Source organism: Streptococcus ovuberis (genome assembly GCF_012396585.1).
Lineage (GTDB): Bacteria > Bacillota > Bacilli > Lactobacillales > Streptococcaceae > Streptococcus > Streptococcus ovuberis.
On record NZ_JAAXPR010000012.1, the window covers coordinates 1 to 57,671 of the forward strand.

54 protein-coding genes and 2 pseudogenes (1 of these 56 running past the window's edge) are annotated in these 57,671 nt (G+C 38.2%); 43 read left to right on the forward strand and 13 right to left on the reverse strand.

Features of this window, described 5'->3' with window-relative positions; all coding sequences use genetic code 11:
* Positions 1-20: 20 nt before the first annotated feature.
* The 13 genes from HF992_RS07180 to HF992_RS07235 all read left to right on the forward strand — a co-directional run bounded on the left by HF992_RS07180 (position 21) and on the right by HF992_RS07235 (position 10,655).
* Positions 21-1,109: a toprim domain-containing protein gene (locus HF992_RS07180; protein ID WP_168549375.1), complete on the forward strand. Its 1,089-nt coding sequence runs from the start codon at positions 21-23 to the stop codon at positions 1,107-1,109.
* 53 nt (positions 1,110-1,162) lie between these two features.
* The gene (locus HF992_RS07185) at positions 1,163-1,387 is read left to right on the forward strand and encodes a DUF5965 family protein (protein WP_148876600.1); all 225 of its coding nucleotides are present in this window, start codon (positions 1,163-1,165) and stop codon (positions 1,385-1,387) included.
* 3 nt (positions 1,388-1,390) lie between these two features.
* Positions 1,391-1,786: a DUF5945 family protein gene (locus HF992_RS07190; protein WP_168549376.1), complete on the forward strand. Its 396-nt coding sequence runs from the start codon at positions 1,391-1,393 to the stop codon at positions 1,784-1,786.
* Positions 1,787-1,830: 44 nt separating this feature from the next.
* Positions 1,831-2,118, forward strand: coding sequence for a hypothetical protein (locus HF992_RS07195; RefSeq protein WP_168549377.1), 288 nt, complete (start codon positions 1,831-1,833; stop codon positions 2,116-2,118).
* Positions 2,119-2,188: 70 nt separating this feature from the next.
* Positions 2,189-2,665 (forward strand): type II toxin-antitoxin system antitoxin PezA, encoded by a 477-nt coding sequence (gene pezA / locus HF992_RS07200; RefSeq protein WP_024388725.1) that lies wholly within the window; start codon positions 2,189-2,191, stop codon positions 2,663-2,665.
* The gene (gene pezT / locus HF992_RS07205) at positions 2,665-3,453 is read left to right on the forward strand and encodes a type II toxin-antitoxin system toxin PezT (protein ID WP_024388724.1); all 789 of its coding nucleotides are present in this window, start codon (positions 2,665-2,667) and stop codon (positions 3,451-3,453) included. The genes pezA and pezT overlap by 1 nt, the downstream gene beginning before the upstream one ends.
* Complete coding sequence (locus HF992_RS07210) at positions 3,440-5,473, forward strand: ATP-dependent nuclease (protein WP_168549378.1); 2,034 nt, start codon at positions 3,440-3,442, stop codon at positions 5,471-5,473. The genes pezT and HF992_RS07210 overlap by 14 nt, the downstream gene beginning before the upstream one ends.
* On the forward strand, positions 5,455-6,600 hold the full coding sequence (locus HF992_RS07215) for a UvrD-helicase domain-containing protein (protein WP_246201266.1): 1,146 nt from the start codon (positions 5,455-5,457) through the stop codon (positions 6,598-6,600). Before HF992_RS07210 ends, HF992_RS07215 begins: the two co-directional genes overlap by 19 nt.
* A gap of 35 nt (positions 6,601-6,635) precedes the next feature.
* The gene (locus HF992_RS12385) at positions 6,636-7,115 is read left to right on the forward strand and encodes a C-terminal helicase domain-containing protein (protein ID WP_246201267.1); all 480 of its coding nucleotides are present in this window, start codon (positions 6,636-6,638) and stop codon (positions 7,113-7,115) included.
* Between the two features lie 46 nt (positions 7,116-7,161).
* The gene (locus HF992_RS07220; protein WP_228380406.1) at positions 7,162-7,746 is read left to right on the forward strand and encodes a hypothetical protein; all 585 of its coding nucleotides are present in this window, start codon (positions 7,162-7,164) and stop codon (positions 7,744-7,746) included.
* A gap of 322 nt (positions 7,747-8,068) precedes the next feature.
* Positions 8,069-8,428: an SAG1252 family conjugative relaxosome accessory protein gene (locus tag HF992_RS07225; protein WP_168549379.1), complete on the forward strand. Its 360-nt coding sequence runs from the start codon at positions 8,069-8,071 to the stop codon at positions 8,426-8,428.
* Between the two features lie 9 nt (positions 8,429-8,437).
* Positions 8,438-8,803 (forward strand): plasmid mobilization relaxosome protein MobC, encoded by a 366-nt coding sequence (gene mobC / locus HF992_RS07230; RefSeq protein WP_168549380.1) that lies wholly within the window; start codon positions 8,438-8,440, stop codon positions 8,801-8,803.
* Entirely contained in the window at positions 8,790-10,655 is a 1,866-nt protein-coding gene (locus HF992_RS07235) for an SAG1250 family conjugative relaxase (protein ID WP_168549381.1), read from the forward strand. The genes mobC and HF992_RS07235 overlap by 14 nt, the downstream gene beginning before the upstream one ends.
* 156 nt (positions 10,656-10,811) lie before the next feature.
* Here the strand turns inward: HF992_RS07235 and HF992_RS07240 are convergent, their stop codons facing one another.
* Together HF992_RS07240 and HF992_RS07245 are read right to left on the reverse strand one after the other, a co-directional pair.
* On the reverse strand, positions 10,812-12,176 hold the full coding sequence (locus tag HF992_RS07240) for a sensor histidine kinase (protein WP_168549382.1): 1,365 nt from the start codon (positions 12,174-12,176) through the stop codon (positions 10,812-10,814).
* An 11-nt stretch (positions 12,177-12,187) separates the two neighbouring features.
* Positions 12,188-12,889: a response regulator transcription factor gene (locus HF992_RS07245; RefSeq protein ID WP_001008292.1), complete on the reverse strand. Its 702-nt coding sequence runs from the start codon at positions 12,887-12,889 to the stop codon at positions 12,188-12,190.
* 193 nt (positions 12,890-13,082) lie between these two features.
* Between HF992_RS07245 and HF992_RS07250 the strand changes: the two genes are divergently transcribed.
* The 17 genes from HF992_RS07250 (at position 13,083) to proC (ending at position 30,780) form a co-directional block, all read left to right on the forward strand.
* Positions 13,083-13,259 (forward strand): lacticin 481 family lantibiotic, encoded by a 177-nt coding sequence (locus HF992_RS07250; protein ID WP_079260956.1) that lies wholly within the window; start codon positions 13,083-13,085, stop codon positions 13,257-13,259.
* A 162-nt stretch (positions 13,260-13,421) separates the two neighbouring features.
* Positions 13,422-16,223: a type 2 lanthipeptide synthetase LanM family protein gene (locus HF992_RS07255; protein WP_168549383.1), complete on the forward strand. Its 2,802-nt coding sequence runs from the start codon at positions 13,422-13,424 to the stop codon at positions 16,221-16,223.
* A gap of 23 nt (positions 16,224-16,246) precedes the next feature.
* A complete protein-coding gene (locus tag HF992_RS07260) occupies positions 16,247-18,319 on the forward strand; it encodes a cysteine peptidase family C39 domain-containing protein (RefSeq protein WP_168549384.1) in 2,073 nt (690 codons plus the stop codon).
* A gap of 64 nt (positions 18,320-18,383) precedes the next feature.
* A complete protein-coding gene (locus HF992_RS07265; RefSeq protein ID WP_168549385.1) occupies positions 18,384-19,292 on the forward strand; it encodes an ABC transporter ATP-binding protein in 909 nt (302 codons plus the stop codon).
* A 1-nt stretch (position 19,293) separates the two neighbouring features.
* Positions 19,294-20,040, forward strand: a complete 747-nt coding sequence (locus HF992_RS07270) for an ABC transporter permease (RefSeq protein ID WP_168549386.1) — start codon at positions 19,294-19,296, stop codon at positions 20,038-20,040.
* 1 nt (position 20,041) lies between these two features.
* Positions 20,042-20,776, forward strand: a complete 735-nt coding sequence (locus tag HF992_RS07275) for an ABC transporter permease (protein ID WP_168549387.1) — start codon at positions 20,042-20,044, stop codon at positions 20,774-20,776.
* Between the two features lie 122 nt (positions 20,777-20,898).
* The gene (locus HF992_RS07280) at positions 20,899-21,120 is read left to right on the forward strand and encodes a helix-turn-helix domain-containing protein (RefSeq protein ID WP_168549388.1); all 222 of its coding nucleotides are present in this window, start codon (positions 20,899-20,901) and stop codon (positions 21,118-21,120) included.
* 270 nt (positions 21,121-21,390) lie between these two features.
* Positions 21,391-21,624 carry a hypothetical protein gene (locus HF992_RS07285; protein ID WP_043043681.1) on the forward strand — a complete coding sequence of 78 codons (234 nt, stop codon included), beginning with the start codon at positions 21,391-21,393 and terminating at the stop codon, positions 21,622-21,624.
* 74 nt (positions 21,625-21,698) lie between these two features.
* A complete protein-coding gene (locus HF992_RS07290; protein WP_168549389.1) occupies positions 21,699-23,207 on the forward strand; it encodes a tyrosine-type recombinase/integrase in 1,509 nt (502 codons plus the stop codon).
* 90 nt (positions 23,208-23,297) lie between these two features.
* Positions 23,298-24,149, forward strand: coding sequence for a ribosome biogenesis GTPase YlqF (ylqF, locus tag HF992_RS07295; protein WP_168549390.1), 852 nt, complete (start codon positions 23,298-23,300; stop codon positions 24,147-24,149).
* Positions 24,136-24,909: a ribonuclease HII gene (locus HF992_RS07300; RefSeq protein ID WP_168549391.1), complete on the forward strand. Its 774-nt coding sequence runs from the start codon at positions 24,136-24,138 to the stop codon at positions 24,907-24,909. Before ylqF ends, HF992_RS07300 begins: the two co-directional genes overlap by 14 nt.
* Positions 24,903-25,916, forward strand: a complete 1,014-nt coding sequence (locus tag HF992_RS07305; protein ID WP_425505598.1) for a YdcF family protein — start codon at positions 24,903-24,905, stop codon at positions 25,914-25,916. The genes HF992_RS07300 and HF992_RS07305 overlap by 7 nt, the downstream gene beginning before the upstream one ends.
* A 2-nt stretch (positions 25,917-25,918) precedes the next feature.
* Positions 25,919-26,365 carry a sugar O-acetyltransferase gene (locus HF992_RS07310; RefSeq protein WP_168549393.1) on the forward strand — a complete coding sequence of 149 codons (447 nt, stop codon included), beginning with the start codon at positions 25,919-25,921 and terminating at the stop codon, positions 26,363-26,365.
* A gap of 108 nt (positions 26,366-26,473) precedes the next feature.
* Positions 26,474-27,316: a DNA-processing protein DprA gene (gene dprA, locus HF992_RS07315; protein ID WP_168549394.1), complete on the forward strand. Its 843-nt coding sequence runs from the start codon at positions 26,474-26,476 to the stop codon at positions 27,314-27,316.
* 307 nt (positions 27,317-27,623) lie between these two features.
* Positions 27,624-28,700, forward strand: coding sequence for a glutamate 5-kinase (gene proB, locus HF992_RS07320; protein ID WP_168549395.1), 1,077 nt, complete (start codon positions 27,624-27,626; stop codon positions 28,698-28,700).
* A gap of 15 nt (positions 28,701-28,715) precedes the next feature.
* Positions 28,716-29,957, forward strand: coding sequence for a glutamate-5-semialdehyde dehydrogenase (locus HF992_RS07325; protein WP_168549396.1), 1,242 nt, complete (start codon positions 28,716-28,718; stop codon positions 29,955-29,957).
* A 25-nt stretch (positions 29,958-29,982) separates the two neighbouring features.
* Positions 29,983-30,780, forward strand: coding sequence for a pyrroline-5-carboxylate reductase (gene proC / locus HF992_RS07330; RefSeq protein ID WP_168549397.1), 798 nt, complete (start codon positions 29,983-29,985; stop codon positions 30,778-30,780).
* Between the two features lie 170 nt (positions 30,781-30,950).
* Here proC and HF992_RS07335 read toward each other — a convergent pair whose 3' ends face one another.
* Positions 30,951-32,354, reverse strand: coding sequence for a CitMHS family transporter (locus tag HF992_RS07335; protein ID WP_168549398.1), 1,404 nt, complete (start codon positions 32,352-32,354; stop codon positions 30,951-30,953).
* 422 nt (positions 32,355-32,776) lie between these two features.
* Here HF992_RS07335 and HF992_RS07340 point away from each other — a divergent pair, with 422 nt between their 5' ends.
* The 9 genes from HF992_RS07340 to HF992_RS07375 all read left to right on the forward strand — a co-directional run bounded on the left by HF992_RS07340 (position 32,777) and on the right by HF992_RS07375 (position 39,650).
* The gene (locus HF992_RS07340) at positions 32,777-33,094 is read left to right on the forward strand and encodes a hypothetical protein (protein ID WP_168549399.1); all 318 of its coding nucleotides are present in this window, start codon (positions 32,777-32,779) and stop codon (positions 33,092-33,094) included.
* 27 nt (positions 33,095-33,121) lie between these two features.
* The gene (locus tag HF992_RS07345; RefSeq protein WP_168549400.1) at positions 33,122-33,508 is read left to right on the forward strand and encodes an acetyl-CoA carboxylase biotin carboxyl carrier protein subunit; all 387 of its coding nucleotides are present in this window, start codon (positions 33,122-33,124) and stop codon (positions 33,506-33,508) included.
* A 79-nt stretch (positions 33,509-33,587) separates the two neighbouring features.
* Positions 33,588-34,715 (forward strand): sodium ion-translocating decarboxylase subunit beta, encoded by a 1,128-nt coding sequence (locus HF992_RS07350; RefSeq protein WP_168549401.1) that lies wholly within the window; start codon positions 33,588-33,590, stop codon positions 34,713-34,715.
* 16 nt (positions 34,716-34,731) lie between these two features.
* Positions 34,732-34,866, forward strand: coding sequence for an OadG-related small transporter subunit (locus tag HF992_RS12215; RefSeq protein ID WP_281346972.1), 135 nt, complete (start codon positions 34,732-34,734; stop codon positions 34,864-34,866).
* Between the two features lie 74 nt (positions 34,867-34,940).
* Positions 34,941-35,246 (forward strand): citrate lyase acyl carrier protein, encoded by a 306-nt coding sequence (citD, locus tag HF992_RS07355; RefSeq protein WP_168549402.1) that lies wholly within the window; start codon positions 34,941-34,943, stop codon positions 35,244-35,246.
* Positions 35,234-36,121: a citrate (pro-3S)-lyase subunit beta gene (citE, locus tag HF992_RS07360; RefSeq protein ID WP_168549403.1), complete on the forward strand. Its 888-nt coding sequence runs from the start codon at positions 35,234-35,236 to the stop codon at positions 36,119-36,121. The genes citD and citE overlap by 13 nt, the downstream gene beginning before the upstream one ends.
* A 1-nt stretch (position 36,122) precedes the next feature.
* Positions 36,123-37,658, forward strand: coding sequence for a citrate lyase subunit alpha (gene citF, locus HF992_RS07365; RefSeq protein WP_168549404.1), 1,536 nt, complete (start codon positions 36,123-36,125; stop codon positions 37,656-37,658).
* Complete coding sequence (gene citX, locus HF992_RS07370) at positions 37,651-38,199, forward strand: citrate lyase holo-[acyl-carrier protein] synthase (RefSeq protein ID WP_168549405.1); 549 nt, start codon at positions 37,651-37,653, stop codon at positions 38,197-38,199. The genes citF and citX overlap by 8 nt, the downstream gene beginning before the upstream one ends.
* Before the next feature lie 59 nt (positions 38,200-38,258).
* Positions 38,259-39,650, forward strand: a complete 1,392-nt coding sequence (locus tag HF992_RS07375; RefSeq protein ID WP_168549406.1) for an oxaloacetate decarboxylase subunit alpha — start codon at positions 38,259-38,261, stop codon at positions 39,648-39,650.
* A gap of 45 nt (positions 39,651-39,695) precedes the next feature.
* Here the strand turns inward: HF992_RS07375 and citC are convergent, their stop codons facing one another.
* Positions 39,696-40,742 (reverse strand): [citrate (pro-3S)-lyase] ligase, encoded by a 1,047-nt coding sequence (gene citC, locus HF992_RS07380; RefSeq protein WP_168549407.1) that lies wholly within the window; start codon positions 40,740-40,742, stop codon positions 39,696-39,698.
* 142 nt (positions 40,743-40,884) lie between these two features.
* Here citC and HF992_RS07385 point away from each other — a divergent pair, with 142 nt between their 5' ends.
* Positions 40,885-41,937, forward strand: a complete 1,053-nt coding sequence (locus HF992_RS07385) for an AbrB family transcriptional regulator (RefSeq protein WP_168549408.1) — start codon at positions 40,885-40,887, stop codon at positions 41,935-41,937.
* Between the two features lie 72 nt (positions 41,938-42,009).
* Here HF992_RS07385 and citG read toward each other — a convergent pair whose 3' ends face one another.
* Both citG and HF992_RS07395 read right to left on the reverse strand, forming a co-directional pair.
* A complete protein-coding gene (citG, locus tag HF992_RS07390; RefSeq protein WP_168549409.1) occupies positions 42,010-42,894 on the reverse strand; it encodes a triphosphoribosyl-dephospho-CoA synthase CitG in 885 nt (294 codons plus the stop codon).
* Positions 42,887-43,585, reverse strand: coding sequence for a GntR family transcriptional regulator (locus HF992_RS07395; RefSeq protein WP_168549410.1), 699 nt, complete (start codon positions 43,583-43,585; stop codon positions 42,887-42,889). Before HF992_RS07395 ends, citG begins: the two co-directional genes overlap by 8 nt.
* Positions 43,586-43,830: 245 nt before the next feature.
* On the opposite strand from HF992_RS07395, the gene HF992_RS07400 reads away from it, so the two are divergent.
* Both HF992_RS07400 and ptsP read left to right on the forward strand, forming a co-directional pair.
* Entirely contained in the window at positions 43,831-44,094 is a 264-nt protein-coding gene (locus tag HF992_RS07400) for a phosphocarrier protein HPr (protein ID WP_168549411.1), read from the forward strand.
* Positions 44,095-44,096: 2 nt separating this feature from the next.
* Complete coding sequence (gene ptsP / locus HF992_RS07405; RefSeq protein WP_168549412.1) at positions 44,097-45,830, forward strand: phosphoenolpyruvate--protein phosphotransferase; 1,734 nt, start codon at positions 44,097-44,099, stop codon at positions 45,828-45,830.
* A gap of 74 nt (positions 45,831-45,904) precedes the next feature.
* Here ptsP and HF992_RS12390 read toward each other — a convergent pair.
* The 3 genes and pseudogenes from HF992_RS12390 to HF992_RS07415 all read right to left on the reverse strand — a co-directional run.
* Positions 45,905-46,825: pseudogene (locus HF992_RS12390) on the reverse strand (IS3 family transposase); the annotation flags it as partial.
* A 102-nt stretch (positions 46,826-46,927) separates the two neighbouring features.
* Positions 46,928-47,575: pseudogene (locus HF992_RS12395) on the reverse strand (helix-turn-helix domain-containing protein); the annotation flags it as partial.
* A gap of 963 nt (positions 47,576-48,538) precedes the next feature.
* Positions 48,539-49,567: a helix-turn-helix domain-containing protein gene (locus HF992_RS07415; RefSeq protein ID WP_168549413.1), complete on the reverse strand. Its 1,029-nt coding sequence runs from the start codon at positions 49,565-49,567 to the stop codon at positions 48,539-48,541.
* Between the two features lie 552 nt (positions 49,568-50,119).
* Between HF992_RS07415 and HF992_RS07420 the strand changes: the two genes are divergently transcribed.
* Positions 50,120-54,028, forward strand: a complete 3,909-nt coding sequence (locus HF992_RS07420; RefSeq protein ID WP_168549414.1) for a polysaccharide lyase family 8 super-sandwich domain-containing protein — start codon at positions 50,120-50,122, stop codon at positions 54,026-54,028.
* A 242-nt stretch (positions 54,029-54,270) separates the two neighbouring features.
* Here the strand turns inward: HF992_RS07420 and HF992_RS07425 are convergent, their stop codons facing one another.
* From HF992_RS07425 to HF992_RS07440, 4 genes are all read right to left on the reverse strand, one after another.
* Positions 54,271-55,188, reverse strand: a complete 918-nt coding sequence (locus tag HF992_RS07425) for a helix-turn-helix domain-containing protein (protein WP_168549415.1) — start codon at positions 55,186-55,188, stop codon at positions 54,271-54,273.
* Between the two features lie 272 nt (positions 55,189-55,460).
* Positions 55,461-56,096, reverse strand: coding sequence for a bifunctional 4-hydroxy-2-oxoglutarate aldolase/2-dehydro-3-deoxy-phosphogluconate aldolase (locus HF992_RS07430; protein WP_168549416.1), 636 nt, complete (start codon positions 56,094-56,096; stop codon positions 55,461-55,463).
* A gap of 9 nt (positions 56,097-56,105) precedes the next feature.
* Positions 56,106-57,107 (reverse strand): sugar kinase, encoded by a 1,002-nt coding sequence (locus tag HF992_RS07435; RefSeq protein WP_168549417.1) that lies wholly within the window; start codon positions 57,105-57,107, stop codon positions 56,106-56,108.
* A gap of 21 nt (positions 57,108-57,128) precedes the next feature.
* A protein-coding gene (locus tag HF992_RS07440) for an RpiB/LacA/LacB family sugar-phosphate isomerase (protein WP_168549418.1) crosses the window boundary here: on the reverse strand, positions 57,129-57,671 show its 3' portion. 96 nt of this gene lie beyond the right edge of the window; only the last 543 of its 639 coding nucleotides appear in the window; its start codon lies off the right edge, out of view; it ends in the stop codon at positions 57,129-57,131.

Below are 57,671 nucleotides of genomic sequence, written 5' to 3' on the forward strand. Positions count from 1 at the left end.
TTTTTTGATAAGGAGATGAGATGACAAGAATTGAAAAAGTGAAACAAAAGGCGATTTTAGAGGTGGCAGAAAGTCTAGGTTATTCTTTTAAACGACTATCAGGGCAAGTCTATGAACATCCAGAACATGATTCCTTTCGGATTTTTTCGGATACCAATACTTTTAAATGGTTTTCTCGTGACATACAAGGAGACGTGATTGATTTCGTTCAGTTAATGGCAGGAGTGTCTTTCAAAGAAGCCTTGTCCTACCTTGAAACTGGAGACTTTGAACAGGCTAAGGTGGTCGAAGAGGCTTACCAACCTTTTCGTTATTATCTAAGAGAAGAACCATTTGACCAAGCACGGATATACCTTAATGACATTCGTGGTTTAAGTGACGATACTATCAATGCTTTTGGCGGACAAGGCTTATTAGCACAGGCTTATTATCAGACAAAGGCCTTTCAAGAATCCGTCCTTGTCTTTAAGAGTTACAATCATCATGGCCAACTAGAGGGGGCAAGTCTTCAAGGGCTTGTCAAAGATAATCAGAGACATGATCGAGGTTACCTAAAGAAAATCATGAAAGACTCTCATGGATATGTGGGAATGAGTTTTGACATAGGAAAACCGAAACGCCTTATCTTTTGTGAATCGGTGATTGATATGATGAGCTATTATCAACTCCATCAGAAGCAGTTATCAGATGTTCGTTTAGTTTCTATGGAAGGTCTAAAACTCTCTGTGATTGCGTATCAGTCCTTACGATTAGCAGCTGAGGAACAAGGCAAACCTGAGTTTTTAGATACTGTCAAACCAAGTCGATTAACGCATTACCTTCATGCAATACAAGAGACGACTACTTTCTTTCAGACGCACCTAGGCTTATTAACCTTGGCTGTTGACAATGATGAAGCAGGGAGAGACTTTTGTCAGAAGTTATCTGAGAAAGGACTTCCCATTGAAACAGACTTACCACCATTACAGGAACTGGAAACTAAAGCAGATTGGAATGATGTCGTGACATATCAGAGAGACCTTTCTCTAAAGGACGTAATCCAATCGGCTAAGTTACAGGTTATCAGAAGTAATCCTCCACCTAAGCGAAATATGGTTTTAGACTTGTGATAACAAAATCAAGTTTCTTATCATAAGCTAGAAAGAAATAAGGAGGATACCCTATGAGTGTGATTGAACGCTTAGCTGAAAGAGTAGCTAGGCAAGAGGACAAAGTTGCGAAGGAGACGGAAAAACTAGAGACCTATCGCAATCAATTACAAACAGCGATGTATCAAGCCTTTATCAAACGCCAACAAAATAGTCCCTGGACTTTTGATGAAGCATTGACGCAGGCTTTTGGCCAAGAAGAACAACCAACACTATCCGATAATAGAAACGAGGAATAACAGATGACAAAAGATTGGACCTTTGACCAACCCCTAGATGATAAAATACCAACGTCTTCATCAGAAGAACGTGCGAAGATTGCGGCACTATTCCATCAGGAAAAACAACAAGAACCTGGAGAGGTTGATTATGTGGCAGCCTTTGAGATGGAACAACAAAAGGCTAAAGAGCAGGCCGTTTCACAACCAAAACCACAAGAGAAAGTAGAGCCAAGACAAGTTCCATCACCTACCATTACAAGCGACTACAAACAACATCTAGCCAATGTGATGGCTCAAAACAATGAGGATATTGCACAAAGTCAGAAGAAAATCGAAGAGTTGCACAAGTTGATTGATGACAAGAATAAGCACAATAAAAAATTACAAGCCATTTCAGAAGCTATTGATGACTTGTAAGTACGAGCAGTCCTTACAAGGGCTGCTTTTTATGAGGAGAGAAGATGAGATTATTCAAAAAGCAAAGACACCATCAAGATAGTTTTAAACGACTCATTCATCGCTTATCAGGAATGTCTGAAGCTGACTTACATAAGGTTAACCAATTACTAGATGTCGTGTTTGATTCAACCAGCCAAACAACCAGTGACGTAAAAAAAGTTCTTAAATATTTACAAAAGGAGCCTAGCCTAGATGAGACCATTACTGAAGCTAAGGATAAACTGAGGACTGAACAACTTGAAAAACGGATAGAGCAGTTTAGGCAGGCGAAGAAACCAAAAAACGGATAACGCACCATTTTTGGTGCGTTATCCGTTTTTTGTGTTATAATGAAAGTAACTTAATAGGGGGGCATTAACTATGATTGGTGACAATATTAAATCGTTACGAAGAACTCATGATTTGACACAACCAGAATTCGCAAAAATTATTGGTATTTCAAGGAATAGCCTTAGTCGTTATGAAAATGGGACAAGCTCTGTTTCGACAGAGCTAATAGATCGTATTTGTCAGAAATTTAACGTTTCTTATGTCGATATTGTAGGAGAAGAAAAGATGCTAACACCAGTAGAAGATTATCAATTGACTCTAAAAATAGAAATCATCAAAGAGCGTGGTGCAGCGATTTTATCCGAACTGTATCGCTATCAAGATAGTCAAGGGATAGCTTTTGATAATGAGACTAGCCCTTGGATTTTGATGAGTGATGATTTGTCAGACCTTATCAATACTAAGATTTATCTTGTTGATACCTTTGATGAGGTAGAGCGTTACAATGGTTATTTGGATGGTATTGAACGGATGTTGGAGCTTGCTCGTCATCAGGTGGTGGCTTAATGAGGTTGGAAGCATTTAGTCAAGCAGACTTTGACCTAGCCTTAAAACGGACCATTCGTTCCTTAACTCGAGGTAAAACGACATCAGATAATCCAAAGGCTATTTTACTTGGTAGACAAAGCGGAGCAGGTAAAACAACGATACACCGTATCAAGCAGAAAGAGTTTCAAGGGAATATCATTATTATTGATGGCGATAGCTATCGTTCTCAGCATCCCAATTACTTAGCCTTGCAAGAAAAGTATGGTAAAGACAGCGTGGACTATACCAAGGGATTTGCAGGAAAAATGGTAGAGTATCTTGTTGACGAACTTAGCACGCAAGGCTACCATTTGTTAATTGAAGGAACTTTGCGTACCACTCAAGTTCCAAGAAAAACTGCTCAATTATTAGCATCAAAAGGCTACCAAGTTTCCTTAGCTATTATTGGTACCAAACCAGAACTGTCCTATCTCAGTACCTTGATTCGTTACGAAGAGCTTTATGCCATAGATCCGACTCAGGCCAGAGCAACTCCAAAAGAACACCATGATGGAATTGTAGAGAACTTGATTGATAACCTAAAGGAGCTTGAAAGCGATAAACTCTTTGACCAGATTCAGATTTATCAAAGAGATAGAACTTGTATCTACGATTCTGAAACTGATGAAGGCTCCGCGGCAGAAGTGCTACAAGAATGCCTATTTGGAAAATGGAGCAAGATAGAGGAGGAGATGTTGAAGGTGGAGCAGGAACGATTGAGAGAGTTTTTGGAAATGAAAAAAGGTAGAATTTATGAAAATAAATAAAATTAATGTTAAAAATTATCGTCTACTGAAAGATTTTTCCTTAGAATTAAAAGGAGATTTATCCTTAATTGTTGGTAAAAATAATTGTGGTAAAACTTCAATTTTATCTATTTTAGAAAAGATAATAAATAAAAGTTCTAGTTTAACCTGGGAAGATATAAATTTGTATCATAGAAAAGTAATTTTTGAAAATATAAAAAAGGTGTCGGAGACTTCTGACTCGGAATTAGAACCTATTCTAGGAATAAATCTTCAAATATGGATTCAGTACTCAGATTCGGATTCGTACCAAAACATTCAGGTGTTTATGATGGATTTAAATCCTGATAATAATTTTATTATTCTTGATTTTTCGTATATAGTCCCTATTCCGAAGCTTCATGACTTAAATACCGAAATAAGCGATTTTTCAGATGATTTTTCAAAATTTGAGTCATTTATGAAGAAGAATATGAGTAAATTTTTTGAGATGCAGATTAACTCACGGGGATATAATCCTGATACACAGAAATTGACAGAAGAAAAGTCTGATTTACTTGAAATGAAAGACATTCATAAACTTATTAAAATAAGAGGGATTAGGGCTAATCGAGAAGTATCAAATAAAGAAAATAATCATTCACTATCTAAAACATCAAATCTATTTTATAAATCAAATAATGGTGATGATATTGACAATGCTGCAAAAAATTTACTTCAATCTGCAATTATAGAGGCAGATGAAGCTTTAACCAAGGCATATAATGGTGATGGTGAAGATGAAGGAGTTTTCACTTCGATCTTTGAAAGAGTAAAAAAATTTGGTGGAAATGATAGTGAATCAGAGTTGGAAATTCATTCATCTCTTTCTGAGAAAGACATTTTGAGTAATAATACAATACTATACTATAAACATGACGATAGTTTATTACCAGAAACATACAATGGTTTGGGATATTTAAATCTATATGAGATGATTTTTGAAATAGAGAGGTTGATGGCAGATATCAAAAATAATCCTGCCGATATTAATCTAGTTTATATTGAGGAGCCAGAGTCGCATACACATCCACAATTGCAATATGTTTTTATCAAGAATATTAAAGGTTTGCTGAAGGAACATGATGGTGAACTAAAAGCAAGTGGATATATTAGTGGTATTCAAGCTTTAATTACAACTCATTCATCACACATAGTGTCTGATTGTAACTTTGATGATTTAATTTATTTTAAGCGTGATAATGGCGTAGTAACATCAAGAGCTTTTAACTCATTAAAAGAAGAGTATGAGGATGATCAATTAGGATATAGATTTGTAAAGCAATATCTCACTCTCAACAGTAGTGAATTATTTTTCGCTGATAAAGTCATTTGTATTGAGGGGGATACGGAAAGAATTTTACTACCAACGATGATGCAAAAAGTGGATATAGCAACTCCAATAGAACAAGGTTCAAATATAATGCCATTACTTTCTCAAAACATTTCAATCATTGAAACAGGTGCTCATTCACAAGTGTTTAGGAAATTTTTTGACTTTTTAGGGATAAAAGTATTGATAATTACTGATATTGATCCTGTAAATAAAAATGAAAAGAATCGTTTTATCGCTTGTTCAGCAGTAAATGCTACATCTACGTCAAATACTTCTCTTAAAAGCTTCTTCAATATTTCAGGAGATGAAATTTTTTCAACAGTAACTCAAAAAAGTTTTGCTGAAAAAATAACACCAGATAATAGAATCCGTATTGCATATCAAATTCCCGAAGATAACAATGGTTATCAGCCTGCTAGTTTTGAAGATTCCTTTATCGGTTTAAATAAAGAATTCATTATTAAACAAAAAGATGGTCTTATTGAATATGAAGCTTTAAAAAACTTTGATGATGATGAAATAGAAGATTTCTATACATTTGCTAGGAATAAAGTGAACAAAAAGTCTGCCTTTGCATCAAGTTTATTATACTTTGAAGATGAAGAAAATACTTGGAAAGTACCTAAATATATTTCGGAGGGATTATTATGGTTACGAAAACAGTAGAGCCAGAAGTAGAAAAAGTATTTGAAGCAATAAAACAAGGTCAAAATTTTATTCTTGAAGGCGGTGCTGGAAGTGGTAAAACTTATTCGCTAATTTCAATTATTGAAAAAATATCGATTGAAGAACCTAAAAAATCAATTGTATGTATTACCTATACTAATAATGCTGTTGCAGAAATTAAATCACGAATAATTAATGATAATTTATGGGTATCAACAATTCATGAGTTTATCTGGCATATCATTGGAAATTTCCAAAAAGAGATTAAAGAATGTCTTGTTGAGTTAATAAATGATGATTCACAAAAGTTATTTGTTTCACCAAAGGATGTAATTGAAGAAGAAAGTATTTCACTTGATTACTTTGATGATGTCCGTGTTGACTATGCTGAATGGTACTCTATGAGTATAACAGAGCAAAATAAAGTCCAAATAAGTCATGACCATATTCTAATAGTTGCCGAAAAAATGTTTTCAAAATATAAGAAGTTATGTGATGTTTTAGCGGATACTGCAAACTATATTTTTGTTGACGAATATCAAGATACAAGTCCACTAATTGTGAAAATATTATTAGAGCATCTTCAAAAGAGTACTAAGAAAAATGTTGTAGGCTTTTTTGGAGATTCTATGCAAGCTATTTATGATTCAGGGGTAGGAGACTTAAATTCTTATAATTTGGCAAAGATACAAAAAACTCAAAATCGTCGTAATCCTAAAAAAGTTATTGATTTAGCCAATAAAGTTAGAAATGATGGTTTAGTTCAAACTCCCTCCAACGATGATACGGCTCCCAATATGGACGATGGGAGTGTCATTGCTGGAACAGTGAAATTTGTCTACGGGAACGATATTAATCAACTTGATGTTCTTAGAAATAGTAAACTATATAAAGCTTTAGAATTTGATATAGATAAAAAAACAAAAGAATTACGTCTGACACATAAACTTAATGCAGAAATGGCAGGTTTCTCTAAGTTATTTGAATTATATAATACTGATTTATTTGTGAAATTAATTACAGGTATAAAGAAAAAAATCAATGAAAATAAGATAGCTGATAAAGGAAAAACGTTTGAAGAACTGGTAAGCATAATGAATTCTTACGTATCACTAAATTTAATATAACTTCATCAGAAGATAAAATTAGTCTATCTAAAGTTATGACAAAAATCTCTGTTGATGATATTACAATTGGAAAAGTCATAGAACTTGCAGAGGAAAGTGGATTAATTTCAAAGGATGACTTATTTACTAATTTTATTGAAAGTAGGGGACATTATTTATGGTCACGACTTAAGATAATGCCATTTCAAGAATATGTAAATAGTATTGCTTATCTCAGAGAATATGTATCTGTTATAACGCAGCATAAGGTTAAAGGTAGTGAATATGATAATGTTTTAGTTTTATTAGATAATGGAAAATGGAATCAATATAATTTTGATAGCCTATTTGGTAAAGGTTCAGTTAATGAGAATGTCCAAAAAAGAACTAAGAAGTTATTCTATGTTGCAATTACTAGAGCAATGAAAAATTTAATTGTTTACATGCCGAGTAATGATAGTCAGATTATTCAAAAAGCACAAGATTATTTTGAACCAAATGATATTATTGATGTTTTGTCTTTAGTTGATGAGTAAATTAAAGACATTTACTGAGTTAAATTTAGTAAGGAGGAATATTATTATGTTAGAAAATAATTTACTTGAATTTGATATTACAGGTATTTTAGGCTCCGAAATTAATCAACATATTGATTTTTACAATGATGAAGTTGAGAAAGCCTATACCGCAATAAAAAATAACGATGATAATACTGCCTTAGCTATCCTACGAGCATTAAAATCACAGTTAGATAGAGAATATAAGTATTTTGATTCCAAGAGATTCAGGAGTTTCAACAATTTAAATGATGCATATAGCTATGTTGATGGTATAAATAGAGCGAGTAGAGCATTAGTAGGTGCACCTAACTATCGTAATATGAAATCTATGTTATATGATATTCAGGATTATATGACTAGATCTAAATATGAAGATAATTTATATTATGGAAATATATTTGCCTTAACGGTCGATAATCGGTTAGAAGAGATGACAAATCAAGAGTATCATTCTAGAGATGGTAAATTACTTCAAGGGATTAGAGCATTTTACCTCCGACCAGGGAAAGGAACTGCAAAAGAGTGTATTAAACTATCTAAAGGGTGTTCTTCAAAGAGTTTAGAACCGTATGTTTTTAAAGAGTATTTTGCTAAATATTTAAGATAGTTTCCGAGAGCATTTAGCTCTCTTTTTTTCTTACCTTCTTCTGTAATGTGATAACTTTTCCAAATCATCCTTCTTATCCTTATATCATTCATATGAAAATCAAGTGTTGATTTTCTACTGGGGGTTTGGGGGCGTAGCCACCAAGTTATCATATCGTTAGTTGTCAAAACTGGAAGGTTTTGGTCGGCTGGCGATATGATTTTTTGGGTATTGTGACCACAATGCCTGAGCTCGCAAAGACCGAACAAGGACTTTAAAAAATTTCTCGTATGACACACGGGGTCGGGGGTTACCCGAGAAAGGATGAAAGTGAGGGAAAGAGATGTCTGAACAGTACCGTGACATTCGAAAAGAGGTAAATCTAACCACAGATGAGTTAAAACAGATTGAAAAAATGATGGAGGTTGATAATTATCGTCACTTTTCACCATTCGTCAGGGATAAAATTTTGATGACTGATGACAAACAGTTAGCTGCCAAAGAATGGTTTTCCCTTTGGCAGTCTCAAAAGTTTGAACAGATCAGTCGAGATGTGCATGAAGTTCTAGTTGTCGCAAGAGAAAATCACCAAGTGACTCAAGAACACGTGTCAATCTTATTGACCTGCGTTCAAGAATTGATTGCGGAAGTCAATCAAGTACAACCACTCAGTCATGAGTTTCGTGAAAAATACATGAGATAGGAGGCTACTATGGTTTATCGATATCGCACTAATCTCAAAAAAGTATTTTTAACAGATTCAGAGTTACATCAATTGAATGAACGAATTGCTAAGAGTCATTGTCAAAATTTTTCAGTCTATGCCAGAAAAGTGTTGCTGAATCCCAATATGTCATTTGTCACGATTAACACGGATACTTATGACCAGTTAGTATTTGAATTGAGACGGATTGGAAATAACATTAATCAAATTGCGCGTGCCATCAATCAAAGCCATTTGATTTCTCAGGAACAGTTACAAGAATTGAGTAAGGGAGTTAGTGAGTTAATTTCTGGCGTAGAGAAAGAATTTCAAGTGGAAGTGAAAAGACTGAAGGAGCTCTATGGTAGTCACTAAACACTTTGCGACACACGGAAAAAAATATCGTAGGCGTTTAATTAAGTATATTCTCAATCCAGATAAAACGGACAATTTGAAATTGGTATCTGATTTTGGCATGAGCAATTACTTAGACTTTCCTAGCTATGAAGAAATGGTAGAAATGTACAATGTCAACTTTACCAATAACGACAAGTTGTACGAATCTAGAAATGACCGACAAGAAAAACACCAGCAAAATATTCATGCCCATCACCTCATCCAATCATTTTCTCCTGAAGATAATTTGACTCCTGAAGAAATCAATCGGATTGGTTATGAGACTATGATGGAATTGACAGGAGGTCTCTTTAAGTTTATCGTAGCAACTCATACAGACAAAGATCATGTCCACAACCATCTCCTAATCAATGCCATAGACAGTAACTCAGATAAAAAATTGATATGGAATTATGCCTTGGAACGAAATCTCCGTATGATTTCAGACCGTATTTCTAAAATGGCGGGGGCAAAAATTATTGAGAAGCGTTACTCGTATCGTGACTATCAAAAATATAGGCAGTCTAGTCATAAATTTGAATTGAAGCAGCGCCTTTATTTTTTGATGCAGCAGTCAGAGTCCTTTGAGGATTTTTTGGAAAAAGCAGAGCAGTTACATGTTCACATTGATTTTAGTCAGAAGCATAGTCGATTCATGATGACTGATAGAGCAATGACAAAACCAATTCGAGGACGCCAACTCAGCAAACGAGATTTATATGATGAAGAATTTTTTCGTACACATTTTGCCAAGCAAGAGATTGAAAGTCGTTTAGAATTTTTGTTGAACCGTGTCAATTCTTTAGAAGAGTTACTAACAAAAGCAAAAGAATTGAATCTAACCATTGACTTAAAACAAAAAAATGTAATCTTTATACTTGAAGAAAGTGGAAAGCAATTCAGTCTGAGTCATAAAAAAATAAGTGATAAGAAATTATATGATGTCAATTTTTTTCAAGATTATTTTAAAAATAAGGAAGTCGGTGATTCAGAAGGATTAGAGAATTTACAGGAACAGTACCATGCTTTTCAAGAAGAACGTGATAAGGAGAAGGTATCCAATGAAGAAATTGAGGAAGCCTTTGAGGAATTTAAGGAAAAGAGAGATGCCGTTCATGAATTTGAAGTGGAACTTGTAGAACACCAAATTGAGAAGTTAGTTGATGAGGGGATTTATATCAAGGTGTCTTTTGGTATTAAGCAGAGTGGCCTTATTTTCATTCCCAACTATCAACTAGATATTATTGAAGAAGATAATGAGAAAAAATATAAAGTCTATATTCGTGAAACAACGTCATACTTTGTCTACAATAAAGAATACTCAGATACGAATCAGTACATCAAAGGGCGAACCTTGATTAGACAGTTGACCAATGATAGTCGGATGATACCATACAGAAGACCAACAGTTGAAAGTTTACAGAAAAAGATTACTGAGATTAACCTCTTGATTGAGTTAACTGAGACAGATAAGAAGTATCAGGATATTAAAGACGAACTGGTCTCAGAAATAGCAGAGCTAGATATTAAACTGACTCAAACTAATGAAAAAATCGCCACCTTGAATAAGATGGCGGAAGTACTTATCAATCTGAAGAGTAGTGATTATGAGAGTAGAAACTTAGCTAAGTATGACTTTACTAAAATGAATATGACGGAATCAATAACGTTAGATCGACTCAATTCAGATATTTTAAAATTACAACAGGAACTTGGTAATGACATTAACAAATATGAGGAGGTAGCTAGAAGGTTAGAAACATTTGTAAAATTGTTAAGTGATAAAAGAAATATCAATCAAAGCTTACAGAAAAATATTTCGTTAGAATAAAGAATAAGTAGACTAGAAAGCTAGAAATATTTTATAAAACAAAAGTGGATTTTCTGTCCGTTATTCGGACCATAAAGTACATCTAAGTAAGAGCAAATTTGATCTTGATAGAGATTTTTGATGATATTTATAATATCAAACTGATAATCGCGTATGTTATTCGAATAGATGAGATTGAATAGGTAGGGTAATTAATGTTTGGAAGTATTCATTTTGTTTGCTTGAGATGGCTAATTTTCCATCATGAGCTTCAATTATGTGTTTAGAAATTTTTAAACCCATGCCACTCCTGCGAACTCCTGATATATCAAACTCGAAATTTTCATTCTCCTGAATGTTTTTTAAACATTCAGGAGAAGCACCAATTCCATTATCTTCAATTACGATTGCGACATAATTTTCTGATAAAAGTTTTAAGTAGATTTTGATGTCACATCCGGCATGGTTATGGAGCACAGAATTATAAATGACATTGTGAATAACACGTGAAATAAGATTTTTTTCAATATTCATCCTTTTATCTTTTAAATTATCATCAGTTTCCAATTCGAAGTTAAAGTTATCCCAAATATCTTGATTGATTATTTGAATGATGATACGTCTGAAAAAGGGTATTATGTCTATGAGTTCTTTATTAAGTTGTAGGTCACCATTTGTGAGTCTAGCAAAAATATTTAGATCATTTAACAAGTTTTGGATATAACTACTTTCAATTAGGCAAGTATCCAGATAGTTTAGAAGATCTTTGTCAGAGATTTTTTCAATTGCAATCGAAATGTTTGATATAATAACAGACAACGGTGTTTTTAAATCATGTGCTATACCAGATACCCACTCTTCTTTAAATTTTGAGCTCTGTTTCAATAGCTTATCAGCATTATTAATAGCATGTGTTAGATTATCTAATTCAGAAATAGAGTTTATCGCTCTATCTAACCCACTAGGAAGGTTAGCAATTGCTTTAATAAGAGGTGATAGATGCTTATATATATAACTATTGCTATAGTGATACAGCAAAACAAAGTATAAGCAGTTCAATAGTATAGTACCAATTACAATAATAGGTAGTGTTTTAATAACATCTAAATCAAGATAATTTGTTAGATAGCGTGCTATTTTATCTTTTGGAAAGGCTATAATAATAATTTTTTCAGCTTTTTCCTGAGTAAAGACTGGATAATCATTTAAGTAGTATTTGGAAAATTTTATGACTTCGGAATATGTAAAATGAGAAGCAATGTTATGAGGCTTTTTGATATTAAAAACCTCATTTCCAGACTCATCAATGATTTGAATCCATAAATTATTGTTCCTTATAATATCTAGTCCTTTATTTTTAACATTAATAGAGTCTTCATTAATTGATATGTTATCTACAAGTTTACTTATGGTAGTAGTGACATTTTGGTGTTTCCTAACATAAAATACTGTTACTGATAGGATGGCGATATTGAAGAGTATAATGAACATAAAGGACAAAATATATTTTAAAAGACTTTTTTTTAAAATATTATTGCTCATAGTCAAGCTCCTTACGGTATAAATTTATATCCAAGTCCCCTGACTGTCAGAAGATGTTTCGGCTTAGAAGGGATATCTTCAATTTTTTCTCTAAGATTACGAATATGAACAATCAAGGATTTCTCATATCCATAATCATGGTCTCCCCAAACAGTACTGCAGATTGAATCAATAGAGACGATATAATTTTTATTGGCAATCAATTTCTTTAGAATTTGTAACTCAATAGCAGTTAAAGTAATATACTCATTATTTTTTTCGATAGTAGCAGCCCTCAGATTAAGTAAACAATCTCCGAACGAAATAACTTCAAGTTCATCTCTGTAGCTTCTTCTTAACAAGGAAAGAATTCTATACACGAGATTTTTAGGAATAAACGGTTTAGTAACGTAGTCATCGCCACCTATATCAAATCCAATTATTTCGTCAGTAGGATTGTCTCTGGCAGTTAAAAATAAAATAGGTAGCTCTTGTTTTTCACGTCGAATATATTTAGCGAACTCGAACCCTTCCCCATCAGGTAGCATAATATCTAATATAACAAATTCAATATTTATTTTTGAGTATATAGAAATTGCTTCTTCAATTGAATACGCACTTATAATGTTTACAAATTTATTATTTAGCAATACTTCTTTTATTGACCGGTTTAATGCGAGATCATCATCAACAATTAAGATGTTTTTGGCTAATAGAATTTCGTCAAAGTTCATAGATAAGTCCCTCCTATATCTGAATGTTCTATTTTATATCATTATAGCATACCCTGATGAGTTGGAAGGAGGGATAGGTAAAATTAATCTTGTCTTTATGTTTACTTTATCTTAACTTTATCTTCGGTATGTAAAATCAATAGTGTAACTAGGATAAAGAAAGTTAATTGTCTAAAAAAAAGAGGTGATTTCAATGAAAAACACAAATATTATTGATATTGAAGCTACAAATGCCTTACAAGAACTTAGTTTTGAAGAACTTGATACAATTATCGGTGCAAAAAAGAAGGGTAACGATGGTGCCATCCCAACGATTTCGCATGATTGCCATATGAATTCATGGCAATTTATCTTTACTTGTTGTTCATAGTATCCAAGTAAAGTTAGCAGATTAATGAAATTATTTTCTTTATCTAGGTTACGAGTAAATAAGCTGGGGTATTTGATTAAATGGAAATTAAGAGTTGCCATCATATCAAGATACTTCAGCTTATTTTTTAAGTATGAACTAGCAAATAAATGAAGAGAGGATATGACGATTATGAAGAAACATTCTGAATTATTTAATGGGTATATGAAGGTGTTTATAAAAAAATATGTACCGGATATACATAATTCATTTTATCAAAATATTTATAATTTAATTCTAGATTTACAAATGAACTTATTAATATTTATTTGTAATAGGAAGCGACTTTTGGGAGAACTTGCTGGTGATACTCCCGAGAAACGTTATCAATATTTTAATGAAGTTTTGTGTTTACGAGGAGATATACTCCGAGAAATTGAGGAAGAATTTCCTGAAATTATATATCGCACAGTAACTCAAATAAATAAATATATAAAGTTGCAGGAGGATGTTAGGAATAAATTTAATGAAGATTTTAATTTGTTAAAATCACAAAATTTTATTTCAACAGATGACTGTAATGTTAATGAGAGCGATCTTACGATTAATATAAGTGGAGATATCCATAATGGAAAAGGTGTTTGTATAGTAGCTTACAAAGAAGATAAGGTTGTTTATAAAAATAAGTCAATTAACTCAAATAAATTTATAAATCAATTTCTAAACTTAGTTAATAGCAGTATGACTGAAGAGGTTGTTTTAATACCAAATTTTTTGGAACGTGATGGCTATTATTGGGAGGAGTACATTTGCTATAAGGAAATTAAAAATATTAATGAAGGTAATGAATTTTATATCAATATGGGGCGGCTCCTATGTATAGCATACGCTTTAAATATTTCTGATTTACATTTTGAAAATTTAATTGCATTTGGGGAAATCCCAGTCTTAGTCGATGTTGAGACTATATGGAGTATAGGAGCCTATCCTATATCAGCTAAGGAAGACTCTACAAGAATACTTGTTGAGAAGAATTATGATTCAATATTAAATACAGGTTTACTTCCTATTTCTTCCCTAAATAAATCCTTTGGAGGGGATACAAGTGGGATTCTAGGAGGAAAATTTAGAGGTGAGGTGCGCGATATTGTAAATTTATATCGTGATGATATTCATATTGAACGTAGAAAAATAGAGAAAGAGACTTTTGATCATTTACCTTTCATCAAAACTAAAGAAGGAAATATATATTTGAAAGCCTCGGAGTATTTAGAATCTATCTTTTTAGGTTTTGATGAGATTGGTCAAATACTCATTACAAAACGAAGTGAGTTTATTGATCTCATAAGAAGTTATGAAGATGAGATAAACGTGAGAATATTATTTAGGAACACTAAGGAATATGGGATTATTAAGTCACTTTTACTATCTCCGATTTATTCAAAAAAAGAAGATATTTTGTTTGGAAAGATGTCAAAAAAATTAGATTTCTTTTCACATGAACAATTATCTTTATCTGAGGAAAAACAGCTATTGAATTTAGATATTCCATATTTTTCAGTGAAAGCAACTGATTCTTGGGTTACTGTAGATGGTAAGAAAATATGGGAGTTACCTAAAACACCAATTCAAAAAGTTTTAGATAAGTTTCTTAAGCTTAATGACGAATCATTGAATGAACAAAAATCATTAATTAAATTTTCAATTCAAGCTTCACAGCTTTTATTCTCGAATCAATTAAAACAGGATTTTTCTCTTTTTTCAAATTATTCTGTGAATAATGAAATTGTAGAGGAAGGGGTAGAGGCACTTGTCAGAGATATTCTCAATAAAAAAGTTGTTTCTGAATTTGATGAGTCGGTAAATTGGTTGAATTTAACTGTAGGAGACTTTGATGACTTGGAATTAGAGCCTATGAATTATTCTATTTATAATGGAATATCAGGAGTAGCATTGAGTCTTATAGAATGTTATGATCTTTTAAAAGATGAACATTTAAAAATTCAAGTAAAAGAAACGATTGTAAGAATATATAATACTCTCAAAAATGCTTATAATTCTTATGAAGAAAATTACTCCTTGTATTTAGGAAAGTTAGGAATGCTTTTAACCATGCGAAGCATAGAAAACTTTTTAAATATAACTCATACATTAAAATTTACAAAAGAAGTCAAAGAAATATGTAATTTGCTATGTCAACATAATTATACGGATTTATTAGATGGGATAGCTGGAGCGGTAGATTTCATATTTTGTAATCCCGAATTAATTAAAGAAACGAAACCGGAATTACTTCAAATGAAGGATATTCTATTGAATACCGTTCGACATAATGATGAAGGGAGCACATTCTGGGATAAATCAGATAGACCAAATGTTAGTTTAGCTCATGGAAATCTAGGCATTGAAATAGCTCTTCTAGAATTATATGTCATATTTAGAGACTCTAGAATAAAGAAAGTATTTTCGAAAGCTATCGCTTTTGATATCTCGAGAAAGTTAAATCAAGGATGGCTTGATATTAGAAATAATTCGCATAGTGCTAATTGGTGTCACGGCTCAACGGGTGTTTTGATTTCTAGATTGAAATTCTTACGTATACATCAACATAGTAGTTGTCTATCTGAAAGTGAATGTAATACTTTCATTGAAGATATCAAACATGCAATTTACGATATAAAAAATATTGGTATTGATATGACTAATTTTACGTTGTGTCATGGAACAAGCGGAAATCTATTGGCACTCTCTTACTATATCGAAGAAGATATTTCAATTGATTTGAATAATGATATAAATCAAGCATTTTTATTAAATAAGTTTTGTAAGTTAAATAGTTTTGGCTTGGAGTTGGGATGGATGTGTGGACATGGAACTAATTATGAATCGTTAGGGCTGTTTACAGGTATAGCTGGAATTATTATGGCTAATAGTAAGTATATAAAATCAGCTACGATATCAAATAGTAATTTGATTGGTATATAACATAATAAAGGAAGAGGGTAGCAATGAAAATTATTTTACAAAATAATGAAGAAGATTGCTTGTTGGCATGTTATGCAATGCTATTGAACGATCTGGGACACAAAGTCCCTTTGTATGAAATCTATGATAAAGATTCGTTACCTGCTGATGGATTGAATTTAGAATATTTATTATCGTTAAATGATAGGTTTTATACAACAATTAAAGCATACCGTGCTTCCTTTGAAGGGGTGTATAGATTTTATCAAGAAAATAAAAGAAGACTAATTCTACATTGGAATAATGATCACTTTGTTGTGCTTGAAAAAATTAACCTTAATCAAGTTACAATAGTTGATCCTGCTATTGGGCGTCTGAGATATAGCAATGAAGAGTTTTTAGAACATTATTCGGGAACGATGGTTGCTGTAAATAAAGCTCAAAATTTTCAAGAAGTCAAATATAAATCAATCTTTTGGAAGTATTTCAAAAAAACTTTAAAAGCGAAGCCAATTATCTTATTTCTTATATCATTACTTCTAATTCAAGTTGGTGTATTGTTATTTTCTGTAGTTCTACGACAGATTTTAACAGAGAATCCCAAGATAATTTCCAGTATACTGGTATTAAGTATGGTGATTATTTTTCAACTAGTAGGTTTCCACATAAAAAATGGAGCACTAGATAAATATAATTTTGATTTTGATAAATATTACAGTAATAAAGTATTTCAAAATATATTGGAGAAACCATTACTTTATTTTAGAAATCAACTAAGTGGAGGAGTAACTGAAAAAGTCAATATTAAGTCAATACTTAGAGATAATGTAACGTTGAAAATCATTCCATCAAGTATAAGTTTGATTTCTGTGGTTGTTATTTTCATATATTTAATGATAATTTCAGTACGGTTGAGTCTTATTTTGATTATAATGATATTCATATATAGTATGCTGTCTATTGTGATTTATCAGAGACAAAATGAGTATAATCAGACGTATTTACAGTATTTAATTGATTTTAACTCAGAGTTACAGATAGATTTAGATGACATAGATTATATTAAAATTATGAGGAAGGAGAAAAAGACCCTTGAGTCTTGGAAATATCATAATAAACAACTTACCTCCAAGTATTCTCAAATTCTTAAATTAGAAAATTGTTCTCTGTCTATTGGAACTATTTTTAATTATATTAGTTTGTCTATGATAATCATTATCGCAGTATACTATAAGGATTATATACAAATTTCTCTTGCTGATTTGTTGGTGTATCAAACAAGTATCTCTTTATTGATATCATCAATTGAACAAGTTAAAAGTGCAGTTTTTGAAATTAATCGATTGGATGTCTATGCAGATAGACAAGGAGACTTATTAAAAAAGAGTGATCCAATTGTTACCCCAAGTAAGAAAAGTGATGAGTATTTAATAAGAGCAAAGCACTTAAATTTTTCATATGGTACACGATTAATATATAATAATCTGAATTTAACAATAAATAAAGGGGAAAAATTGGCTATTGTAGGTAAGTCAGGTAGTGGTAAGTCTACGCTTCTTTTACTACTTGCCGGTGTGTTGAGATACGAAGGAGAATTAAATTATGGAGTAGAAAAAATTGAAGATTCTTTGAGTGTGGTTCTTCAGAATATGACTCTTAGAAAAGGTAGTGTTTTAGAAAACTTGGAGTGGAACTCTGAAGATGCAGATTTGCTCACGCAAGTATTGGACGATACAACTGCTTCTGAAGTTATTGAACAGCTACCAAATAAAATTTATTCAAAATTACTGAAACAAGGAAAAAATCTCTCAGGAGGACAAATTCAAAAGATACTTATAGCTAAATCCCTTTTGAAAAAAGATGCAATTATTTTATGGGATGAAGCATTTAGTAATTTAGATGAACAAAGTAAAAATAAGATTTATCAAAATGTCCTACAAAATGATAAGTATTATGATAAGACAATGTTAATAGTGAGTCATCATCTTGATATCGTTAATTATGTCAACGGAATAATTTTTATAGATAGTGAAACTGGAGAAGTTATAAAAGATAAGCATGAACATCTTATGAAAACAAATATTAATTACCAAAATTTCATCAAGTCAAAGGTATAAACTTTTAATTTGATGAAATAAATGAAATTTTCTCTGGAGAGAGTGTAGTGGAGGAACTATATACATGGAAAACATAATTGAATTACATAACCTAACAAAGGTTTATAACGATGTAACGACAGTAAAATTAGAAAAAATTACAGTTAAAAGTGGTGAAATATATGGCTTTCTAGGACCAAATGGAGCAGGAAAAACTACGACAATGAAAATGATTTTATCATTGATTGAACCAACTACGGGAAAAATCCTAGTAAATGGGAGAGATGTAAAGAAAAATAAAGATTACCTTAGTCAAGTTGGTTCAATGATTGAAGAACCATCTTATTATCCCAATTTAACTGGTTACGAAAATCTATTAGTATTTCAAAAAATGATTGGTTTTAGTGAAGATAATATTTGGCCAACTTTAGAATTAGTAGGACTAACTGAAGAAAAAAATAGAAAGAAATTGGTTAGGGATTATTCTTTGGGGATGAAACAACGACTTGCATTGGCATTTGCGTTAGTTAAAGAACCAAACATTTTACTTTTGGATGAACCAACAAATGGTCTCGATCCATCCGGCATTCATGAAATTCGTGAATTAATAGTTAGACTGGCAAAAGTAAAAGGGCTAACAGTATTTATTTCCAGTCACATCCTAACAGAAATAGAACATATAGCTGATAGGGTAGGAATTATAAACAAAGGCCATCTTGTTTATGAGGGAAAAATAGAAAGTATAAAATCTAGTAATTGGATAGAAATAGGTGGAAATTTCTATCAAAATAATATTGTGCAAAGTTTACTTGATTTTGGTGATTTAGAAATATTGGAAGTTTCAAGAAATCAAATTAAACTGAAAAATATTGATGATGAAAAATTAGCAGATGTCGTGAGCTATTTGGCTACAAATGGTTATCGTATTTTCCGAGTAGCCCGAGCAAGTGAGAGTCTTGAAGATATTTTCCTTTCATTAACGAAGGAGGTTTAAAATGATAAGAGCAATACAAATTGAATTGTTAAAAAGCAAGAGAACAAAATCCTTCTTTATAGTGAGCATTTTAATGGTAATTGCTACAATTTGGAATATCCTTACTTTTTCAGCAGCAATTAAGCACCCAGAATTGAAGGTAACAGGAACACTTTTTAGCAATCAAAATGTCAACCTTTTCATACTACCAATTGCGGTTTCTATCTTTGCTTCAAGAATTGTTGGAAATGAGCATGCAGGACAAACTTTTAAGTTACAGGTCGCAAATGGACAACAAATGTTGACTATCTTTAATCATAAATTTTTATTTATGATGCTTTTGTTTAGTGTATTGTCAATATTAGAAGTTGGAGTTATTAGTTTTTTTGGAATTCAGGCAGGCATTTCTATTCCTTTTACTACTGTGAGTGTTCAGATAATCGGACAGCTTCTTGCAATATTTTCTTTAATCTGTCTCTACTTAACTTTTGCAATGATCATTGAGAAGCAGGGAATTTTATTGGCACTAGGATTGCTGGGCGGATTTATCAGTATTGTATTGAACCCTGGGAGTGATAGTTTTGTAAGTCTCCTAAATCCTCTCACGGGCTCAGGCAGTCTGGCTCCATATAAATATCAATTTATTAAAAAAGGATTATCTGAGTATATTTTCGATAATCAGATATTTATGAAAATGATAATTTATGTCGTTCAGTGTTTTATATTATACGGTCTGGCTCGTATTATTCTAAGAAGGAAAGGAAATTAATATGGGAAATTATTTCTTAGCAGAATGGAAAAAAACTCGTAAAATCCAAATTATATTAATTGGAATTACCTTTCTACTTGTTGCAAGTTTCATTGGATTAGGAATTTATTTTGCTAATCGAGAAGTATTGAAAGAAGGTACACAATCATTGGTTTTATGGGGGCAGCTAACCTTTTATAATAGTTCACTTCTGTTTCCACCGATGTTGGCTATTTTCACAGCAATTTTATTTATTCCTGAATTTGAAAGAAAAAATATCGAGTTTTTAAAAGCAAATCAAGTTTCAATGGGGAAACTATATTGTGGGAAATTGGTTAGTATTTGCATACTTCTTTTGTGTATCCAATTGTTCTTATTCTTTATTTTTATTGTTTCATCAAAAATTGATGGAATTGTATTGGATTTTAATTTGTTTGTGTATATTAAGTGGGTTTTGCTTTCTATTATTGCTTCATTTTCAATTATTACTCTTCAATCCTATATAATTGTGAAAACAAAAAGTTTTAGTAAAAGTATAGGATGGGCGACTGTAGGAAGCATGCTAAATTTTGTTCTAATCTTTGTTAATGAAAGACTCACACAATTCTTCCCTTACTCTCAACCAATGATTGCACTTCGAAGCAGGGCATTAGCGGATATTTCTTCATCTGATTTGCTTCTCTTTCTAGCAGTGAATGTTACTTACATTGTTGTATTTTCAAGATTAACAATAAGTACCTTAAATTGTAAAAATTAATACAAGATAGATATTCTAATTAAAAAGAATTGCTTATAGTATCTATACATCACTTTATGCCAGTTTGGCATAATTTCCAAGATTCGTTCAAAACTCGACTATAATTTTCTTAGGAGTGAGCGGTGTATAGGCGTATTAGAGATTTGAGAGAAGATTATGATTTTACTCAAGAGTACTTAGCAAAATACCTATCCTGTAGTCAATCGGCATATTCCAGGATTGAGACAGGAAAACGGCAAGTATCTATTGATTATCTTATTCAGCTTTCAAAACTCTATCAAGTCAGTACAGATTATATACTAGGGCTTACAGATAGCCCTTATCGTTTAAAAAGATTAAAATAGTTCCTCCTTGATTTGTTCATTGACAATTGAATAAACCGAGGTGGGACTTTCTTATTTGTCGAGCAATTTAGTGAGATACGCCGTGATAGGAGCGATAATTATCAACTATAAAATAGAATGGTTCTCTATCTGCCATGACCACAAATAAGGACAATGATACTTCTGAACGTTCAGGCTGCCAGCGTAAAAGGACAGCGGGTGAAATGCCCATGAGTGATTTAACCAATCATACCTACGGAGGTTAATAATATTAAATAGAGAGAAACTATTATGAAAATTAAATTTGTATCGGTTGAGAATAGTATAGCTGAGTGGGCAGATAAAAAAGCTATATTGAGGAGGTGGGAAGGTCTGAATCAATATACACTGAATAGATGGTTAGGTGAAATGAGAGATAATAAGCAGTTTAAAGATTATGTGATTAACCCAACTCATAAACTAGTCTTTATAAATTTGGAAGGTTTTGAAGAGTTCTTAAGATGGAAGCAGAGGGCGGTAAAATAAAGAGAATCATGATATAATATAAAATGGTTATATTTCTATGATTGATTTTTCTTTTCAAGTTTAAGGAAACGAAAATGTACTATAGAACAAAAACTAATTCAAAAGGAGTTACTCGATACGAAGTTGTAGATAAATATAAGGATCCACTAACTGGCAAGTGGAAGACAGCTGTTGTAAGTTATCATAAAAACACAAGTCGCGCTCGAAAACAAGCAGAACGCGAGCTCGAAGATAAAATTGAGAGATTAGTTAATGGCAGTGAAGCTCAATTTAATCCCCAGTTGATAAGAACATTCGGAGAGTTAAAGATGAGTTGGCTAGAAACCTGGTCAGTATCAGTAAAACCTCAGACAGTAAAAAGAGAGGCTTTTGTGATAGAACGTCTTGGTGAAATTATTGGTGATGATTATTTACTCGAACGTTTAACACCGTTATTGATGAAAAAGTGTTTGACTACCTATATGGAGAAATATAATGCGTCACAATCTACTATGATACATATAAAAAGCACTTGTAACAAAATTTTTAACCATGGTGTTCTTTATAATGTTATTCAGTTTTCACCAATGTCTGTAATAAAGCTAGAAACGTCCCTTGAGAAAAAGCGTGAAACAAAGAAAAAACGAGAAGCAAAGTTTTTAGAAATTCATGAAATTAGAGCTTTCTTTGAAACACTAAGTCGAAGAAGAAACCCGAATTATTATGACTTGGCTATAGTTTTACTATTTTCAGGACTGCGAATCGGGGAAGCTGCTTTTACAAAGGAAGATTTTGATGCTGAGAGAGGTATACTACATATTGATAAGGCTTTGCAATATCATGATTTGAAAGTTTCAGAATTCTACTTTGATGAAACTAAAACAATAAATGCTGATCGAGATGTTGCTTTACCTAAAGTGGCTTGTGATGCTATATTAAGGGCTATACAACGAAGTGAAGAGTTTGACCGCTATGCGATTGAAAATCCTTGCGAAGCATTTACATTCTCTGAGAGTGTTTTTAGAACAGAATACGGTTCACCAATAACTTCGCATTCTTTCCGGGAAGTACTTGCTCGTGTTGAAACTGATCTTATTAAAAACTGCGAAGAGAGATACGGTTTCAAATGGACAAAGCATGTAACCCCTCATTCCTTTAGACATATGCATATTACCTATTTACAAAGTGAGGGTATGAAAGTTGCTATAAAAGAAATTATGGAACGTGTTGGACATGCTAATTATGAAACAACTATGTTGTATACTCATAGCCAAGGAATATCTCAAAATCAAACAGTTAAAGCCTTAGATAAATTTATTGATAGAAATAATTTTAGATTTGAAGCATTAAAATCTTGGTCTAGCAAATATTCCAAAATATTAAATGATGAAATAGAAAATAATCTTGATTCAAAAATAATTGAATTTTCTTTAGATGATTTTGGAGACAAACTTGGTCTAAAATCAACTTATACACCTAGGCATATAACTGCAAATATAATACCTAAGCTTAAGAAAGATTTATCAAAATATTACAAGTCATTTGATATTTCTTATTTAAGAGAAGGAAAACAAAAGGTTGTTGGTTATAGGTTAACTTGGTGAATACAAAATCTTGGTGCCTGTTTGGTGCCTAATAAAAACCAGGCAGGTTTTTCAAACGAAAAACCTTGCTACGAAAGGATTTATAAACTCATGGCTACTATTCAATGGTTTCCAGGGCACATGTCCAAAGCTCGGAGGCAGGTTCAAGAAAGCATTAAATTTGTGGATTTTGTAACCGTCTTGGTCGATGCCAGATTGCCTCTCTCCAGTCAGAACCCTATGCTGACAAAAATTGTGGGTGACAAACCTAAGCTCTTAATTTTGAATAAGGCGGATTTGGCTGACCCCATATTGACACGGGAATGGCAGAGCTACTTTGAAAGCCAAGGGATTAGGACGTTAAGTCTCAATTCTAAAGAGCAATCAGCAGTCAAGCTGGTCACAGAAGCTGCCAAAAGTTTGATGGCAGATAAGATAGCGCGCCAAAAAGAGCGTGGGATTCAAATCGAAACTCTGAGAACCATGATCATCGGCATTCCCAATGCTGGCAAGTCCACACTCATGAATCGTCTAGCAGGTAAGAAAATTGCCGTGGTTGGCAATAAACCTGGTGTAACGAAGGGGCAACAGTGGCTCAAATCAAACAAGGATCTGGAAATTCTTGATACGCCAGGAATTCTTTGGCCCAAGTTTGAAGACGAAGCAGTAGCCCTCAAGCTTGCGCTAACGGGTGCCATCAAGGATCAATTGTTGCCTATGGATGAAGTGACGATTTTTGGCCTCAATTACTTTAAAATGCATTACCCAGAACGTCTAAAAGAGCGCTTTAAACAGATGGACTTAGAAGCTGAGGCGCCTGAGATTATTATGGAGATGACCAAGAAACTGGGTTTCCGTGACGATTACGACCGTTTCTACAGCCTTTTTGTCAAGGAGATTAGAGATGGCAAGTTGGGACGTTATACCTTAGATCGTGTGAGTGACAGCAATGGCGACGATTAAAGCAATTAAAGAACAGTTGGCAGAAGTCTATTCTTTGTCTGACCCTCTTTTTAAGGAGTTTTTAGCAGATGGCAGAGCAGGGGTGCAAGCTGCGGTCAAAAAACGGCGAAAAGAGCTAGAGCTACTAGCGGCAGAAGACGACCGCCTTGAAGCTCTGCAATGGTACGAAAAAAAACTCTATGAGAAAGGTTTTCAGCTTATTGCAGGGGTTGACGAAGTCGGACGAGGCCCCTTGGCTGGTCCTGTCGTTGCGGCAGCGGTTATCCTGCCTGTCGGCTGTAAAATCACAGGCCTCAATGATAGCAAGAAAATCCCCAAGAAAAAGCATGAAGCGGTGTATGATGCTGTCATGGCAGAAGCGGTAGCAGTAGGCATCAGTGTCCAGTCACCAGAGGTCATCGACCGTGTTAACATCTACGAAGCGACCAAAATCGCCATGCTGGATGCCATCAGCCAGCTATCACCGCAGCCCGACCACCTGCTGATTGATGCCATGAAGCTGGAGACTGCGATTCCTCAGACCAGTCTCATCAAGGGAGACAGCCTCAGCATGTCCATTGCAGCCGCTTCGATCGTTGCTAAGGTCACGCGCGACCGCTTGATGGCAGATTACGATAAGCGCTATCCAGGCTATGATTTTGCCCAAAATGCAGGCTACGGAACGGCCAAGCACTTGCAGGGCTTGAAGGAGCTAGGAATAACCCCTATCCACCGCAGATCCTTTGAACCTGTCAAATCTATGTTGGAGGGCCAATCATGATACTAGGTCTGACGGCCTTGTCTTGGTTGATCTTTTTCCTTATTTACCATTTGGAACGACGCCAGGTACTGCTGGGCTTTGTTTTCTTGGTCTCTAGCGCACTTAGTATAGTGACAGTGGTTTCGCAGGTCAATGCTTCTGTGGAAACGTCCAGACTGCTTTATGGTTTGGTCCTAATTTTGGGGCTTTTCCTCGTTCTGGGAGCGGCTCTAGGTCCACTCCTATTGATTATGATGCTCTTACTTAACGGCGTCAAATTACTGCGTCGGGAAGGCGTCAAATGGGACAACTTTCTGTCTCTAGGCTTGGCTCTAAGCCTATTTATATACCTGTACTTTTTTCCGAGATTAGCTTCGCAATTCACCTCATTTTCGCTTTTTTATTACCTTTATCTTTTGGTAGGACTAATCATTACTTATGTCCTTATCTTAAGTTTTGCCTATACTTTAGCAGCAATCTTAAACGCCTATCATCCCCCGCATAGGGGGAAGTTGAGGTACCTTGTCGTCTTAGGTGCAGGTCTCATGGGGGATCAGGTAACCCCTTTATTAGCTTCAAGGATTGACAAAGCTATCGCAATCTATCGCAAACGTCCTGGCTGTAAGCTCATCATGTCTGGTGGTCAAGGACCTGATGAATTGGTAGCAGAGGCGAAAGCTATGGCTGATTATGCCATTGAGCAAGGGGTGCCAGAGTCAGATATTTTGCTAGAGGATCAATCAAAAAATACGCAGGAGAATATTCGATTCTCAGTCCAGCTCATGCCTGAAGGGAGTCGATTTGCAGTGGTGACCAACTATTACCATCTCTTTCGTGCCCTCAACTTTGCCCGTTTGGAAGGCGTTCCTTGTATCGGCTATGGGGCTAAGACTAAATTTTATTTCAGCCTCAATGCCTTTATCCGTGAATTTATCGGCTATTTGGTTATCAGCCGGAAGATTCATTTGGTGCTCTTTGGCATTTTAGGTGTTCTATACACGATGCTAGTTATTGCTTTAAGGAGATAAAGATGTTAACGGAAAAAGAAAAAATGCTGGCCGGCCAGTATTATGATGCTAGTGATGGCGAATTGTATGCCTTGCGCCAACAGGCAAGAGAAAAAATGCAGGTTTTTAATCAGGAACTGGATGCAACTAAACGGCGCGATTTGCTGAAAAACTGGCTGGGAAAAGTAGGTGAGAATTGTCTTATCGAGACGGGCTTTTCCTGTGACTATGGTAGCAATATCTATGTGGGAGAAAACTTTTTCGCTAATTTCAATTGTACATTTCTAGATGTTTGTACCATTACGATCGGCGATAATGTCTGGATTGGAGGCGGTGTCAGTATTCTACCAGGTGTTCGTCTTGGGAACAATATCGTGATTGGTGCGGGAAGCGTGGTGACGAAGTCCTTTACAGAGGATAACCTTGTATTGGCTGGAAATCCAGCACATATGATTAAGAAGTTGACCTAGAAGAATTTGAGAATGCTTATCTGTTAGAGGCCTTATATTTCTTTAATGATCAGAAACTCAGTGTTTTAGCTGAGTTTTTTCGAATAAAGAGATGGAGGATAATCAGTTATGAAGCGTTTTGAATTATTTAAATGGCGTCAAGCAGGTCTCAGCAACCTACAACTTAATAGAATCTTAGCCTACCAAGCTAAAACGGGGAAAACCCTGTCGGCTAGGGATTGTGTAGTGGTCTCTGAGGTCAAAAATCCAGCTGTCATTTTAGAGCACTATAGACAGTTGGATGAGGAAGCTTGTCGCAAGGTTTTTGAACAATTTCCCAGCTTGTCACTCTTGGATGACGCCTATCCCTTGGAACTGAAAGAAATCTATAATCCACCGGTACTTTTGTTTTACCAAGGTGATTTAGACTTGTTAGAACAGCCTAAACTGGGTATCGTTGGAAGCCGTAATGCTAGCGCGTCAGGTGTAGCTGCTGTTCAAAAAATTGTTAAGGAACTGCAAAATCACTTTGTCATTGTGAGCGGTTTAGCGCGTGGCATTGATACCGCAGCCCATATGGCCAGCCTGAAAAATGGAGGTCAGACCATCGGGGTCATTGGTTGTGGCCTTGATGTCTATTATCCCAAGGAAAACCGCCAGTTGCAGGATTACATGAGCAAGCATCAATTGATTTTAAGCGAGTACCCACCAGGCACTCAGCCCTTGAAGTTTCATTTTCCGGAACGTAACCGTATCATTGCAGGCCTCTCTAGAGGTCTTGTTGTTGCTGAAGCCAAACTGCGCTCTGGCAGTTTGATCACTTGTGAAAGGGCTTTAGAAGAAGGGCGAGATGTTTTTGCTGTCCCTGGCAATATTGTCGATGGCCAGTCCGAAGGTTGCCATCACCTCATCCGTGAAGGAGCCAAGTGCATTAGCTCTGGCCAGGATATTCTGGTTGAATATGCCTGTTAAAACAGTTTTTTAGAAAGTTCCTCTCATCAGTGAACTAGGCTGATGGGAGTTTTTTGAAGTAGTCAAGTCACCGTTTTAAAAGACCTCAGTTTCAGAGAGAAATAACCTTTCTATGGGGTAGACCGATCAGTCTTGACAGAGTATATAAACTAGGATTGCTAGTAAACAAGCGGCTCAAACCGTAACGCGCAAGTCACCGTTTTTTAGCGTAAAGTCTTTTGGGCTATCTCAGTTTTTTATAATTGACAAGGCGCCTTTTATCTCTAAGTTATGGTATAATGTAGTATCATGTTTGGAGAGATGACAAATGACATACCAAAAGATTGTATTTAAGGTGGGGACGAGCTCCTTAACAGATGCTGAGGGCAATTTGGTTCCTGAAAAGATTGAAAAGATTACCCGCCAGCTGGCTCAACTGCACCGTGCGGGTTACCAGCTGATTCTTGTAACATCAGGGTCTATTGCAGCTGGTTTTAGGCGATTAGGGTTTGATAAACGTCCGACTCGGATAGCTGAAAAGCAGGCTTCTGCTGCGGTGGGACAAGGGCTTCTGATTGAAGAGTATACCAAATATCTGTTAGAAGACGGGATCGTGTCTGCGCAAGTTTTGCTGACACAGGACGATTTTGCAGATGCTAGACGTTACCAAAATGCCTCTCAAGCGATGCAGGTTTTAATTAAGCAGAGGGCTATTCCCATCATCAATGAGAATGATATGGTGGCGGTCGAAGAAATTAAGGTAGGTGATAACGATACGTTATCCGCCCAAGTGGCTTCCCTCATTAAGGCAGATTTGCTGGTATTATTGACCGATGTGGATGGCCTCTACACAGCCAATCCCAATCAGGATCCGAATGCTGAGCACATTGCTGATGTCTTTGAAATCACAGCTGATTTGCTGGCTATGGCCAAAGGAGCAGGTACGGCCAACGGGACAGGTGGAATGGCGACCAAGTTACAGGCGGCCCTTCTGGCAACACGCTCAGGCGTGCCCGTTTACATCTGCTCATCGCAGTCAGAGACGGCTTTGCTTGAAGCTGTTCAGGGTGAAAATCGTGGAACACTTTTTCATGCGGATCGCCAAAAACTCAATCAACGCAAGCAATGGTTAGCTTTTTATGCCAGAACAGAAGGTGCAGTCTATCTTGATGAGGGGGCGACCAGGGCTATGACTGATTTGGGACGCAGTCTCTTGGTGTCCGGAATCAAGGCGATTGATGGGAGCTTTCAGGCTGGGGACATCGTTTCTGTTTTCAGTCAAGAAGATCAAGTATTGATTGGCAAGGGACGGGCAAAACTTAGCTCTGACCAGTTGAGATTAAGAATGACACAACTGAATCCTGAGGGGATTCTGATTCATCGCAACGACTGGGTCAGTCTGTAGAGGAGGAAGAGATTGATGAAGACAACGCAAGAATTATTGGACCTGGCTTTGGCCAACAAGGGGGATATCAATTTTGCTAGTACAGAATTGAAAAATAAGGCTCTTGAGGAGATGGCTCGGTACTTAGAACTAGCCAGTCAAGATATTCTAAGGGCTAATGCCTCTGATATGGAAAGGGCTCAAGGGACAATTGCACCTGTGATGCTTGATCGTCTGCTTTTGACTCCAGAGCGCATTCAGGAAATGGCGGCAGGTATTCGTGCTCTGATTGCGCTAGAAGATCCAGTTGGCCGCATCCTTGAGGAAGAGAAGTTGCCTAATGGCTTAAAACTAACCAAAAAGGCGGTTCCTTTTGGTCTCATTGCCATGATTTATGAGAGTCGGCCCAACGTTACCTCGGATGCTGCTGCCCTAGCGGTTAAGAGCGGCAATGCCTGCATCTTACGCGGGGGGAAGGAGGCCTTTCAAACGGCTCAGGCCATTGTCAATGCGTTGAGAACAGGCTTGATTGCAGCAGGCTTATCTCCAGAGGTTCTTCAGCTGGTTGAAGATACCAGTAGGCAATCTGCAATTGAATTGATGACAGCTAAAGGTAAGGTCGATCTCTTGATTCCTAGAGGTGGTGCTGGTCTGATTCAAGCAGTGGTCGAACAAGCAAAGGTTCCAGTGATTGAGACAGGGACAGGGATTTGCCACCTTTACATTGATCAAGAGGCTGATTTAGATCAAGCCCTTGCAATCGCGACCAATGCTAAAACCAGCCGTCCATCGGTCTGCAATAGCATTGAGGTGCTTTTGGTGCATGAAAACCTGGCTGAGACCTTTTTACCGAGATTGGAGGAGACCTTGGCCGGCCAAGTGATTTTCCGTGCGGATGAGAGAGCAGCTGACTTTTTGACGACTTTTGAACCTGCAGGAGAGGCTGACTTTGATATGGAATTTTTAGATTATATCCTGGCAGTCAAGTTGGTCTCAAATGTCAAAGAGGCTATCCGGCATATCAATGCGCATTCGACAGGGCATAGCGAAGCGATCGTCACTCAAGATTCGGCAGTAGCAGACCTCTTCACCCTTCAAGTGGATAGCGCAGCGGTATATGTTAACGCTTCAACACGTTTCACCGATGGTGGACAGTTCGGTTTGGGTTGTGAATTGGGCATCTCAACCCAAAAAATGCATGCCCGTGGGCCAATGGGCTTACGGGAAATGACCAGTTACAAGTACATCGTTACAGGCAATGGTCAAATTCGGACATGATGTTTGAGAGGAGAAGATGAAAAGGATGAAAATTGGAGTCATCGGAATTGGCAACATGGGTGCTGCTATTGCTAGAGCGGTTGCTTCAGCAGGATACGAGCTGGTGTTGTCCAATCATAATCCAGACAAGGCAAGAGCTCTGGCCAAGCATTTATCAGGAGCTGAGGTTGCTTCCAATCAAGACATCAATGAGAGCTGTCAAGTCATTTTTTTAGGACTTAAACCTTCTCAAATGGTTCAGTTTTTGATAGACCAATCAGCGGCTATGGCTAAAAATCCTGAAGCCTTATGGATTTCCATGGTTGCTGGAATGACTTTAGAACGGCTCAGCGCCCTATTGCCTCAAGAATCAGGTTTGATTCGAATGATGCCCAATACACCAGTTGCAGTCGGTCAGGGGATGACGACTTATGCACTGAAGGATACTGCGCGCAGTCTAGATGATCAAGTCCTCTTTGAAACCTTGATGGCGAAATCAGGACAGTTGCTCAAATTACCAGAGCATCTAATGGATTCTGCAACAGGAATTGCGGGTTGCGGGCCAGCTTTTGTCTACCAATTTATAGAAGCATTAGCTGATGCTGGTGTCCAAAATGGGCTTCAACGTGCGGATAGTTTAGCATTAGCTGCCCAAACACTGTTGGGCGCTGCTCAGTTGGTCTTGGACAGTGGTCAACATCCTGCGGTATTAAGGGATCAGGTGACGTCACCTGGTGGTTCAACCATTGCAGGTATCGTTGCGCTTGAGGAAAATGGTTTCCGTCATGCTGCGATCTCAGCAGTCAATTGTGCCATTGCACGAACCAAGGAATTGGGAAATTAGACATCTCTTCACTCAGGAATAGTTGAGTAGAGACGCTATCTATGCAAAAAGCAACAGCCGCAAAGGCTGTTGCTTTTTGCGTTCACCTGCTGAAGGCGATCAGCGTTTTATCGCTCTTCCATTCAGGTGAAATGAGGTCTTCATATTTTTCTTATTCAAGTTTTTAGAAATTACTGTGGTAAGTACAATGGCATTTGTCCTGTTGCAATAATTGTTACAACGAAGATGATGAAGATGACCGTAGCATACTTGGCAGATTCACGTTGCCATTCTCCCATATCAAGGCCTGTCAAGCGAAGAAGCAGGTAGATGAAAGCAACTAGTGGACTGAGCAAGTGGAAGGCTTGTCCCATGAGAGAAGCAAGTGCCATTGACTCTGGTGTGAATCCATAAGAAGCACCAGCTTCAGCCATAACTGGCAAGATACCGTAGTAGAAGCCATCGTTAGAGATAAAGAAAGTACCAGGTGCTGAGATCAAGGCAATGATAAGCCCCCAGAAACCAGCCAATTGTTTAGGAATGATTGTTGCAAAGCTATTGGCTAGAGCTGTTGCCATACCTGATCCTTGGAAGAGACCCATAAAGATACCAGCAGCAAAGACCAAGATAACGACCTGAACAGCATCACCAGCATTATCCCCAATCCGTTTGGATTGATCCTTAAGGACTGGGTAGTTCACCATGAGAGCAATAACAGTACCAACAGCAAAGAGTAAGAGTGGTGCAAGTTCAATTTCTTCGATAAAGGAACCAGCTACCAACCAAGCGATGAGAACGATGGTCAAGAGAGCATTGAACCAGAAATTTTTAGGACGACGAATAGCTAATGTATCAGGATCGGTGATATCAGTCAATTCATGCAATTCAGCTTCTGTAAATTCAACAACTCCAAGACGCGCACGTTCTTTGCGTCCCATGCTAGGAGCTACCCAAAGGATCACGTAAAGGAGTGACAGAAGCATCCCAGGAGCAAGGTAACCGAGGATTTCAGCACCAACACCCAAAACAGACATGGCACGCGCAGTTGGACCGCCCCAAGGAAGAAGGTTCATGATAGTGTTTTGGAGGATAATCAAGACACCAAGGTTCATAATCTTCATATTGAGTTTCTTATAGATTGGCAAGAAAGCTGAAACCACGATCAGTGTTGTAGTTGTTCCATCACCGTTCATCGAAACTGCTGCGGCAACGATAGCTGTTGCAATAAGCACTTTCATTGGGTCACCTTTGGCAAACCGAATCATTTTTTCAGTGATCGGGTCGAAAAGTCCTGCATCAAGCATGGTTGAGAAATAAAGGATGGCAAAGAGCAACATGATACCGGTCTTAGCGGTGGTATTTACCCCGTAAAGGACCATGTCACCAATAGCTGTCAAGCCATTGACACTTCCTTCTTCGCCGACAAATGAGACGAATTTAGCATCCGCAGTCAAGTCTGCTGAACCAGTGATGACAAGTACAGCAGCAAAGACCAAGGGTACTAAAACGAGTGATGTAAATGGTGACATTTTTTTCGTCATCACGACATACATGAAGACAATGATCATGGCGTAAGCCAAAACAGTCAATAACATAGGTAGTTCTCCCCTTTTTGTTTTTTTAGTCAATATGGCCTATTGAACTTGAATAAAATATGAAGGTGTATTAGACCTTACATCATCATTATAGATGAAAGCGGTTGAAAAAGAAAGACGGTGTTGTGAGAAAAGACACAAAAAAAACACAGGTTTGAGCAAAAAACTTGACAATAATGGATAGATAGTGATGAATTTTGATAGCCATAAACCTTGATAAAACCATTATTTGTGGCATTTTTCCTTTTTTTGAAAAATTTTTTCAAGGAATGGAGCAAAATTGAAAGCGTTACAAAAAAACACAAAAAGACCAACAGCTTTATAAAAACTTATTATATAATAGTATTAGAAATGTTAAGACAGTAACAAAGTCAAGAATCTGTTACTAATTTCTATAGTTTTGCTCAAGAGAGGAGGTTGCTATGGGATTCTTTCAACGATTATTTGGAAAATCTCGCGATGAAGAAGCACCAATAGCTATTTCGGAACTGCCCAATGACTTGGATGGCTGGGAAGCTTTGCCAGGTTTTATACCAGCGAGTCAAGAAGATTATGACTTGGTTAGCCTGATTGCAACAGCGATAGCTGCTGGAGATAGACCTGACAGTCAATTTGTCGTCAAGAGAATTATGCAGCGCAATCCAGAAGCTTTAACGGTTTCATTGATTGCCTCAAGTATCGCAGCAGGTGATTATCCAGATAGTCAATTTGCTATCAAGTCTATTTATACAAAGAAATAAGTTTAATTAAAAAAGGAGAAACAGTTTATGTTACGGAAATTCAAAATTGCTATCGATGGCAAAGAGTACTTAGTAGAAATGGAAGAAATTGGTGGAACGCCAGCTCCAGCTCCAGTTGCGGTGCCAGCCCCAGCAGTAGCCTCAGCGCCAGCAGCCGAAGAAGTGGCAGCACCTGTCACAGTAGCTTCATCAGTTGCAGGAGCAGATGCTTTGCAGGCTCCGATGCCAGGCACTATTCTTCGCATTCTTGTCAATGTGGGAGACACTGTTGCGGAAAATCAGCCTTTGATGATTCTTGAAGCGATGAAAATGGAAAATGAAATCGTAGCAAGTTCAGCAGGAACAGTTACAGGGATCCATGTAACTCAAGGGCAAACAGTTAACCCTGGTGATGGTCTGATTACTATCGGTTAAGCGTTAGCGTGTACAAATTAACTCAAATGCTCTGACAACCTTAGAAGAGTATTGCCAAAAAATAGAAAGAAGTGATAGTGTGCATATTTTAATTGAAGGACTAACCTCTATTACCCTTCCTCAAATCATCATGATGCTGATCGGGGCTCTATTGATGTATTTAGGGATTAAGAAAGAATACGAGCCAACGCTCTTGGTTCCTATGGGATTAGGGACCATCCTAGTAAACTTCCCAAATACTGGGGTTTTAAATCAGACGGTCAATGGCATTGAGCAGGCCGGGGTTTTTGAAGAATTATTCCACTTTGGTATCGGAACAGAACTGTTTCCCTTGTTGATTTTCATCGGTATCGGAGCTATGATTGACTTTGGTCCCTTGCTTCAAAATCCATTTATGATGCTGTTTGGAGCAGCAGCCCAATTTGGGATCTTCTTTGTTGTAGTTGTCGCTGTTTTAGCAGGCTTTGACATTAAAGAAGCGGCTTCGATTGGGATTATCGGTGCGGCTGATGGACCAACCTCCATCTTTGTTGCCAATCAATTAGCCCCTAATCTCTTAGGGCCAATTACAGTGGCGGCTTATTCTTACATGGCTTTGGTGCCAATCATCCAACCTTTTGCAATCAAATTGGTAACGACTAAAAAAGAACGTCGGATTCGCATGACCTACAAGTCAGAAAATGTGTCTCAATTGACTAAGATTCTTTTCCCAATCGTGATTACCTTGGTCGCTGGGTTCATTTCTCCAATCTCTCTTCCTCTAGTTGGTTTCCTGATGTTTGGAAATCTCCTGCGTGAGTGTGGGGTCCTGGATCGTCTGTCACAAACAGCACAGAACGAATTGGTCAATATCATCTCTATTCTTTTAGGGTTAACCATTTCTGTGAAAATGCAGGCGGATCAATTTTTGAACCTGCAAACCTTGATGATTATCTTCTTTGGTCTGATTGCTTTCATCATGGATTCGATCGGCGGCGTTTTATTTGCTAAATTCCTTAATCTTTTCCGTAAGGAAGGCAACAAGATTAACCCGATGGTTGGTGCAGCAGGGATTTCTGCCTTCCCTATGTCAAGCCGTGTGATCCAAAAAATGGCAACAGATGAGGATCCACAGAACTTTATCTTGATGTATTCTGTTGGAGCCAATGTTTCTGGACAAATTGCCTCAGTTATTGCAGGTGGCTTGCTTTTAGCATTCTTTAGTTAAGAGAAGGAGTATTAAGATGACAGTTAATATGGAACATTTATACCAGTCCCTTGAGTTGATGGTTCTTGGAATGGCTGGTGTCTTCCTAGTATTGGGAATTTTATACGCATCAGCAGCTGCCCTGCTAAAAATTTTTCCTGCTAAAAAGTAATTTCAAACAAGTGCGACCCTGCAGGCTTTCGGCCTGCTCGCGCCGCCGATTATCCTAAAAATAAGAGGTGAGTTATGGATATTAAACAAACTGCTGTTGCTGGATCACTGGAATCAAGTGATATTCAATTAACCATTGCGCCAGCAAGTCAAGGTATTACGATTGACCTTGAATCTAATGTTGAAAAACAATTTGGGAACCAAATTCGGAAAGTCATTACTAAAACCTTAGAAAATCTTGGTATTGAAGCAGCGCAAGTAACTGCTGTTGATAAGGGAGCTTTGGATTGTACTATCCAAGCTCGGACAATTGCAGCTGTTCACCGCGCAGCTGGAGTTGAGGCGATGAACTGGAAGGAGATTGACGCATGGAACGTTTAAGAAGAACAATGATGTTTGTGCCAGGTGCCAATGCTGGTATGTTACGTGATGCGCCGCTTTACGGTGCGGATTCCATCATGTTTGACCTAGAAGATTCGGTATCTTTAAAAGAAAAGGATACCTCACGAGCTCTGGTGCATTTTGCGCTGAAAACCTTTGATTATAGCTCAGTCGAGACAGTTGTTCGGATCAATGGTTTAGATACTTGCGGTGCTCTTGATATTGAAGCAGTTGTTACGGCGGGTGTCAATGTTGTCCGTTTGCCTAAGACAGAAACAGCTCAAGATATCATTGACGTTGAAGCAGAGATTGAGCGTGTCGAACGTGAATATAGTATTCCAGTTGGGCGTACCCGAATGATGGCAGCGATTGAGTCTGCCGAGGGTGTCCTGAACGCTCCTGAAATCGCTAAAGCTTCTAAGCGTTTGATTGGGATTGCCCTGGGTGCAGAAGACTATGTGACCAATATGAAAACCCGCCGTTATCCTGATGGTCAGGAGCTATTCTTTGCGCGTAGCATGATTTTACACGCTGCACGTGCAGCAGGGATCGCAGCCATTGATACGGTGTATTCTGATGTCAATAATACTGAAGGCTTCCAAGCGGAAGTAACCCATATCAAACAACTTGGCTTTGATGGGAAATCTGTGATTAACCCAAGGCAAATTCCTTTAGTCAATGAGATTTACACACCAACGGAAAAAGAAATTGACAATGCCAAGCAGGTGATTTGGGCTATCCGAGAGGCAGAAAGCAAGGGTTCAGGTGTTATTGCCCTAAACGGTAAAATGATTGATAAACCCATTGTAGAACGTGCAGAACGTGTCATTATGCTTGCTAAGGCAGCTGGTGTGCTGACTGAGGAGGAATTGTAAAATGGTGAAAAATGCTTTAGGACGTGATATTCCAACGGAATACGCAGAAAAATATGGCGTGTTTGAAAGCGAGTTGACCAATATCAAACCTTATGAGGAATCAACTCGTCGGATCAAACCAGTCAAACCAAGAGATGAAAAATTATTAGGCTCAATCCGTGAGGCTATTGAAAAAACAGGCCTCAAGGATGGGATGACGATTTCGTTCCACCATCACTTCCGTGAGGGAGACTATGTCATGAATATGGTCTTAGACGAAATTGCTAAGATGGGCATAAAAAACCTTTCTATTGCACCGAGTTCTATCGCGAATGTGCATGAGCCATTAATTGACCATATTAAAAATGGTGTTGTAACCAATATTACATCGTCTGGTCTTCGGGATAAGGTCGGTGCGGCTATCTCTGCTGGTATTATGGAAAATCCAGTAGTGATCCGCTCTCATGGTGGACGTGCGCGCGCGATTGCCGCAGGAGACATTCACATTGACGTAGCCTTCTTAGGGGCCCCCTCTTCAGATGCTTATGGCAACGCAAATGGGGTAAAAGGAAAGGCAACCTGTGGTTCTTTGGGCTACGCGATGGTTGATGCAAAGTATGCCGATCAAGTCGTTATCATTACAGATACCTTAGTGCCGTATCCTAACTCTCCAATCTCTATTCCACAAACAGATGTTGATTATGTTGTTGAAGTGGAAGCGATAGGCGATCCGAAAGGGATTGCTAAAGGGGCAACGCGCTTTACGAAGAACCCTAAGGAACTCCTTATCGCTGAATACGCAGCTAAGGTAATCACTAATTCACCATACTACAAAGAAGGCTTCTCTTTCCAGACAGGTACAGGTGGCGCTTCCCTCGCTGTAACACGCTTTATGCGGGAAGCCATGCTTAAAGATGGCATCACAGCAGGTTTTGCCCTGGGTGGTATTACCAATGCCATGGTTGAATTGTTGGAAGAAGGCCTAGTGGAACGCATCATTGATGTGCAAGACTTTGATCATCCGTCTGCTTTATCGCTTGAGCGCCATGTTGGCAAGCATTTGGAAATTGACGCCAATATGTATGCCTCACCATTGAGCAAGGGTTCGGCTATTAATATACTGGACACGTGTATTCTCTCTGCCCTTGAAGTGGATACTAACTTTAATGTGAACGTTATGACGGGTTCTGATGGGGTTATCCGTGGTGCCTCTGGGGGTCACTGTGATACTGCCTTTGCAGCCAAAATGAGTATGGTTATCTCTCCCTTGGTCCGTGGTCGCATCCCTACCTTTGTCGAATCTGTCAATACCGTGATCACGCCAGGGACTTCAGTAGATGTGGTTGTTACGGAAATTGGGATTGCCATTAACCCTAATCGCCCTGATTTGATTGATCACTTCAAAGATCTTAAAGTTCCTCAATACACGATCAAAGAGCTTCAAGAAAAAGCCTACGCTATTGTTGGGACACCTGAACCAATTCAGTATGGTGACAAGGTCGTTGCTTTGATTGAGTACCGTGATGGTAGCTTGATCGATGTTGTGAGAAATGTGTAAAAATATCTTTGATGGAAAAGAAGTTGTTTTAGCTGAGATGCTGGATGCCAGAGAGAAGCGAGCTTATCGTCAGCGATCCCTATTGGAACGCTTTACAGGTGCTTCTCTTCTCTGCGCAACGATGAATATTCCAGGTCCTGTGAAACGTTCTGATGTTTTAGCCGAGGTATTTGAACGCCTTATCAAGGAGATAGAAGAGCAACTGTCTGATAAGATTTTGTTTTGTAAGAAGCTAGAGTTAGAGACAGGCGATGAGTATTACTTGGTTTCGACTTTATCTCCCTTAGACTTGAAAACAGTGCTTGTCGCAATTGAGGACAACAGTGCCTACGGGCGCTTGGTGGACCTGGATGTTGTCGAGTTGACTGATCAGCAGGTAACTCCTATTAGTCGCACACAGCTAGGTCTTTCGCCTAGAACGTGCTATGTCTGCCCCGCTATTGCCAAAGAGTGTAGCAGAAGTAGGAAACATAGTGTGACAGAGATGCAAATGGCCATTGCCAAGCTCATCAGAGCAACTGGTGACTTCAAGACAGATTAAGGACAATAGCTAGTTTGACAAGTTCCATAGTTTTATAAAAGAATAGAAAGAAAGAATTCATGACAAAAATCCGTATTACTGAAACGGTTTTGCGTGACGGTCAGCAGAGTCAGATTGCTACTCGGATGACGACAGAAGAAATGATTCCTGTCCTTGAGCAATTAGATCAAGCAGGTTATCATGCCTTGGAAATGTGGGGAGGTGCTACCTTTGATTCCTGCCTACGCTTCCTTAACGAAGACCCTTGGGAACGTCTACGCACCATTCGTAAAACCGTCAAGAACACAAAGCTTCAAATGCTTCTTCGGGGTCAAAACTTACTTGGCTACCGTAATTATGCCGACGATGTAGTCACTCGTTTTATTCAAAAATCAATTGAAAACGGGATTGACATTGTTCGTATCTTTGATGCTTTAAATGATCCACGCAATCTTCAAACGGCGATAAAAGCAACCAAAGAGGCAGGCGGTCATGCACAAGTTGCGATTTCCTATACAACAAGTCCTGTCCACACGGTTGATTACTTTGTAGACTTAACCAAACGCTATGCTGAAATTGGAGCAGATTCTATCTGCATCAAGGATATGGCTGGAGTTTTAACACCGAAAACAGGTTATGACTTGGTGAAACGGATTAAAGAGGTGACCGATTTACCCCTAGAAGTCCATACACATGCTACCTCAGGGATTTCAGAAATGACCTATCTGAAGGTGGCAGAAGCAGGGGCTGATATCATTGATACCGCTGTTTCCAGTTTCGCTGGCGGCACTAGCCAACCTGCAACGGAATCCTTGGTCATTGCCTTGGAAGAATTTGGCTTTGAAACAGGTGTTGACCTGAAAAAAGTTGAAGAAGTTGCAGAATATTTCAATAAAATCCGCGATAACTATCGTGAAGCAGGTATCTTGAATCCCAAAGTTAAAGACCTTGAACCAAAAACCTTAATCTATCAAGTGCCTGGAGGCATGCTGTCTAATTTGTTGAGTCAGTTGACTGAACAAGGTCTGGCAGATCGCTACGAAGAGGTCTTGGCGGAAGTGCCACGCGTTCGTGCAGACCTGGGATACCCACCATTGGTAACTCCCTTGTCACAAATGGTTGGTACCCAGGCTTTGATGAATGTGATTTCTGGTGAGCGCTATAAAGTCGTTCCAAATGAAATCAAAGACTATGTCCGTGGCCTTTATGGGCAATCGCCAGCTCCTCTTGCTCCTGGAATCAAGGAAAAGATTATTGGTGACGAGGAAGTGGTTTCGGTACGTCCTGCTGACTTGATTGAGCCACAGTTGCCAATCTTGAGCGAGGAAATTGCTGCTTATGCTAAGAGTGAAGAAGATGTCTTAAGTTACGCTTCCTTCCCTCAGCAGGCTCGTGACTTTTTGGGACGTCGAGAAGATCCGTTCTATGATGTGCCTGTCCAAACGGTTGCAGTTAGTATTGATGTGAATTAAGTCAAATAGCCTAATCCCCTAAAAGTTGAGGGATTAGGCTATTTTTTAATAATGTCTCACATCTTTTTCTTGCTGAAGGCGCTCAATAATGGGCTGAGCTTCCTTGGAAGCGAAGAACTGTAAGGACGTCTCTGGGAGTAGCTTTTCAAGAAGCGCCCAATTTCCGTCTTTTAGTGCTTGACGGGCTATTGAAGCCGAAATAGCGGTGCCACTCTCAAAGGTTTTTCGTGGAATCATATGGCAATTGATCCCATAAGTAGGCAATTTTTCCATCATAACTGTATTGTAAAGGTTCGTCACAAAACTGGTTGGCTCTTCTCCGACATAGCGGTGCTGGATATCGAGTTCTTCAGCAATCCGCCTGAAGATTTCCAGATCCAAGCGCGCTTGACTTTCAATAACAGCCTGTTGGTCTTTTTGAAAATAAGAAGGGAAGGTGGCCTGACTAATCATATAAGGCCCGCTATCGTGGTAGATAATATTGTTCAGATGGGCTGTTCCTTTGATGACTAATTCTTTTCGGACAGAAAAGGGAACAAGACTGGCATCCTCACTGACAATAAACAGGTGGAGGAGGTCATTCTCAGCGCTAGCTTTTTCCACTAGATATTGATGGCCTAAGGTAAAAGGATTGGCATTAATGACTAGAGCAGCCACCTTTCTAGGAGCTTGTGTGGGCCGTTCTAAGGTTTTGAGATAATCATGAAAACCAGTTTTTTTATTTTCTCTAAAACTGATTAAGCCGTCAACGCTAGCGATCTCAACGAAACCGAGGTCACCAAAAAAATGAGCAGTATCAGATTTAGTGTACAAAAAAAGATGAAAATTTCCTCGCTCAAATTGATAATCCATGAGATGGCTGACGATGAGATTCAAAAGCCCTTCCCCCTGATAATGGCTAGATACCGCCAGACATCTCAAGGTATTGCCAAATGTAGATCCGGTGGCGATAAGCTCATCCTTATCGTAAATGGCACAAGTATAATCAAGGTGAGCATCACGACGGATGCCTTCTTGGGTTAACAGTTGGGTGACTTTTTCGTTAGCTTTTCGATCCAATGGGAAAATGGTGGAAATAGTATAGTCAGTCATGTCGGTCCTCTCTATTTTTTACTATTATATCAGCTTATGGATTAAGTGCATGGTTTTTATGTGATTTTTTTCTTATATTAACAGTTGTGCCAATTAGGGATATGCTATAATGGTTCTTGGATTGATTAAGGAGGAAAAGAAAATGTCGCTTCTTATAACACTTTTAGTAGGGACATTTGGAGGCTTGGTTGCTAAAAAACTGAAATTTCCAGCTCCTTTTATGATTGGTAGCATGATAGCTGTTGCTGTGGTTTCTATGCTTAGTGGAAATATGGTGACAACCAAAGCAATGAAAATCATCGCACAGATCATTAGCGGTGCCTATATTGGACAAACGATTAAACAAGAAGATTTTAGAAGTCTACCAGGATTGGGAAAAATCATTGTACTTTTGATGGGGCTTTTTACCTTGAATACCTTTCTTATGGGATTGGTATTTATCCAATTCTTTGGTATGACACCTGTCACGGCTTTTTTGAGTTGTTTGCCTGGTGGAATTATGGATGTTTCCCTCATGGCGGTAGATATGGGGGCTCAGGCTGATATTGTGGCTACTGTTCAAACTGCGCGGTTGATGGGGATTTTAATGATTTTACCGTTATGGATTTCTTTTTGGACTAGGCGATTGGCAGCTCCTTCAGAAGCTAAGGAAATCAGCAGTCAACGGATTCAGAAGGCTAAAAAGGGATTCTCAAGGAAACAATGGCTCACTAATGTTCAAGTCCTCACTGTGGCGACAATTGGAGGGATAATTGGCCGATGGACAGGACTTCCGGTAGGGACCTTGATTTTTGCTTTGCTATTTTCATCCTGTCTTAAGCTACGCTTTCACACTCGACAGTTGAGCAGTCCAATTCGTTATCTGGCGCAGATTTTTGCCGGCTCTATGATTGGAACCAGCTTTACCCGTAGTAGTATTAGCCAAATGGTACACTTGATTGTGCCTGTGCTTCTCTTATTAAGCAGCTACTTGCTGATCAATCTTGTCTTTGGTCTCTGGCTCTCTAAGCGAGGGATGCTTGATTTGCAGTCAGCTTTGTTCGCCTCTTCTCCAGCAGGAGCGACCGATTTGACCCTCATGGCCGGAGATTTAGGAGGAGATATGGCCAAAATCGCAGTTATTCAGATTAGCCGAATACTTTACACGGTGGTTCTTATGCCCCTAATGGTTAAGCTTTTATTAACCTTATTCTAATGGATAAAAATAAAGCCTTAGGAGACGTTTTGATAACGTGTTGCTAGGGCTTATTGTATGATTGAAAACGGATTAGAAAATACCTTCCAAGAATGCAAAGTAGAAGGTCAGGGCAAGCAGGTCAGCTGAGCCTCCTGGACTGAGATGGCGCGAGATAAGAAGCGCGTTATACTGCTTGAGTTGCTGGATGAAAGCAATTTTGTCTAATGTTTGTTGAAGCAGAGCTGAACACTCTTCTTTAACGGTTTCCCATGCCTCTAGGCCGCCACGATGAATCAGATTACCATCTTCGACAAGGCTCATCAGATAAGTTAGTAGTTGTAATTGGGCTAATTCTGCATCCTTATGGTTAAGTTTCTCCCTGAAAAAGGGGAGAGCTTGATTTCTAAGGGTTGGAAAACCGTCTGCAGCTTCTCCTCTGGGGCCTTTTATACCATAACGAAGGTAGAGTTTCTCTCCGTAAGAGAGCTCTTTCTTAGAAGCCAATTGACTGAAATCAGCTTCAAGTAAATGGTGACACATCTTTGCTGCGGTCTGACATATAGCAGTGGAATCTGACACTGAAAACAGAGAGGGATCGTCTAAGAAATGAGGATGCTTGCGCAAATGAACACCAGTAGCCCCTAAAAGAACAGCCAGAGAAAAATTAGCCCCCTTGTGCGTGTTGATTCCGTTGGTGGCAAGAAACATATCTTGCTCAGCTTTGATCCCTTGTTGGCGCAGTAACTCAAAGAGCTGACGGAAATCTTCTCCCGAGTAGTCAAAGCCAATTTGAAGGAACATGCAAAAGTGTGGGGCAAGCGCTAAGATGCTATCAATAAAGGTCGAAAAGGTCATGTCCTGGTGGGCACCATTGTCAAAACGGTCAACTAAACCAGGTTTTGGGCTCAGGGAAATTTCGTAGAGAAGGGCTTTAGTAGCCATCTGACTAAAGTAGTGTAGTCGCCGATCAGTCATGGGATTGGTTATCCATTTCTTTTAGGATAAAGTCAAGAGAATGGTTCAAATGTTCATGAGTGATGAGCGTTATTTGATCCACATCACGGTTTTTCATACTACGGTAGATAATCCAATGTTCTTCCAGAGCACGCTTGCGTCGCTTCAAAGATGAGATAGAGATTTCTCGAAAATAAACCAAATAGGTTTGCAATTCTGTCACAATTTCGCGCAAGCGCAACATCTGGCTTTTCTCATAGATCATGTTGTTAAATTGGTTGAAGTTCGCCAAAATCTTTTCGATATTGTTATCGTCATTGATTAAGTCGTTGCAGGCGTTCAAGAGGGCTTCCATTTCAGCAAAATCAGACTCAGTCATCTTATTCATCGCTTTGGTTGTTGCCAAGGTATCTAAAGCTTTTCGTATATCGAAGATTTCGACCGCATCTTTAGCACTGATCCCTTTTACAATGGTCCCTTTCTTAGGTGTTTGGACAACAAGCTTTTCATCTATTAAACGGCTGATAGCATGACGGATAGGAGTACGGCTGATGTTTAGCTCTGTCGAAAATTCCTTTTCATTGATACGACTACCAGCGGGGATCTGGCTAAGAATAATTGTTTTCCTTAAGGCCTCATAAAAAGCCTGTTTTAAGGGAATATTTTGCGAGAGATCAAAGTTTGCTTTTACAGCCTCAATGATAGGATTCATAGGTGATCGGTTCCTTTCAAGTATCATCATTATTATACCTAAATTCTTTCGGATTAAAAAGTATCTTTTGATAAAATTTGAACGATAGAGCACAAAAAGATTCACCAGTTCTAGTGTTTAAAATAATTTTCTGAAAACCTATGGTTAAACATTTGAAAAAAACTTTAAAACATGGTATAATTTAAAATTGTAAGGGTTATCAGGAGTGATAATCTAAAAAATGTAAACACAAAAGGAGAAACCACATGGCTTCAAAAGATTTCCACGTAGTGGCAGAAACAGGTATTCACGCACGTCCAGCAACTTTGTTGGTTCAAACGGCTAGCAAATTCTCATCAGATATCACCCTTGAGTACAAAGGTAAATCTGTAAACTTGAAATCTATTATGGGTGTGATGAGTCTTGGTGTTGGTCAAGGTGCTGACGTAACAATCTCTGCTGAAGGTGCAGACGCTGATGAAGCACTTGCAGCAATTACAGAAACAATGGAAAAAGAAGGATTGGCATAAGAATGACTGAATTGCTTAAAGGAATTGCAGCATCTGACGGTGTTGCTGTTGCTAAAGCATATCTACTTGTTCAACCGGATTTGTCTTTTGAAACTGTAACAGTTGAAGATACAAATGCAGAAGAAGCTCGTTTAGATGTAGCTCTTGAAGCTTCACAAAACGAGCTTTCTCTTATCCGTGAAAAAGCAGTAGGTAGCTTAGGTGAAGAGGCGGCAGCTGTGTTTGATGCCCACCTCATGGTTCTCTCTGACCCAGAAATGATTGGTCAAATCAAAGAAACGATCCGTGCTAAGAAGACCAATGCTGAAACAGGTCTCAAAGAAGTAACAGACATGTTCATTACCTTATTTGAAGGGATGGATGATAACCCGTATATGCAAGAGCGTGCGGCGGACATCCGTGATGTGGCCAAACGTGTATTAGCGAACCTATTGGGCGTTACTTTACCGAATCCGGCAGCTATTTCAGAAGAGTCTATCGTTATTGCTCATGACTTGACCCCATCTGATACGGCTCAGTTGGATAAGAATTTTGTCAAGGCGTTTGTCACCAACATCGGTGGCCGGACTTCTCACTCTGCCATCATGGCGCGTACCCTTGAGATTGCTGCCGTTCTTGGAACCAACAACATCACTGAAATCGTGAAAAACGGTGATATCTTGGCGGTTAACGGAATTACAGGTGAAGTGGTGATTAACCCATCTGAAGCAGTTATCGCTGAGTTCAAGGCAGCTGGTGAAGCCTATGCCAAGCAAAAAGCAGAATGGGCACTCTTGAAAGATGCTCAAACCGTAACAGCGGATGGCAAACACTTTGAGCTTGCAGCCAACATCGGTACACCAAAAGACGTTGAAGGGGTAAATGACAACGGTGCTGAGGCCGTGGGTCTCTACCGTACTGAGTTTCTTTATATGGATTCTCAAGATTTCCCAACGGAAGATGAACAGTACGAAGCTTACAAGGCTGTTCTTGAAGGCATGAACGGCAAGCCAGTTGTGGTTCGGACCATGGACATCGGTGGTGACAAGGAGTTGCCATACTTTGATATGCCGCACGAAATGAACCCATTCCTTGGATTCCGTGCCCTTCGTATCTCTATCTCTGAAACAGGCGATGCTATGTTCCGTACACAAATCCGTGCGCTTCTTCGGGCGTCTGTACACGGACAACTTCGCATCATGTTCCCAATGGTGGCACTCTTGACTGAATTCCGCGCTGCGAAGAAGGTCTTTGATGAAGAAAAGGCTAAGTTGGTTGCAGAAGGTGTTGCCGTAGCAGATGATATCCAAGTCGGTATTATGATTGAAATCCCTGCAGCAGCCATGTTAGCAGACCAGTTTGCTAAAGAAGTGGACTTCTTCTCCATCGGTACTAACGACTTAATCCAGTACACTATGGCAGCGGACCGCATGAATGAGCAGGTTTCTTACCTCTATCAGCCATACAATCCTTCTATCCTGCGCTTAATCAATAATGTGATCCAAGCAGCGCATGCTGAAGGCAAATGGGCTGGTATGTGTGGTGAGATGGCGGGTGACCAGCAAGCTGTACCACTTTTGGTTGGTATGGGCTTGGATGAGTTCTCCATGTCAGCGACTTCTGTCCTTCGGACACGTAGCTTGATGAAAACGCTTGATACCAAGAAGATGGAAGAATATGCTCATTGTGCGTTGACTGAATGTTCAACAGCAGAAGAAGTGCTTGAACTGCAAAAAGAATACGTCAACTTTGACTAACCCAAAAATTGCTAAAAAGAGGCTGGGACATATTGAACTGCTCCCTGTCAAGTGGACAATGACATAATAAAAGATTAAGCAACGGCCTTGTTCCTCATTTCAAGAGGGGCAAGGCCGTTGTGCTTCTCTTGAAATTGTTCGTTATTGTAAAAATAGATATAGTCATCAATATCAGCGACTAACTCCTCAAATGTCTTGTAGGTCTTCAAATCATAACACTCCGTCTTAAAGTGACCAAAGAAACTCTCAATTGGCGCATTGTCAATGCATTTACCAACTCGTGACATTGAACGTGTCATCTGATATTGTGTTGTTACCATGCGATATTCTCGCGATGTGTATTGGGAGCCTCTATCACTATGAAGCAGCGGTGTGGCTCCTGAGTTAATCTCTATTGCCTTTCTTAGAGTTTCCATAACAAGAGGATTATCATTGTGCTTACTGATATGGTAAGCCACGATAGAACCATCATATAGGTCTTTAATAGCACTTAAATAAGCCTTACAACCTCGTCCATACTGTAAGAAAGTCACATCTGTACACCATTTTTGATTAGGTGACTGAGCTGTAAGCTCTCGATTGAGAAGATTTTCTTCGATATTGATAAAACTTATCTTCGTACAATAGCCTCTAGAACGACGGATAACTGATGAGATACCAAGAATACGCATTAAGCGACGAATACGCTTTTTGTTATAAGTTGTTCCCAGTTTCCGATTGACAGCTCGCGTCATTCGACGATAGCCTAAAATTCCCTTATGTGCTTTGTGTAAGCCTGTGAGTGTTTGTAGTAGGTCTTGATTCGTCTTCTCAGATGTCGTTTGCTTATGATTTAGCCACTTGTAATAGCCTGAACGAGACACTCCAAGCAATTGGCATAACTGGCTAATAGAAGCTTCACTAGGCTTATCAGAATAATCTTTGATGGCTCGAAATTCTTCGAAGTAGTGTCCAATCCTTACCGTCGGTTTCTTCGTCTGCTGTCTTCCAACTTTTTGGCGCTAGCCGTTTGAAGCAAAGCGAGTTACGGATAGCCCTGCAAGGCTTGTCCAAGCGTTAGGAACAAGGTGACGACACGATTGGCAACAAGCAACTGCAAGAAGTCCTACCTCCATCTCTAAATAGCGGTTGCGCTCTTCGAGTTGCTTGATTTTGAGCTGTAACTTTTCTTCTGGGGTAAGGTTCGGTTTACTGTCTAACCCTTTACCTCTGCGGTCTAGGAGTCCTTGACGACCATCCTTCTCAAACTTTCTAACCCAGGAATAAACTTGTTGGTAGGAAATACCATATTTCTCAATCGCTGCCTGATAGTCCTTATCATGAGCAATTGTGAAGTTGACAATCTCCACCCGTTCTTCAAAAGTGGTTTTACGTCTCTGGTTCATACGCCTTAATCCTTTACTAGTTGCTTTGATTTCTTTACCACTAGTATACCGTTTTATCCACTTTTCGAGAACACTTCTAGAGGATAGTTGATACCTGTCACAAATAGTATACGTTGACCCTGTTCCATTAAGATAATCTTGTACAGCTTGTTCTTTGACTTCCTTTGAGTATCTTATCCAATTTCTACTTTCTCTTAATCCTGCTACACCTAGCTGTTGGTATTTACGAACCCAAGTTCTAAGGGCTGTATCACTGACGCCATATTCCCTTATTAAGCTTGAAATGGATTTCCCTTTTTCTAAATACAAGTTTATCATCTCTCGTTTTTCCTCTACTGATTTTGGACTTCTTTTTGACATACGAAAACGCCCCTTTTAGTTTCTAGTGAATTTTTGTTTTTTCACTGTCCACTATAAGGGGAGTATATCAAAACGTCCTAGTCTCTCCTTTTTATGATTGTTCACTAACTAAGATGCAGTAATTGGGAGCTTGGACAGCCTGGAGTTAGGGAGTCCAATTTTATCTCCTAGAAATTGAGAAGAGACCATACTGGCTTTGCCAATTTTGGTGTTACCCTGCACCGATCATAAGGTGCGTTAGCACCAATGAGCCGCTAGGGAGCACTTCAAGGCGTTTGAGCCTTGAAGGTGGGAGGAAAGCGTGAGTTGTAAAGTAACTCTACTCCCTAATAGCTTGATTTCATCAGCTTTTAAAACCCTAACGGATGAGAGAAACCATGATTTCCAAATTTCCGACTTCAAACGGCTACTCCCCTGACTGTTGCTCGCTATCTAGTTTCAAGGCTCGCATCTTCAACAGTCACTCCCCTGACTGTTGAAGCTATGTGGAAGTGGGTTGAGACTGGGACAAAAGTCCTAACCTCTCAAGTGATTTTTAATTTTCAAACAAGGCGCAGTGGGTGAGTGGGTTCTAATTCCCTGATTTTATCAGCTTTTACAGCCCTAACGAATGAGGGAAATATCTTTCCCAAATTTCCAACCTCAAACAGTCACTTCCCTGACTGTTTGAGCTATGCGGAGGTAGACTAACGACTCATCGAATGCTGGCGAATTACCGATTTTTGTCCCACTTTCAATCGGGAAATGAAACTTGCAAAGCAAGTGTCAAAAAAGGACTGGGGGGCCATTTTTAATCGGGAAATGAGGCTTGCAAAGCAAGTGTCAAATACGGTCCAGTGGACTGTTTCAGCCCGAATCTCAAAAATGGAAAAAGGATGGAAAAGCGATTCCTTTGGGGCACCGATTGAGTCCCACACTCTTTACTGCCCTGATAGGAAGTGGAAGTGTTCTTAAGGATTTTCTCTACTCATTAGATGATAATTGGAGAATTTTATCGTTGATCCGATCAATATCTGATCCAAAGCGATAATTCCAGTCTTCTTTTAAGGTTTTGAGGACTTGCTTGTAGGCCTCAATAGCAGCAGTTTTGTTACCTAGTCGGATATAGCACTGGGCGATAGACTCGTAGTAATCGGTATAACGTGGTTTTTCTTGGGCATGAAAGGCGGCTTCCCAGATAGGAATGGCTTCTTGGTAATAACCGTTTTGTGAGAAGGAATTGGCGACTGAGAAAAGAACTCGCCAATCGTCGGCAAATTGTCCTGCAAGATTCAGATAATCTGCTTTAACAGCAGCAAAGCCTTTGGCCGCTTCTTCGATAAAAATAGTGTAGTAGTCATTCAAAGGATCTGGGTTGTGCTCATAGGATGCCTTCAAGGTTTGCCGAGCGTCCTCCAGCCGTCTGTCATCAATGAGGTTATCTAAGAGATAAAAATAGAGGCGTTTGTTCTCTGGTGCGACTAGTAAGGTTTTTTGATAATAGTCAATTAAGTCGTGATGATTTTTGACGTCCCAATCGTAGAGTGCCCCTTCTGAAGCGTTATTAATGATGTTAATGGTATATTTGCTATTAGGTTCTAATTCTAGAGCTTTTTTGGCATAGGTGACTGCTTTTTTCTTTAATTGATCAGCATATTTTAGATAGAGTCCGCCCAAAATGGAGCTAGCACGGTAGTGGTCGGGGACTTCTGTGAGCTGTCCTAATAGAAATGTTTCGAATTGCTGAAATTCTTGATGGGTTAAGGGGGTACCGTATTCTAAAGTATTTTCAATCTTTTTATAAAAATTTTCAGATGTGTAGTCAAATAAGTCATCAATTCGAATGCCAAAGAGACTAGCTAAATCAGGTAAAAGACCAATATCAGGTTGTGAAAAGTTAGTTTCCCATTTTGAAATAGCTTGATTAGATAAACCGAGTTTCTCAGCTAATTGTGTCTGGCTCAGTCCAGTTTTTAAACGAAGGGCCTTGATTTTTTGTCCAATGGTGTGCATGTATATGACCTCCAGATGAGTGATGTAAGAGCTCTTATCTTTATTATACTCGCAACCAATCAAATAACAATAGAAAATCAAGGGGATAATATGTAAAAATGGTTGATATGATTGCAGTGAAATAGACCTATTATGGTCAACCAACCGCTAACATGTTTGATTTCTCGCGAGATGGTTGAACGGTTCTGCCATTTCCTTGAGCGATTTCAGCTATCTTTTGCCTTCTGCTAGGGAAGCTCGAATCTAGCCGCGCTCTTCCTTGTGCCGGTCCTTATAAGTGGTAGAATAGATCGTGGACATCTTTGTCTCGCTTCTGATACCAGTTTAGCAATTTTCCAGTATTGCAGATCACGCTGCCTTTTGTGTTGTACGTTATTTTACAACCGAGCGAAAAAATAGAATCCAGAGGATATCTACATGACAAACTCTTAAGCAGGCTAAGCCTACTTAGAGTTTGTCGTATTCAGGTGTGTAATCGCTTGCTTTATTTTACGAAATGTGTTATAGTCTCTTTGGTAAACCGGTTTAATAAAAAAGAAAGATGATCGTAAAATGAAAAAACAAATAAAATTAAGTCATTTATTGTGGTCTGCGCTTATTTTAAGTATTATTTCAGTAGAAACTCAAGGTATTGTGAGGGCGACTGAAATTGAACCTGAAACACTATCTCCCCAAATCCTCTCTGATAACAATGAACAGCCTAGCCAATTAGAGACAGAGGCTCCGGCAACTAACAGTGATATTAATAACATCTCTCCTCACCTAAAACAGGCTGATGCCTCAGAGCAACAACAGGACCTTCCTCTTGTTGGTGGTAACGATACAACTGTTCCTGTTTCAGAAACTAATGAAAGCTCCAACATAAATTTATTAAAAAATGGCGATTTTACAGAAACAGCACCAAAGTCTGGACAATGGTCTGATACATCCGCTCAATCATGGAATGCCTGGATTGATAAATCAAAAACCCAAATTGACACTACCCCAACAATTGCTATTGATAGCCAAAATCAACTAAATATGGGGAGTCAAAAAGAGTTTAGAGGAGTCGTTCACCAAACTGTTACCATTGATGACAGCCAAAAATATCACATTCATTTTGATATCAAAAGCCAAGATAAAACCGGCAATGCGTTCATCAGATTGTTAGGTTTCGAAGGCAAACAACAAAAGCAGATTTGGCATTCTGACATGACAACAGGAACCACTGATTGGCATACGGTTAATGGGATTTTTGAACCTCAAAAAGGTATCAACTCTGTTAAACTTGAGATTTTTTATGAAAAAGGTAAGGGACAAGTTGCATTTAGACATATTCATTTTGGGATAATGGAACCTCCCAAAGAGGATACAGCCATCCTTGAAACTGAGTCTAGCATTTCCCTCCCTCTTCATAAAAAACATGTTCTGCACAGCGATCGTTACCATTATGAGCTAGTCAATACAGATTATGCTTCACTTTCTGGTGCGATTATTTTACCAAAATCAGTTGGACAAACAGTTCTTAAAGTACTAAACCAATCTGGAGAGCTCGTCAAAACAATTCAGTTGACAGTCACTCCAGCTAGCAATACCTACTCTGAACTGATAAAAACGTGGAACAACGCAATTGCAGGAAATGATCTATATGATCCTAAAAATCCAGACATGGCTAAATTTCATCAAGAATTAGAAAAAAAAGTTGAGCACCACTTATTGCTTGCAGATGAACAAAAATTGTTGCCTGAAGCCTCTGAATTCGCTAAGACGTCAAGCCTTCTTACGAGTAGCTATCGTAAACTAGAAGATATGGCTAAACAAGTCACAAACCCTCATTCAATCTATTACTTAGATGAGCGAGTCATCAGATTAGTCAAAAATAGCATGGAGCAGCTGTATCAGCAAGCATATAATGAGCACAAGAGCATTTCTGGTAATTGGTGGGACTATGAAATTGGAGCCCCTCGTGCTATCAATAACATTTTATCTCTGATGTATCCTTATTTTTCTGATAACGACATTCAAAAATACACCGCGCCCATCGAAAAGTTTGTTCCAGATCCAAGCTATTTCCGAAGTACTTTGCCCAATAGCCGTTTCGAGGCTTTGGGTGGCAATTTAGTTGATATGGGGCGCGTCAAAGTTATTGCTGGAATATTACGCCAAGATGCTAAAGAAATAGCAGATGCCGTCGTTTCGTTAAGCAAGCTATTTACATTAACATCATCTGGTGAAGGCTTCTATGAAGATGGCTCCTATATCGCTCATACAAATGTTGCTTACACAGGTGCTTATGGTAATGTCCTTCTCGATGGCCTTGCACAATTATTACCAGTTATTCAAAAGTCAGCTGTTAAACTATCTCAGGAAAAATTAGCTGTGATCTACCAGTGGATTGATAAAGCATTTTTGCCATTAATCATTAATGGAGAATTGATGGATATGAGTCGTGGTCGTGCAATTAGTCGTGCAACCAGTGAAGGACACGTTGCAGCAGTGGAAGCGCTTAGAGGAATAACGCTTTTAGCTGACTTATTTGAACAAGAAAAACAGCTAAAACTAAAGACCGCAGTTAAATCTATTTTAAAGTCTGATCATTTTTATCGTGTTTATAACAATCTGCGAACTTACCGAGAATTCACTGCTATCAAAAACTTATTAACGGACACGAAGATTCCAATTATAGAGCAACCATCTCATATCACTACTTTCAACCACATGGATAAATTGGCTATGTATAACGCTAAAAAGGGTTTTGGCTTTGCATTATCAATGCACTCAAACAGAACTCAAAACTATGAAGCCATGAACAACGAAAATGTTCGGGGTTGGTATACTGGTGACGGCATGTTTTACCTTTATAACAGTGATTTAGGGCATTATAGTCAAAATTACTGGGCAACAGTAAACCCTTATTATTTACCAGGAACAACCGAAACTACCGAGAAACGTGCAGATGCTACCCAAGATTTAGTGAAAACAGATTTTTCAAAAACTGGACAAGCAACCCTACCCTCTTCCTTTGTAGGAAGTTTGGCACTTGATCAATATCATGCCTTAGCAAGCATGGTATTCAGCAATTGGAACAAAACATTGTCAGCGAAAAAATCTTGGACTATTCTAAACGATAAAATTGTTTTTCTAGGAAGTGATATTCAAAATAATTCATCAGAAAGAGCCTACACAACAATTGAACAGCGAAAAGAAACGACTCCTTATTTCGTCTACATCAATGGAAAACAAGTACTGGTTTCACAAGAAAAGGTGGCTCTTCCTGAAACGACATCTATATTCCTTGAGAAGCCAGAAAATGGGCAGAACATTGGCTATCTTTTCTTTAAACCTACTCAAATAACCATTAGCCGTAAACAACAAGAGGGAAATTGGAAAAATATCAATCACGCTCAAACTGATCAGCAAGTGAGCAATTCGTTCTTAACCATTCAGCAGGAACATCATCATCCACATGATGCCTATGCTTACATTATGGTGCCAAACATTGATAAAGAAACATTTGACAAGCTTCGATCACAATTAAACGTGCAATTGTTAAATAACGATGCGAACGAACAAGTTATTTACGATGTTGAGCAAAAAGTCTGGACAATAACAAAATATGATGATGATAAGAGAACCGTAGCCAATCACTTCACACTCCAAGAGCCGGGACTTTATTTGATCAAACAACTTGATGACAACTCTTATACAGGAAAATTTTACAATCCTATCACCATGCAAACTCATAATATAAGTGATAAGGTACAATTTTTACTACCAGAAACACCAAAGGAAGAAGCACCTCAATCGCCGTCGCTTCCTACAGACAACAAAGAAAACTACACTATCTTCCTGAGAACGGACAAGGGGATAACGGAATCTGCATTCCGCGGTGCACCGGATGACTTACAGAAAAAATTGGCTGAGCATATCTCCACCTACAAAGAGAGACACTACTCATATGTCAATCAATTTATCCATGGCAATCGCATTCTGCTCGACTTTTACAAAGAAAAATACCTTCTCATCGTTAAGACGGGCGAAAAAGACAGCTCGCAAGCAGTAGAAATTCCGTTTTACAACAAAGAGGCTGTGGAAGCAGAGATTAAGCGGCTCAAAACGAATGCGCCGGATTTTATTGTAACCAGAACAGAGGTTGCTAAATCAGAGGGCTATTGCATTATGTTGACATTTACTAAGAAACCTAGTCAACTGGAAAATAAGATGTCTCATCTCCATAAAACAACATCAGAACAATTCACTGAAAAAACAGATTCCCCTGAAGTAGAACCACCATCTCTTCACCTAGTTAAATCAGATAATTTGCTCCTGCAAAAACAACCTATTGTTGCAACAGGCATAGCAACTCATCTGTCTCAGAAGAGCCTTCCTCATACAGGCGAACAGACATCATGGATTAGCTTAATTGGGTTAAACCTAATCTCACTACTTGGTTTTTTCAAAATTAGAAAGGACCGTGACTAGAACACTTTAACAGACATTAAACAGTGGCTTTCCACTTCTATAGTATTACACGGTCTTTTTAATAAATGATTTTTTGTGTTTTGAAGTGGAACATCGTATGCTGTCTGATAGCTGTTTGCAGAGAACATTTAAAAAGCTCAAAATCAAGGTCTTCTAATCAATTGATTTTGAGCTTTTTCTTATTGTTGATGGTTTGGTCGTGAAAACAAAGTAGGGATTTGCTGTTCTTTTGAAATCTACCATTACCAGTCAAAAGGGATGCTTTTGTCCCGATGTTTCTCAATAAAAGCAAAGAAAAGATTTTTCGATAATGTCAGATGAGAGATATCTAAATCATTTTCCAGCACTTCAAAAATTGTTATGCACTTTTTAGCCAATTTTAATCCCTCAGGGCGGTTCTTTAAGACAAGTATTAACGCGACATAGCATTTCAATGCCAAGTGCTCAACAACATACGTTTTATACTTACTCCTCTTTAATTCCTTTTTTAACAAACAGACCATCTCTTCTGCAACGTCAAGAAATCTGTGCAGACAAAGCACTCTGATACCGTGAAAAATAATTGTCATAATCCCTTTTGGAGTTAAAGTAGTCAGTCGTGAAGTACGTAAAAATCCAATAGCTTGTTCCGTCCTAAATTGAATCATGGCCATCGGACATTCATCTACCATAAAAGAATAAATAAACCATTCCAAATCACCCCAAGTATCAATAGACGATAAGTAAAGTTTTAACGCATCAAGTTCCCTCTTACATTTGGATACCTCTTGATTCAAAATAGCAAGATGAACGTTGATAACACCAGTGATGAGTTGCTTCATTAACGGATGGTCTCTATAACTTTCTTCAACAGATTGCTTAGCAACCTGAGCGAATTGATAAAAATCTTTCGAATCATAGAACTCTTTAAAATTCTCAAGGGTGCTAATTAAATGTGTCAAACAATCTCCATTGTAACATCTAAGAAAATCGTTCCAACTCGCTCCAATACGAACCAATAAGCGACTGAACTTATCGACAGAAATGCCTGCTAAATCCCTTTCAAATCGACTGAGAAACTGCGGACTAACAATATCCCCAGCAGCTTCTTTGAGTTTATACCCTCTTTGTTGGCGCAACTTTCTAAAAGCGGCGCCAAAACTTGTTACTGACTGTGACATTCAAAAAATCCTCCAACAAATAAATTTGAATAATTGCGCTCATTAGCGTTCCTAACAGTCCAGAGCAATTATTCTGTTATCTATTATAGACTAGATGACACAATCTTGAAGAAAATTAGCACAAAAATTATAAAAATAATGTGCCATCTTAAATTTTTTCGATAAAATGAACTTATGTGATAGTTAAAGCTTGCATTAGGTGATACCCGTTGCCATTGAAATCTAGTTTAAGACCCCAGACATATTTAGCTTGCCTGGGGTCCCAAAAAATATTAGCGCGATAAAAGTTGGCTGTATTGCTTAGCGAGTTCTTTGATTGTTGCGAAGTCTCCCTGAGCAATAAACGTATTAAAGTCTCCGCCAATACCAATCATATCAGCACCTGCTTCAAACCAGTCCAAAGCATTTGATAGATTAACACCGCCTGTCACCATAATAGATAGTTGTGGGAGAGGGGCTTTGATTGCTTTGATATAGCTTGGACTAGCCATACTACCAGGGAAAAGTTTGACGATCTCACAACCGGCCTCCAGAGCCGTCACCATTTCTGTTAGAGTCATGCATCCCGGGATGTAGGGAATCGCATATCGGTTACAAAGTCTTGCGGTCTCCCTATGGAAAGATGGGGAAACAATATAACTAGCGCCTGCCAAAATCGCTAAACGAGCTGTTTCTGCATCTAATACTGTTCCTGCACCAATCAAAATATTGGGCTGATTTGAATAACAGGACGCCAGTTCCGAAATAATCTCACTGGCTTTAGGGTTAGTGTATGTCAACTCAATAGCTGTCATTCCTCCGTCAATACAAGCCTTTGCGGCTTGTAAAGCATCCTCATGCGTATTCCCTCTGATGACTGCAACAGTGGCTGTCTTTTGCAGGGCCATGATTACCTCTGATTTCTTCATAATCCCTCCTTAGCGTATAATGTCTTTCTGATGGTATAGCAATTGGTCAATAGCAGAGCAAGACTCGTGCATCGTATCTTCGATCAGAGTACATTTGTAGATGCCAGAAGCAACCGCAAAATCAACCACCCTCTGGTAAGAAGCTCCATTTAACAATTGATGAAGAGCCCCAGCAACAAAGGCATCTCCGCTACCAATTCGTTGAAGAACCTTTGTTCGTAGCTGAACAGAGGAATAGAGTTGATCATCGTAACCATATGCCTGATACTGTGTTGTTCCATCCTCATTGGATTGTCTAACCGTATGAAAAATTGCTTTAAACTGATAAAGCTTCTTCAACTCTCTCATACGTTTTTTCAGTTCCTCAAGAGACGCTCGTTCTCTGTCGAATAACTGTACGTCAAATTCGTCCAACATCAGCGGTTCAATGCCGAAACAATAGTCAGCATAAGGTGCAAATGTTGAAAACAACTGTTTAGCTTCTGAAACAGAGATAAGTTGAGTTCGCAAATTAAGGTCAAATGAAATAGTGATTCCTCTTTGTTTAGCTTCTTCTAACAACCGTTTAGCAATAGCTTGAACGGGCTGCCCCAGCGCTAAAGTAATCCCGCTAAAATGAAAATGGCTAACGTCTTGAAATATTTTATTAACATCAAGCGACTGTGGTTGAATGGTTGAGATGCTGGTGAATTGACGGTCATAGTATACTTTTCCAGGACGGCAACCAAAACCCTCTTCAACATAATAAATCCCCAGACGTTCTCCAGTGCGCAAAATAGTCTGACTGTCAATACCGTGACTATGTAAGAATTGTAGAAAACTGTCGCCGATTAGATTATCTGGAACAGCCGTAAACAATTTGGTTCTCCTTCCAAAACCTTCCAAAGCACAAGCGATATTAACCTCAGAGCCACCGTAAAATAAATCTACAGAGCAACCATCATGGAATTTACCTGAATTAGGAGAAGTTAACCGAATAAGCGGTTCACCAAAGAGTAATAATTTTCCCATAAGTACTCCTCTGCCTAATAACTAGTTTAATAACCCACGAAGATAATCTGCAATTTCTTGCTCCTGACAATGTTTGAAAAAAAGATTCTGGAAGTGTTCTCCCGAAATAGTTTCTTTTAGAAACTCTTGATCAATCATTTTTAAAATATCAATCATCGGACGATGGGTAACACTTTTTACATCATTTAAAATACGAGCATTACGCTGTTCAGGAATAACACGCTCTTTTGGATAGCCTCCACCAAATTTTTCTTCAAATAAACGTTCAAATATATAGCGAAGGTTTAATTCAGCCCCCCATCCGAAACCTTTGGCATAAGGAAGAGAAAGAGCGTTTCCACCGTTAACTTGTGAGAACAGATAGGCATCAAGCGGATCAGCTGCAAAGCCACAGACAACACCGGGGAAGCTGTTGCAAGCAAGCATTGCTCCAATGCCTGTTCCGCAGCCGGTAATAACAAAATCGGCTGCACCGCTGTTTAGTAAGATGGCAGTCAGTAGTCCGTTTTGCACATAAGTCAGTTGGCTTTCCCCATCTTGACCATACATGCCATAATTAAAACT

Excerpts from the sequence above, each read along its gene's own strand:
- HF992_RS07180 (WP_168549375.1), top strand. The coding sequence starts at position 21 with ATGACAAGAATTGAAAAAGTGAAACAAAAGGCGATTTTAGAGGTGGCA.
- HF992_RS07185 (WP_148876600.1), top strand. The coding sequence starts at position 1,163 with ATGAGTGTGATTGAACGCTTAGCTGAAAGAGTAGCTAGGCAAGAGGAC.
- HF992_RS07190 (WP_168549376.1), top strand. The coding sequence starts at position 1,391 with ATGACAAAAGATTGGACCTTTGACCAACCCCTAGATGATAAAATACCA.
- HF992_RS07195 (WP_168549377.1), top strand. The coding sequence starts at position 1,831 with ATGAGATTATTCAAAAAGCAAAGACACCATCAAGATAGTTTTAAACGA.
- pezA (WP_024388725.1), top strand. The coding sequence starts at position 2,189 with ATGATTGGTGACAATATTAAATCGTTACGAAGAACTCATGATTTGACA.
- pezT (WP_024388724.1), top strand. The coding sequence starts at position 2,665 with ATGAGGTTGGAAGCATTTAGTCAAGCAGACTTTGACCTAGCCTTAAAA.
- HF992_RS07210 (WP_168549378.1), top strand. The coding sequence starts at position 3,440 with ATGAAAATAAATAAAATTAATGTTAAAAATTATCGTCTACTGAAAGAT.
- HF992_RS07215 (WP_246201266.1), top strand. The coding sequence starts at position 5,455 with ATGGTTACGAAAACAGTAGAGCCAGAAGTAGAAAAAGTATTTGAAGCA.
- HF992_RS12385 (WP_246201267.1), top strand. The coding sequence starts at position 6,636 with ATGACAAAAATCTCTGTTGATGATATTACAATTGGAAAAGTCATAGAA.
- HF992_RS07220 (WP_228380406.1), top strand. The coding sequence starts at position 7,162 with ATGTTAGAAAATAATTTACTTGAATTTGATATTACAGGTATTTTAGGC.
- HF992_RS07225 (WP_168549379.1), top strand. The coding sequence starts at position 8,069 with ATGTCTGAACAGTACCGTGACATTCGAAAAGAGGTAAATCTAACCACA.
- mobC (WP_168549380.1), top strand. The coding sequence starts at position 8,438 with ATGGTTTATCGATATCGCACTAATCTCAAAAAAGTATTTTTAACAGAT.
- HF992_RS07235 (WP_168549381.1), top strand. The coding sequence starts at position 8,790 with ATGGTAGTCACTAAACACTTTGCGACACACGGAAAAAAATATCGTAGG.
- HF992_RS07240 (WP_168549382.1), bottom strand. The coding sequence starts at position 12,176 with ATGAGCAATAATATTTTAAAAAAAAGTCTTTTAAAATATATTTTGTCC.
- HF992_RS07245 (WP_001008292.1), bottom strand. The coding sequence starts at position 12,889 with ATGAACTTTGACGAAATTCTATTAGCCAAAAACATCTTAATTGTTGAT.
- HF992_RS07250 (WP_079260956.1), top strand. The coding sequence starts at position 13,083 with ATGAAAAACACAAATATTATTGATATTGAAGCTACAAATGCCTTACAA.
- HF992_RS07255 (WP_168549383.1), top strand. The coding sequence starts at position 13,422 with ATGACGATTATGAAGAAACATTCTGAATTATTTAATGGGTATATGAAG.
- HF992_RS07260 (WP_168549384.1), top strand. The coding sequence starts at position 16,247 with ATGAAAATTATTTTACAAAATAATGAAGAAGATTGCTTGTTGGCATGT.
- HF992_RS07265 (WP_168549385.1), top strand. The coding sequence starts at position 18,384 with ATGGAAAACATAATTGAATTACATAACCTAACAAAGGTTTATAACGAT.
- HF992_RS07270 (WP_168549386.1), top strand. The coding sequence starts at position 19,294 with ATGATAAGAGCAATACAAATTGAATTGTTAAAAAGCAAGAGAACAAAA.
- HF992_RS07275 (WP_168549387.1), top strand. The coding sequence starts at position 20,042 with ATGGGAAATTATTTCTTAGCAGAATGGAAAAAAACTCGTAAAATCCAA.
- HF992_RS07285 (WP_043043681.1), top strand. The coding sequence starts at position 21,391 with ATGAAAATTAAATTTGTATCGGTTGAGAATAGTATAGCTGAGTGGGCA.
- HF992_RS07290 (WP_168549389.1), top strand. The coding sequence starts at position 21,699 with ATGTACTATAGAACAAAAACTAATTCAAAAGGAGTTACTCGATACGAA.
- ylqF (WP_168549390.1), top strand. The coding sequence starts at position 23,298 with ATGGCTACTATTCAATGGTTTCCAGGGCACATGTCCAAAGCTCGGAGG.
- HF992_RS07300 (WP_168549391.1), top strand. The coding sequence starts at position 24,136 with ATGGCGACGATTAAAGCAATTAAAGAACAGTTGGCAGAAGTCTATTCT.
- HF992_RS07310 (WP_168549393.1), top strand. The coding sequence starts at position 25,919 with ATGTTAACGGAAAAAGAAAAAATGCTGGCCGGCCAGTATTATGATGCT.
- dprA (WP_168549394.1), top strand. The coding sequence starts at position 26,474 with ATGAAGCGTTTTGAATTATTTAAATGGCGTCAAGCAGGTCTCAGCAAC.
- proB (WP_168549395.1), top strand. The coding sequence starts at position 27,624 with ATGACATACCAAAAGATTGTATTTAAGGTGGGGACGAGCTCCTTAACA.
- HF992_RS07325 (WP_168549396.1), top strand. The coding sequence starts at position 28,716 with ATGAAGACAACGCAAGAATTATTGGACCTGGCTTTGGCCAACAAGGGG.
- proC (WP_168549397.1), top strand. The coding sequence starts at position 29,983 with ATGAAAATTGGAGTCATCGGAATTGGCAACATGGGTGCTGCTATTGCT.
- HF992_RS07335 (WP_168549398.1), bottom strand. The coding sequence starts at position 32,354 with ATGTTATTGACTGTTTTGGCTTACGCCATGATCATTGTCTTCATGTAT.
- HF992_RS07340 (WP_168549399.1), top strand. The coding sequence starts at position 32,777 with ATGGGATTCTTTCAACGATTATTTGGAAAATCTCGCGATGAAGAAGCA.
- HF992_RS07345 (WP_168549400.1), top strand. The coding sequence starts at position 33,122 with ATGTTACGGAAATTCAAAATTGCTATCGATGGCAAAGAGTACTTAGTA.
- HF992_RS12215 (WP_281346972.1), top strand. The coding sequence starts at position 34,732 with ATGACAGTTAATATGGAACATTTATACCAGTCCCTTGAGTTGATGGTT.
- citD (WP_168549402.1), top strand. The coding sequence starts at position 34,941 with ATGGATATTAAACAAACTGCTGTTGCTGGATCACTGGAATCAAGTGAT.
- citE (WP_168549403.1), top strand. The coding sequence starts at position 35,234 with ATGGAACGTTTAAGAAGAACAATGATGTTTGTGCCAGGTGCCAATGCT.
- citF (WP_168549404.1), top strand. The coding sequence starts at position 36,123 with ATGGTGAAAAATGCTTTAGGACGTGATATTCCAACGGAATACGCAGAA.
- citX (WP_168549405.1), top strand. The coding sequence starts at position 37,651 with ATGTGTAAAAATATCTTTGATGGAAAAGAAGTTGTTTTAGCTGAGATG.
- HF992_RS07375 (WP_168549406.1), top strand. The coding sequence starts at position 38,259 with ATGACAAAAATCCGTATTACTGAAACGGTTTTGCGTGACGGTCAGCAG.
- citC (WP_168549407.1), bottom strand. The coding sequence starts at position 40,742 with ATGACTGACTATACTATTTCCACCATTTTCCCATTGGATCGAAAAGCT.
- HF992_RS07385 (WP_168549408.1), top strand. The coding sequence starts at position 40,885 with ATGTCGCTTCTTATAACACTTTTAGTAGGGACATTTGGAGGCTTGGTT.
- citG (WP_168549409.1), bottom strand. The coding sequence starts at position 42,894 with ATGACTGATCGGCGACTACACTACTTTAGTCAGATGGCTACTAAAGCC.
- HF992_RS07395 (WP_168549410.1), bottom strand. The coding sequence starts at position 43,585 with ATGAATCCTATCATTGAGGCTGTAAAAGCAAACTTTGATCTCTCGCAA.
- HF992_RS07400 (WP_168549411.1), top strand. The coding sequence starts at position 43,831 with ATGGCTTCAAAAGATTTCCACGTAGTGGCAGAAACAGGTATTCACGCA.
- ptsP (WP_168549412.1), top strand. The coding sequence starts at position 44,097 with ATGACTGAATTGCTTAAAGGAATTGCAGCATCTGACGGTGTTGCTGTT.
- HF992_RS07415 (WP_168549413.1), bottom strand. The coding sequence starts at position 49,567 with ATGCACACCATTGGACAAAAAATCAAGGCCCTTCGTTTAAAAACTGGA.
- HF992_RS07420 (WP_168549414.1), top strand. The coding sequence starts at position 50,120 with ATGAAAAAACAAATAAAATTAAGTCATTTATTGTGGTCTGCGCTTATT.
- HF992_RS07425 (WP_168549415.1), bottom strand. The coding sequence starts at position 55,188 with ATGTCACAGTCAGTAACAAGTTTTGGCGCCGCTTTTAGAAAGTTGCGC.
- HF992_RS07430 (WP_168549416.1), bottom strand. The coding sequence starts at position 56,096 with ATGAAGAAATCAGAGGTAATCATGGCCCTGCAAAAGACAGCCACTGTT.
- HF992_RS07435 (WP_168549417.1), bottom strand. The coding sequence starts at position 57,107 with ATGGGAAAATTATTACTCTTTGGTGAACCGCTTATTCGGTTAACTTCT.